52 protein-coding genes, 1 tRNA gene and 1 pseudogene (2 of these 54 running past the window's edge) are annotated in these 56,858 nt (G+C 69.0%); 23 read left to right on the top strand and 31 right to left on the bottom strand.

What is annotated here, in order from left to right:
* Nucleotides 1–716, top strand: the 3' portion of a protein-coding gene (gene aceE / locus E4J16_RS07135) for a pyruvate dehydrogenase (acetyl-transferring), homodimeric type (RefSeq protein ID WP_136313633.1). The gene continues 2,038 nt to the left of window position 1, outside the view; only the last 716 of its 2,754 coding nucleotides appear in the window; its start codon lies beyond the left edge, outside the window; the stop codon is at nt 714–716.
* Between the two features lie 74 nt (nt 717–790).
* Here the strand turns inward: aceE and aspA are convergent, their stop codons facing one another.
* Nucleotides 791–2,254 (bottom strand): aspartate ammonia-lyase, encoded by a 1,464-nt coding sequence (aspA, locus tag E4J16_RS07140; RefSeq protein WP_136193296.1) that lies wholly within the window; start codon nt 2,252–2,254, stop codon nt 791–793.
* Between the two features lie 184 nt (nt 2,255–2,438).
* Between aspA and E4J16_RS07145 the strand changes: the two genes are divergently transcribed.
* From E4J16_RS07145 to E4J16_RS07155, 3 genes are all read left to right on the top strand, one after another.
* Nucleotides 2,439–3,644 (top strand): PucR family transcriptional regulator, encoded by a 1,206-nt coding sequence (locus E4J16_RS07145; RefSeq protein WP_136193295.1) that lies wholly within the window; start codon nt 2,439–2,441, stop codon nt 3,642–3,644.
* A 77-nt stretch (nt 3,645–3,721) separates the two neighbouring features.
* A complete protein-coding gene (locus E4J16_RS07150; RefSeq protein ID WP_136313634.1) occupies nt 3,722–3,970 on the top strand; it encodes an acyl carrier protein in 249 nt (82 codons plus the stop codon).
* Nucleotides 3,971–3,976: 6 nt separating this feature from the next.
* A complete protein-coding gene (locus E4J16_RS07155) occupies nt 3,977–5,230 on the top strand; it encodes a beta-ketoacyl-[acyl-carrier-protein] synthase family protein (RefSeq protein WP_136313635.1) in 1,254 nt (417 codons plus the stop codon).
* A 123-nt stretch (nt 5,231–5,353) separates the two neighbouring features.
* Here the strand turns inward: E4J16_RS07155 and E4J16_RS07160 are convergent, their stop codons facing one another.
* The 5 genes and pseudogenes from E4J16_RS07160 to E4J16_RS16220 all read right to left on the bottom strand — a co-directional run.
* Nucleotides 5,354–5,854 carry a DUF3145 domain-containing protein gene (locus E4J16_RS07160; protein WP_136313636.1) on the bottom strand — a complete coding sequence of 167 codons (501 nt, stop codon included), beginning with the start codon at nt 5,852–5,854 and terminating at the stop codon, nt 5,354–5,356.
* Nucleotides 5,855–6,019: 165 nt separating this feature from the next.
* Nucleotides 6,020–6,346, bottom strand: coding sequence for a hypothetical protein (locus E4J16_RS07165; RefSeq protein WP_136313637.1), 327 nt, complete (start codon nt 6,344–6,346; stop codon nt 6,020–6,022).
* A gap of 426 nt (nt 6,347–6,772) precedes the next feature.
* Nucleotides 6,773–6,898, bottom strand: a complete 126-nt coding sequence (locus E4J16_RS15970) for a hypothetical protein (RefSeq protein ID WP_275669594.1) — start codon at nt 6,896–6,898, stop codon at nt 6,773–6,775.
* Nucleotides 6,899–7,050: 152 nt separating this feature from the next.
* On the bottom strand, nt 7,051–7,584 hold the full coding sequence (locus tag E4J16_RS07170) for a hypothetical protein (protein WP_136313638.1): 534 nt from the start codon (nt 7,582–7,584) through the stop codon (nt 7,051–7,053).
* 571 nt (nt 7,585–8,155) lie between these two features.
* A pseudogene (locus E4J16_RS16220) lies at nt 8,156–8,263 on the bottom strand (IS1/IS1595 family N-terminal zinc-binding domain-containing protein); the annotation flags it as partial.
* Between the two features lie 319 nt (nt 8,264–8,582).
* Between E4J16_RS16220 and E4J16_RS07175 the strand changes: the two are divergent.
* Nucleotides 8,583–9,422 carry a hypothetical protein gene (locus E4J16_RS07175; RefSeq protein ID WP_136313639.1) on the top strand — a complete coding sequence of 280 codons (840 nt, stop codon included), beginning with the start codon at nt 8,583–8,585 and terminating at the stop codon, nt 9,420–9,422.
* A 389-nt stretch (nt 9,423–9,811) separates the two neighbouring features.
* The gene (locus E4J16_RS07180) at nt 9,812–10,501 is read left to right on the top strand and encodes a hypothetical protein (protein ID WP_136313640.1); all 690 of its coding nucleotides are present in this window, start codon (nt 9,812–9,814) and stop codon (nt 10,499–10,501) included.
* A gap of 319 nt (nt 10,502–10,820) precedes the next feature.
* Here the strand turns inward: E4J16_RS07180 and E4J16_RS07185 are convergent, their stop codons facing one another.
* From E4J16_RS07185 to E4J16_RS07195, 3 genes are all read right to left on the bottom strand, one after another.
* Nucleotides 10,821–11,228 carry a MerR family transcriptional regulator gene (locus E4J16_RS07185; RefSeq protein ID WP_136313641.1) on the bottom strand — a complete coding sequence of 136 codons (408 nt, stop codon included), beginning with the start codon at nt 11,226–11,228 and terminating at the stop codon, nt 10,821–10,823.
* Between the two features lie 427 nt (nt 11,229–11,655).
* Nucleotides 11,656–11,727 (bottom strand) — tRNA-Asn (locus E4J16_RS07190).
* A gap of 91 nt (nt 11,728–11,818) precedes the next feature.
* Complete coding sequence (locus E4J16_RS07195) at nt 11,819–12,421, bottom strand: hypothetical protein (protein ID WP_136193290.1); 603 nt, start codon at nt 12,419–12,421, stop codon at nt 11,819–11,821.
* Nucleotides 12,422–12,562: 141 nt separating this feature from the next.
* On the opposite strand from E4J16_RS07195, the gene def reads away from it, so the two are divergent.
* Nucleotides 12,563–13,054 carry a peptide deformylase gene (gene def, locus E4J16_RS07200; protein WP_136193289.1) on the top strand — a complete coding sequence of 164 codons (492 nt, stop codon included), beginning with the start codon at nt 12,563–12,565 and terminating at the stop codon, nt 13,052–13,054.
* Nucleotides 13,055–13,120: 66 nt separating this feature from the next.
* Here def and dnaG read toward each other — a convergent pair whose 3' ends face one another.
* Nucleotides 13,121–15,136, bottom strand: coding sequence for a DNA primase (gene dnaG, locus E4J16_RS07205; RefSeq protein ID WP_136313642.1), 2,016 nt, complete (start codon nt 15,134–15,136; stop codon nt 13,121–13,123).
* A 126-nt stretch (nt 15,137–15,262) separates the two neighbouring features.
* Entirely contained in the window at nt 15,263–16,543 is a 1,281-nt protein-coding gene (locus tag E4J16_RS07210) for a deoxyguanosinetriphosphate triphosphohydrolase (protein ID WP_204519764.1), read from the bottom strand.
* 213 nt (nt 16,544–16,756) lie between these two features.
* Here E4J16_RS07210 and E4J16_RS07215 point away from each other — a divergent pair, with 213 nt between their 5' ends.
* From E4J16_RS07215 to E4J16_RS07240, 6 genes are all read left to right on the top strand, one after another.
* Nucleotides 16,757–17,986: an alpha-amylase family protein gene (locus E4J16_RS07215; protein WP_136193286.1), complete on the top strand. Its 1,230-nt coding sequence runs from the start codon at nt 16,757–16,759 to the stop codon at nt 17,984–17,986.
* 119 nt (nt 17,987–18,105) lie between these two features.
* Nucleotides 18,106–19,386: a sugar ABC transporter substrate-binding protein gene (locus E4J16_RS07220; protein WP_136193285.1), complete on the top strand. Its 1,281-nt coding sequence runs from the start codon at nt 18,106–18,108 to the stop codon at nt 19,384–19,386.
* Between the two features lie 245 nt (nt 19,387–19,631).
* The gene (locus E4J16_RS07225; RefSeq protein ID WP_136313644.1) at nt 19,632–21,263 is read left to right on the top strand and encodes an ABC transporter permease subunit; all 1,632 of its coding nucleotides are present in this window, start codon (nt 19,632–19,634) and stop codon (nt 21,261–21,263) included.
* Nucleotides 21,264–21,286: 23 nt separating this feature from the next.
* Nucleotides 21,287–22,255: a sugar ABC transporter permease gene (locus E4J16_RS07230; protein ID WP_240038055.1), complete on the top strand. Its 969-nt coding sequence runs from the start codon at nt 21,287–21,289 to the stop codon at nt 22,253–22,255.
* A gap of 9 nt (nt 22,256–22,264) precedes the next feature.
* A complete protein-coding gene (locus E4J16_RS07235) occupies nt 22,265–24,232 on the top strand; it encodes a glycoside hydrolase family 13 protein (protein WP_136313645.1) in 1,968 nt (655 codons plus the stop codon).
* 77 nt (nt 24,233–24,309) lie between these two features.
* A complete protein-coding gene (locus E4J16_RS07240) occupies nt 24,310–25,350 on the top strand; it encodes a LacI family DNA-binding transcriptional regulator (protein WP_136193282.1) in 1,041 nt (346 codons plus the stop codon).
* Between the two features lie 109 nt (nt 25,351–25,459).
* Here the strand turns inward: E4J16_RS07240 and E4J16_RS07245 are convergent, their stop codons facing one another.
* Nucleotides 25,460–26,656 carry a glycerate kinase gene (locus E4J16_RS07245; RefSeq protein WP_136313646.1) on the bottom strand — a complete coding sequence of 399 codons (1,197 nt, stop codon included), beginning with the start codon at nt 26,654–26,656 and terminating at the stop codon, nt 25,460–25,462.
* Between the two features lie 21 nt (nt 26,657–26,677).
* A complete protein-coding gene (locus E4J16_RS07250) occupies nt 26,678–28,063 on the bottom strand; it encodes a dipeptidase (RefSeq protein ID WP_136193280.1) in 1,386 nt (461 codons plus the stop codon).
* A gap of 41 nt (nt 28,064–28,104) precedes the next feature.
* On the opposite strand from E4J16_RS07250, the gene E4J16_RS07255 reads away from it, so the two are divergent.
* A complete protein-coding gene (locus tag E4J16_RS07255; protein WP_240038056.1) occupies nt 28,105–28,722 on the top strand; it encodes a DUF3043 domain-containing protein in 618 nt (205 codons plus the stop codon).
* 142 nt (nt 28,723–28,864) lie between these two features.
* Complete coding sequence (locus E4J16_RS07260) at nt 28,865–29,872, top strand: aldo/keto reductase family protein (RefSeq protein ID WP_136193279.1); 1,008 nt, start codon at nt 28,865–28,867, stop codon at nt 29,870–29,872.
* A gap of 247 nt (nt 29,873–30,119) precedes the next feature.
* Here the strand turns inward: E4J16_RS07260 and E4J16_RS07265 are convergent, their stop codons facing one another.
* Complete coding sequence (locus E4J16_RS07265) at nt 30,120–31,169, bottom strand: quinone-dependent dihydroorotate dehydrogenase (protein WP_136193278.1); 1,050 nt, start codon at nt 31,167–31,169, stop codon at nt 30,120–30,122.
* A gap of 149 nt (nt 31,170–31,318) precedes the next feature.
* Here E4J16_RS07265 and ypfJ point away from each other — a divergent pair, with 149 nt between their 5' ends.
* Nucleotides 31,319–32,224, top strand: coding sequence for a KPN_02809 family neutral zinc metallopeptidase (gene ypfJ / locus E4J16_RS07270; protein WP_136193277.1), 906 nt, complete (start codon nt 31,319–31,321; stop codon nt 32,222–32,224).
* 100 nt (nt 32,225–32,324) lie between these two features.
* On the opposite strand, the gene gap is transcribed toward ypfJ, so the two are convergent.
* Nucleotides 32,325–33,335 carry a type I glyceraldehyde-3-phosphate dehydrogenase gene (gene gap, locus E4J16_RS07275; RefSeq protein WP_136313647.1) on the bottom strand — a complete coding sequence of 337 codons (1,011 nt, stop codon included), beginning with the start codon at nt 33,333–33,335 and terminating at the stop codon, nt 32,325–32,327.
* Between the two features lie 337 nt (nt 33,336–33,672).
* On the opposite strand from gap, the gene E4J16_RS07280 reads away from it, so the two are divergent.
* The 6 genes from E4J16_RS07280 to E4J16_RS07305 are packed head-to-tail and all read left to right on the top strand — an operon-like array spanning nt 33,673 to nt 38,501.
* A complete protein-coding gene (locus E4J16_RS07280; protein ID WP_136193275.1) occupies nt 33,673–34,191 on the top strand; it encodes a flavodoxin family protein in 519 nt (172 codons plus the stop codon).
* A gap of 54 nt (nt 34,192–34,245) precedes the next feature.
* Entirely contained in the window at nt 34,246–34,593 is a 348-nt protein-coding gene (locus tag E4J16_RS07285) for a hypothetical protein (RefSeq protein ID WP_136193274.1), read from the top strand.
* Nucleotides 34,594–34,646: 53 nt separating this feature from the next.
* Complete coding sequence (locus E4J16_RS07290) at nt 34,647–35,072, top strand: DUF488 domain-containing protein (protein ID WP_204519765.1); 426 nt, start codon at nt 34,647–34,649, stop codon at nt 35,070–35,072.
* 43 nt (nt 35,073–35,115) lie between these two features.
* Nucleotides 35,116–35,910, top strand: coding sequence for a MerR family transcriptional regulator (locus E4J16_RS07295; protein ID WP_136313648.1), 795 nt, complete (start codon nt 35,116–35,118; stop codon nt 35,908–35,910).
* A 33-nt stretch (nt 35,911–35,943) separates the two neighbouring features.
* The gene (locus E4J16_RS07300) at nt 35,944–36,885 is read left to right on the top strand and encodes an ABC transporter ATP-binding protein (RefSeq protein ID WP_136313649.1); all 942 of its coding nucleotides are present in this window, start codon (nt 35,944–35,946) and stop codon (nt 36,883–36,885) included.
* Nucleotides 36,886–36,902: 17 nt separating this feature from the next.
* The gene (locus E4J16_RS07305; protein ID WP_136313650.1) at nt 36,903–38,501 is read left to right on the top strand and encodes a hypothetical protein; all 1,599 of its coding nucleotides are present in this window, start codon (nt 36,903–36,905) and stop codon (nt 38,499–38,501) included.
* On the opposite strand, the gene E4J16_RS07310 is transcribed toward E4J16_RS07305, so the two are convergent.
* The 7 genes from E4J16_RS07310 to E4J16_RS07340 form a co-directional block, all read right to left on the bottom strand.
* On the bottom strand, nt 38,491–38,862 hold the full coding sequence (locus tag E4J16_RS07310; protein WP_136193270.1) for a metal-sulfur cluster assembly factor: 372 nt from the start codon (nt 38,860–38,862) through the stop codon (nt 38,491–38,493). The genes E4J16_RS07305 and E4J16_RS07310 overlap by 11 nt on opposite strands.
* A gap of 68 nt (nt 38,863–38,930) precedes the next feature.
* Nucleotides 38,931–39,398 carry a Fe-S cluster assembly sulfur transfer protein SufU gene (gene sufU, locus E4J16_RS07315; RefSeq protein ID WP_136193269.1) on the bottom strand — a complete coding sequence of 156 codons (468 nt, stop codon included), beginning with the start codon at nt 39,396–39,398 and terminating at the stop codon, nt 38,931–38,933.
* Between the two features lie 2 nt (nt 39,399–39,400).
* Complete coding sequence (locus E4J16_RS07320) at nt 39,401–40,750, bottom strand: aminotransferase class V-fold PLP-dependent enzyme (RefSeq protein ID WP_136313651.1); 1,350 nt, start codon at nt 40,748–40,750, stop codon at nt 39,401–39,403.
* A gap of 56 nt (nt 40,751–40,806) precedes the next feature.
* Nucleotides 40,807–41,556, bottom strand: coding sequence for a Fe-S cluster assembly ATPase SufC (gene sufC, locus E4J16_RS07325; protein WP_136193267.1), 750 nt, complete (start codon nt 41,554–41,556; stop codon nt 40,807–40,809).
* A gap of 60 nt (nt 41,557–41,616) precedes the next feature.
* Nucleotides 41,617–42,852 carry a Fe-S cluster assembly protein SufD gene (sufD, locus tag E4J16_RS07330; RefSeq protein ID WP_136193266.1) on the bottom strand — a complete coding sequence of 412 codons (1,236 nt, stop codon included), beginning with the start codon at nt 42,850–42,852 and terminating at the stop codon, nt 41,617–41,619.
* A 78-nt stretch (nt 42,853–42,930) separates the two neighbouring features.
* Nucleotides 42,931–44,370 carry a Fe-S cluster assembly protein SufB gene (gene sufB, locus E4J16_RS07335; RefSeq protein WP_136313652.1) on the bottom strand — a complete coding sequence of 480 codons (1,440 nt, stop codon included), beginning with the start codon at nt 44,368–44,370 and terminating at the stop codon, nt 42,931–42,933.
* A complete protein-coding gene (locus E4J16_RS07340; protein WP_136193264.1) occupies nt 44,367–45,098 on the bottom strand; it encodes a helix-turn-helix transcriptional regulator in 732 nt (243 codons plus the stop codon). Before E4J16_RS07340 ends, sufB begins: the two co-directional genes overlap by 4 nt.
* A 492-nt stretch (nt 45,099–45,590) precedes the next feature.
* Between E4J16_RS07340 and E4J16_RS07345 the strand changes: the two genes are divergently transcribed.
* A complete protein-coding gene (locus E4J16_RS07345) occupies nt 45,591–47,081 on the top strand; it encodes an MFS transporter (protein ID WP_168709474.1) in 1,491 nt (496 codons plus the stop codon).
* 510 nt (nt 47,082–47,591) lie between these two features.
* Here the strand turns inward: E4J16_RS07345 and E4J16_RS07350 are convergent.
* The 9 genes from E4J16_RS07350 to E4J16_RS07390 all read right to left on the bottom strand — a co-directional run.
* Nucleotides 47,592–48,521: a glycoside hydrolase family protein gene (locus tag E4J16_RS07350; protein ID WP_136193262.1), complete on the bottom strand. Its 930-nt coding sequence runs from the start codon at nt 48,519–48,521 to the stop codon at nt 47,592–47,594.
* A gap of 3 nt (nt 48,522–48,524) precedes the next feature.
* The gene (locus E4J16_RS07355; protein ID WP_136193261.1) at nt 48,525–49,496 is read right to left on the bottom strand and encodes a carbohydrate ABC transporter permease; all 972 of its coding nucleotides are present in this window, start codon (nt 49,494–49,496) and stop codon (nt 48,525–48,527) included.
* A 1-nt stretch (nt 49,497) separates the two neighbouring features.
* Nucleotides 49,498–50,436, bottom strand: coding sequence for a carbohydrate ABC transporter permease (locus E4J16_RS07360; RefSeq protein WP_136193260.1), 939 nt, complete (start codon nt 50,434–50,436; stop codon nt 49,498–49,500).
* A gap of 69 nt (nt 50,437–50,505) precedes the next feature.
* Nucleotides 50,506–51,801: an ABC transporter substrate-binding protein gene (locus tag E4J16_RS07365; RefSeq protein ID WP_136193259.1), complete on the bottom strand. Its 1,296-nt coding sequence runs from the start codon at nt 51,799–51,801 to the stop codon at nt 50,506–50,508.
* A gap of 87 nt (nt 51,802–51,888) precedes the next feature.
* On the bottom strand, nt 51,889–52,896 hold the full coding sequence (locus E4J16_RS07370) for a LacI family DNA-binding transcriptional regulator (RefSeq protein WP_136193258.1): 1,008 nt from the start codon (nt 52,894–52,896) through the stop codon (nt 51,889–51,891).
* A 234-nt stretch (nt 52,897–53,130) separates the two neighbouring features.
* Nucleotides 53,131–53,373, bottom strand: coding sequence for a hypothetical protein (locus E4J16_RS07375; protein ID WP_136193257.1), 243 nt, complete (start codon nt 53,371–53,373; stop codon nt 53,131–53,133).
* An 85-nt stretch (nt 53,374–53,458) separates the two neighbouring features.
* On the bottom strand, nt 53,459–53,932 hold the full coding sequence (locus tag E4J16_RS07380; RefSeq protein ID WP_136193256.1) for a DUF3737 family protein: 474 nt from the start codon (nt 53,930–53,932) through the stop codon (nt 53,459–53,461).
* 123 nt (nt 53,933–54,055) lie between these two features.
* Nucleotides 54,056–55,111 (bottom strand): GNAT family N-acetyltransferase, encoded by a 1,056-nt coding sequence (locus E4J16_RS07385; protein WP_136193255.1) that lies wholly within the window; start codon nt 55,109–55,111, stop codon nt 54,056–54,058.
* 143 nt (nt 55,112–55,254) lie between these two features.
* Nucleotides 55,255–56,858: the 3' portion of a DNA gyrase/topoisomerase IV subunit B gene (locus tag E4J16_RS07390; protein ID WP_136193254.1), read on the bottom strand. The gene runs 616 nt beyond the window's last position; only the last 1,604 of its 2,220 coding nucleotides appear in the window; its start codon lies off the right edge, out of view; its stop codon occupies nt 55,255–55,257.

The following is a 56,858-nucleotide window of genomic DNA, read 5'->3' on the forward strand; positions in this document are numbered from 1 at the left end:
CGGCCTACGCCTACGAGATCCGCCACATCGTGCGTGACGCGCTGGAGCGCTGGTACGGGCCGGAGACCGGGCGCAACCGGGACGTCATGTACTACCTGACCGTCTACAACGAGCCGATCTCACAGCCCGCCGAGCCCGACGGCGTCGACGTGGAGGGGATCCTGCGCGGCATCTACCGGCTGGACGGCGCGCCCGACGGCGACGGGCCCGAGGTGCAGCTGCTCGCCTCAGGCGTGGCCGTCCCGTGGGCCCGCGAGGCGCGCCGCCTGCTGGCCGAGGACTGGGGCGTGCGCGCGGGCGTGTGGTCGGTGACCAGCTGGAACGAGCTGCGCCGTGAGGCCCTTGAGGCCGACCGGCACAACTTCCTGCACCCGGACGAGCCGACCCGCACTCCCTACCTGACGGCCAAGCTGTCCGGGGCCTCAGGCCCCTTCATCGCCACCAGCGACTTCGACCACCTGGTCCCCGACCAGATCCGCGCCTGGGTACCCGGCGACTTCCACACCCTGGGAGCCGACGGCTTCGGCTTCTCCGACACCCGTGCGGCGGCGCGCCGCCACTACCTGATCGACGCCGAGTCCGTGGTCGTCAAGACGCTGCAGGCACTGGTGGCGCAGGGACGGGTAGACGCCTCCGTCCTGCCCCAGGCGATCGCGCGCTACCGGCTTGCGGACCCCTCCGCCGGACGCTCCGGCGCCCAGGGCGGCGAGGCCTGAGCCGCGCCGCACCACCCGGACCATGACCGGCCGCCGTCGACGGGCCCGCCCCGCCGGCGCCGGCCGGTCCCTTTTCAGCCCTCCCCCACGGTGCGCACATCCGGGTCGGAGCCGGAGTAGTGGTGCGCGTCCCGGTAGCGCGGGCGCATCAGGTTCTCCGGGCTGAGCAGCTCATCCAGCGCCGCCTCATCCAGCAGGCCCATCTCCAGCACCACCTCGCGCACATTGCGCCCCGACCGGGCGCACTCACGCCCGACCAGGTCACCATTGTGGTGGCCGATCACCTCGTTGAGGTAGGTGACGATGCCGATCGAGTTCATGACATTGCGGCGGCACACCTCAGCATTGGCCTCGATGCCGATCACGCACAGGTCCTTCAGGGTGACCAGCGCGTGGCGCAGCAGGGCGATGGACTCGAAGCACGCCTGCGCGATCACCGGCTCCATGACGTTGAGCTGCAGCTGGCCGGCCTCGGCGGCCATCGTGACCGTCAGGTCATTGCCGATCACCTTGAAGCACACCTGGTTGACGACCTCCGGAATGACCGGATTGACCTTCGCGGGCATGATCGACGAGCCGGCCTGCCGCTCCGGGAGCCGGATCTCAGCCAGGCCGGCCCGCGGCCCCGAGGACAGCAGCCGCAGGTCGTTGCAGATCTTCGACAGCTTCACGGCCAGGCGCTTGATGGCCGCGTGCATGGACACGTATGCGCCGGTGTCGCCGGTGGCCTCCAGCAGGTTGTGCGCACCAGTGACCCGCAGCCCGGTCACCTCCCGCAGGTGGCGCACAACCGTCTCACGGTAGCCGGGCGGGGTGTTCAGCCCGGTACCGATCGCGGTGGCCCCCAGGTTCACCTCCAGCAGCAGTGCCGAGTTGTTCATCAGCCTGGGGATCTCCTCGTCCAGGAGCTCGGCGAAGGCGCGGAACTCCGAGCCCAGGCTCATGGGGACCGCGTCCTGCAGCTGGGTGCGGCCCATCTTGAGCACGTCGGCGAACTCCTTGCCCTTGGCCAGCAGCGCGTCGATCAAGTCGCACAGGTCCATCTCCAGGCCGTTGATCGCCCGGTACACCCCCAGGCGGAAGCCGGTGGGGTAGGCGTCGTTGGTGGACTGAGACTTGTTGACGTGGTCGTTGGGGTTGACGATGTCATAGCGACCCTTGGCGTAGCCCAGGTGCTCCAGCGCCAGGTTGGCTATCACCTCATTGGTGTTCATGTTGACGCTGGTGCCGGCGCCTCCCTGGAACACGTCGATCGGGAACTGGTCCAGGCAGCGGCCCTCCACCAGCACCTGGTCGCAGGCCCACACGATCGCGTCCGCCGTCTCCTCGCTGACTGTCCCCAGTTCCTTGTTGGCCAGGGCGGAGGCCTTCTTCACCTCAACCATGCCGCGCACAAAGTCCTCCTGGTCACCCACCGTCTCCTTCGAGATGCGGAAGTTCTCGGTGGCACGCAGGGTGTGGATCCCCCAGTAGGCGTCCAGCGGGACCTGGCGGGTGCCGAGCAGGTCCTCCTCGGTTCGGCTTGCTGTTGACGTCATTGGGCTTCCTCCGTCCGCGCCGCGATGCGCCGGCCGTCCTTGACCGGTCCGTGCTGGAGTCGACGGCGCCTCCACCGGCGACCCTACCGGCCGGGAACACAGCATGCGTGAATGGAGCCCGGCGCGCTCCGGACCGACTCGACGACGGTTCGGCTACGCGCGTCGGGATCGCTAGCATCAGTACATGGACCAGCTCAGCGCCCCGTCCGTCAGGGCCTTACGGCAGGCGCAGAACACACTCATCGAGCACTCACTCGACCGTATCAGTGCGGCGCACCCGTGGTATCGCACGCTGCCGGCAGCCTCCCGGGACCAGATCCAGACCGTGGCCCGGTTGGGCGTAACCATGTTCGTCGACTCGGTGGGCGAGCGGATCACCTCCACCGACCCCTCCGAGATCTTCAATGTCGCCCCCGTGGCGCTGACCGGCACGGTCACGCTGGAGCAGACCCTCGAGCTCGTGCGCACCGTCGTCGACGTCGTCGAGGAGGAGGCCCCCGACGTCGTGCCCGCCGCCGATCACGACGCCGTGCGGGTGCTGGTGCTGACCTTCGGCCGCGACGTCGGATTCGCAGCCGCGAAGGTGTACGCGCGCGTAGCCGAGGCACGCGGGGCGTGGGACGCGCGCCTGGAGTCGGTCGCGGTGGACGCCATGCTGCACGACTCCGCCGAGGACGTGGCCACGCGCGCCGGCGCGGCCGGATGGCGCGGCACCGGCCCGGTGATCGCGATCGTCGCCCGCACGGTGCTCGATGCCCTGGCGACCTCACGCCTGCGCCACGAGTGCCGTGAGTTCGTCCAGGACTGCCTGGTTTCGGTCCATGGAGACTCCGTGATCGTGGTCCTGGGGGGCGCCTCGGCACCACCGGAGCAGGTCTCCGAACCGTCTGGCGATGCGGCCCTGGCGGCCGCCGCCAGGAGAGTCGCCGGCGTGCTGGACGGCGTCGTCGTGATCGGGCCGGTGGTCGCCGGCGTCGCCCAGGCCGGACGTTCGCTGCGCTCTGCGCTGGCGGGACTGCGCGCGCTCGCGGGCTGGGCCGAGGCGCCCAACCCGGTGCACGCCGACGACCTGCTGCCTGAGCGCCTGCTGGCCGGCGACCCCTTGGCGGCCGAGCAGATTCGGGCCCTCGTGGCCGAGCCGCTGCGCAACATGGGAGAGCTCTACGAGGAGACGGTCGCCACCTACCTGGCCCTTGGCCGCAGCCTGGAGATGACCGCTCGCACCCTGTTCGTGCACGCCAACACGGTGCGATACCGGCTGGGCAGAGTCAGCAAGCAGATCGGCTGGGACGCCACCGACGCCCGCGACGGCCTTGTTCTTCATCTGGCCATCATTGTGGGCAGGCTCGCCGCGAACCGGGACGAGCAGCCCTCAACTATGGGACAATAGTCCCAACCCGAGTTCTCGGGCAGCACGATCAGATCAGTTCGCTTTCAAGCAACTCCAACGCATTCAAGGAGGCCCACATGGCAGACGCACCAACTGACATCCTCGCCACCGTAACCGAGATCGTGGCCGAGGAGGCCGGCGTCGACACCTCCCTGGTCACCCCGACCTCACGCTTTGCCGACGATCTTGACATCGACTCCCTCGGCTTGCTGACGATCGCCACCCAGGTGGAAGAGCGCTTCGGCGTCACCCTGGACGACGCGCTGATCCCATCCCTGCCCACGGTCGGTGCCCTGGTCGACCTGGTGGGCACCAAGAAGGCCTGAGCGGCCATGCCCGCGCCCGCATCCGGGCCGCGCACCGTCGTCGTCACCGGGGTCGGCACCACCAACCCCTTGGCGGGTGACGCACCGGGAACCTGGCACGCCATGCACGCGGGCCGTAGTGCGGTGCGCGCACTCGACGACGGCTGGGTGGATCAATATGCACTGCCGGTGCGGATCGCTGCGCCGCTGGCCGTCGATCCGGGGGCGAGCCTGTCCGCCAGGGAACGGCGCCGCCTGGACCGCTCCAGCCAATGTGCACTGGTGGCCGCCCGCGAGGCCTGGGCCCACGCCGGCACCCCGAGTGTTGCCCCCGACCGGCTTGCAGTCTCGCTGTCCCCCGGCATCGGCCCGGTACTGTCCGTAATGGAGGCATGGGAGACGCTGCGTGAGAAGGGCCCCCGGCGCGTGGCACCCACGGCGATTCCGGCGCTTATGCCCAACGCCCCGGCTGCGGCCGTGGGCCTGGACCTGGGGGCGCGCGCCGGCGTGCACGCACCGGTGTCCGCCTGCGCCTCCGGGGCGGAGGCGATCGCCCACGGCGCCGACCTGATCGCTTTGAACCGTGCGGACGTGGTGGTCGCGGGCGGGACCGACGCCGCACTGCACCCGATGACGGTCGCGGCATTCGCGGCGATGCGGGCACTGTCCAACCGCAACGGCGATCCGGCGACCGCCTCACGGCCCTTCGCCCCCGACCGCGACGGATTCGTGCTGGCGGAGGGCGCGGGCGTACTGGTGCTGGAGGCGGCCGAGCACGCCGCCGCACGGGGAGCCCGGGTGCTCGCCGTCCTCGCAGGCGCTGCCGTGACGGCCGATGCCTATGACGCCGTGCGGCCCGAACCGTCTGGCGAGGAGCAGGAGCGCGCCCTGCGTGAGGCGCTTGCTCGCGGCGGCATACGGCCGGAGCAGGTGGGCCACGTCAATGCGCACGCCACTTCCACTCCGGCGGGCGACGCGGTGGAGGCGTCGGTACTTGCACGAGTGGTTCCGACGGCGGCGGTGTCCGCGACCAAGTCCCTCACCGGTCATCTGCTCGGCGGGGCCGGCGGCCTGGAGGCGGCACTGACCGTGCTTGCCCTGCACGCGGGGTGGTTGCCGCCGACGCTGCTGCCCGGCGGCATAGACCCTGAGATCGCTGCCCTGGGCTTGGACGTTGTGGGCCCGCAGGGGCGGCATGCGCCCGATTTGGAGGCGGCAGTGAGTACTTCCTTCGGCTTCGGCGGTCACAACGTGGCCCTCGCCTTCACCCGCCTCCCCTAGCCGTCGAACCCCACACCCACCACGCCGAGGTCGGTAGATCTTACGTACTGAGGTCGGTAGATCTTACGTACTGAGGTCGGTCGAAGTAACGGGCGGGGCGCCGGGCCTACCGACCGCTAAGGCTCAACCGACCCGGTGCAGCCAGCGCACCGGTGCCCCGGCGCCGGCGTAGCGGAAGGGCTCGAGTTCGTCGTCCCATGCCTGGCCGAGAGCAAGATCGAGCTGGCGTCGCATCACAGCAGGCTGATCGGCATGGGCGAGGGCGGCACGCACCCGGTCCTCGGGCACAACGACATTCCCGTGCACGTCAGTCTGGGCGTGGAAAATACCCAGGTCCGGAGTGTGCGACCAGCGCCCGCCGTCGTAACCCGGAGATGCCTCCTCGGTGACCTCGTAACGGAGGTTCGCCCAGCCGCGCAGGGCGCTGGTTAGTTGTGCGCCGGTGCCGACGCGTCCCACCCAACTAGTCTCGGCACGCAGCATTCCAGGCGCGGCAGGCTGCTCGGTCCACTCGAAATGGACGCGGCTACCCAGCACCTCGGCCGCGGCCCACTCGATGTGCGGGCACAGGGCGCGGGGCGCGGAATGCACGAAAAGTACACCGCGGGTGTAAGCACCGTTCACGTTGATCGCCTCCTGGTTGTTCCGAGATTCGTCTTCCCCAACGGTCTCGAACCAAATGGACGCTTCGCGTGACGCACGCGGCGTGCTGTTTCATGATGCCAGAGCCGACGGCGCAATGCCAGCCGCCTGGCCGACGGCGCCGAATCCGCAGACGTGTTGCCCGTCTCAGCCCACGTCGGCGTGACGGCGGGCGCGGATCACGGCGATATGGCCCACGATCTGCGCGTAGTAGTGCCGGGCGGTCTCCCAGGGGTCGTCCCCGTACAGGATGGCGTCCTTCTCGACTGGCTCCAGCGCTTCCTCGCTGACGTCGATGCCGCGCTCGACACACATCCTCAGCACGTCCGCGGTGCCGATGAACTGCTCACCGCCGTTGAGCTCCCCGAGGTTGACCGTGTCGTGAAGATCTAGGCCGAGCTTAGGCAGCGCCTCTTCGAGGAGGAGCACGTACTCCTCCTCAATGCCGTCATCACGGGTGATCCTCAGGCCCACGCGAGGATGCTAGTTCCGAGCCACGCCGTCTGCAGGTGTTCCGCCTCGCCTGCCTGGACCGCTCCCGCCCCGTTGGACCGCTCACGCTCCGATGGACCGCTCACGCCCCGATGGACCGCTCACGCCCCGATGGACCGCTGTAACCAGCGTCTACGGCGGTCCAACGGGGGCACAGGGGTCCAACGGGGGAACAGCGGTCCAACTGGCAGGCTCAACGGCCACACACAGACACCCAACCGCGCAACGCCGCGCAATCTCGTAGCCCTGGCGAAGCGGATCGAAGTACTCACACGAGTGCCGGCCACGTGGACCCTGGGGCTCAGGGACGACGGCCCCAACAACGACGGAACCCCGGCCGCTGGGGACCGGGGTTCGGCTGAGCTCCCGCGGTTGGACTCGAACCAACAACCCTCCGGTGCGCACCCATCACGCAGCCACCTCCTCAGCGGTCTTGTCACCAGCGCCGGCCAGGCGGAGCAGGCCGCGCACGACGTCGACCAGGCGACGCCTTTCCGCCTTGTGGCGAGGCATGTACACTTGCTTCCGAGTCACTTCGAGTTTCCTTTCTCGACTCAGGCCGCCAGCGGTTGCAGCGCTGGCGGCTACTTCTTTATCCAGGGGCTAGGGGTCTAGGGGTGGTGTGGGGGCGGGCAAGTAGGGTTATCGGCGCGAATGTGTGTGTGGTTCGGGCGTGTCGGGGTGTTCTAGCTGGTTCGTCCGGCCCAGCCTTTGCGGGCCCAGAGGCCTTCTTCGGGGGTGGGTGTGGTGCCCCATCCGGCGGGGTGCTGACTGGTGCTGGCGGGCTTGTTTGTTTTGGGTTTGGGTGTGCGGGTGCGCTTGGGGCGGCCTTGGGCGTTCCAGTCGGCCAGGATCACCGCGGGCGTGGCCGGTGCCTGGGTGTAGGTGTGTAGGGTCCACTCGGCGATGGCGGCCTGGTGGTCGGGGGTGGCGCCGCGGTGGTGGCGCAGCCGGTCGCGGACCTGGGAGTTGACGGCTTCTACGGGGTTGGTGGTGCGCTCGGCGGGGGTGGGGCGGGGCTTGCCGTCCGGGGTGGTGAGGTAGGCGAACAACTGGCCTTGCTTGGCCAGGCGTTCCAGGCGCCGCCAGGCGCGGCGCACCCGGGGGTGGGCGTACCACCACTTGCGGCCCGTGCGGGCGGCGGTCTGGGGGTCCTGCTCGGCGGTAGTGCGCTGGTTCAGCCAGGACCGGTACTGGGTGCCGTAGTCGTTCAGAGTCACCAGCCACTTCGATGCCTGCTCGGTGGTGGAAACCCTCAGGAGGGCTCTGGAGTGGCGTAGTAGGGCCTTGCCGGGGGTGGTCTTGGGGTGCAGGGTCAGGTCTCGGACGGTGCCCGTGGTGTACGTGGATCAGGCACCGCTGGACGGGGGTGCCCGGCCAGGTGGCGGCGATTGCCTTCAAGGCGCCGCCGGCCCCGTCGGTGGCGACCAGGTCGGGCGGGGCGATGGGGGCCAGCAGCGCGGCGTAGGCGGCGGAGTTCTCGGACGCGGCCCACTGCCAGCCGATCACGTGCGTGGGGCTGCGGGCTACCAGCAGCACCCACTTGTGGGCCAGCCACACCCCGTCGACGAACACCTGGGAGTGCATCTCGCCAGTAACCGGCGGCTTGGGAACTGGGATGTCCCAGCACCAGGCGGTCCGGCGGCGAAACGCCCTGTCACTACCGCCGGCGGCCTCGGCCTGGGAGCGACTGCCGACCGCCCATGCCAGGAACATGGTGAAGTCTTCTACCTGCCCGGGCGTGGGGTCGTCCTGGGCTGGCGCCTGGTCGCGCCGGCGTCTGGTGGTCGAGGCCCCGCAGTCCTTGCACCTCCAGCGCGGGTGCCCAGCAGTGGTGGAGCCGTTACGAATCATCCCGGAGCCGCATACCACACAACGCGGCCTGTTAGTGCGAGGCATGCTGAATCATGCCCCACCCCCAATTAACTCCGACTTTCCCCCACTACTTCAACGAAAACCCCCGATCCTACACACACATTCGCGCCGATAACTCGGCAAGTACGGCCGCCCCACACCCGCACCCACAGCAGCACGGCCGGAAGGAGTCAGGCCGGCCAGCGCCCGGGTGCACCTCCTCTGCGGCCTCATCCCCGTCACCGCACGCCGAGGAGGGGTTCTTCTGGTCCCGGCCCTGGGCCGGGGCCTCCTCGGTAGGCTCCGAGACACCAACTACCGCCGACACGTCCACGTCGGCACCACCTACCGAGGAGGAGTCAATATGAGCGAGTCCCGCACGGTCCCGCTTTCGCAGCGGCGAGGACGCCGATTCGCCTTCGCGCCCGTCACCGGCGTTCCGCACTTCCTCCGCCCGGGCATCGAGGACTGGATTGAAACCAAGGCGAACGAGGACTGGGACACGACTGTCCGTCTCGGACTTGAGCTGAGACTCAACGTCTTGCACTACGTCGACTACGAGGCCGGAGACGCCGTGCTCAGCGCTCTCAACGAGCCTTCCAGGAACGATGATGATTGGCTCGACGTCGTCGACTGGTTCCTGCACGAGTACCCGGAAACGGACGGGACACTCGCGAACCTCCTCGCCCTGGCGGGCCACGAACTCATGGTGGCGCCGACTGGGGACTGCCTCATGGAGAGAATCGATCCCACAGCCGCAAGCATGTACGAGCTCGTCACCAGCCCCGACGACAAAGCATCCGCGCTCATGCGCGACGCATGGGCACTCACCTTCGGCCGCAACCCGCGCCCCAACGACGGATGGGGCCAGGCCATCAAGGCCATCGAGACACTGCTCAAGCCCATCGTCGAGCCCACCAACACCAAGGCGACGCTCGGTTCCATGACCGCCGCCCTGCGAGCCGCCCCCAGCAAGTGGACGTGTGCGCTGCCGGACCGCGTCTTCAAGGAAAACGGGGAGCAGACGACGAAGCTGGGCCTCGAAGTCCTCACCGACGCACTGGCCACCATCGGCTACCAGCCCGGCCGCCACGGGGGCGACAATGCGGGCGAGCCGGACAGCGTCACGGTGCGCAGCGTCGTGTTCCTCGCTACGACGGTGCTCGGATGGCTCCGCGACGGAGCCCTCACCCGCAACAGCTGAACATGAGCGGCCCCGCAGCCCCTCCAAGTACCCCAGCGCACCTTCGACGGTGAGCCACTCAGCGCACGCGCGAGGATGCTGCACTGCGAACCGCTGCCCCTCCACAGCCCACTCGGCAACAACAGCTTCAACCGCGCACCGAACCGCCGTCGCCAGCTCTTCCGGGGAAGCGCCCGGGGTCTCGGCGTACAACCGCACACGCGCTTCCTCAGCAGCACGCTCCGACCGACGGCGCACAGACAACGGCAGATACCTCGCCCTCCGCATCACGCCACCTCCCCACGGCCGCTGAAACCCGGGGCACCAGCAGGGGCCTCCTCGGTAGGCTCCGAGGCGCCAACCACTGCCGACGCGACAGACGCGCCGGCACCGCCTACCGAGGAGGAGACATGACCAACAGCAACCCTGCGTGGGCGCTGCTTGAAATCTTCAACCGCTGGAAGAAAGCGGGCGAGCGTGCGAGCACGGTGCAGGACCTGACAACCCGGGATGGAATCAACGAGACAGCCACCGCATTGCGATGTCTTGACGCGATCTCGGCAAGACTTGACCTGCTCGAAGCCCAGAACAGACATGTCCAGGTCTACCGGGACGCGATGGACGTTTGGTTTCGTGACGTCATCCGCTTCAACAAACCCTGGGACAACGTCCACCAAGGCACCAGCAAACCTGACCTGTTGGCAGCACTCGCCGACATGCTGGACGCAGACCTGCCCGCACTGGTCGTCGGAGACCCCGAGACCTTCCGGGCCAGCGTCAAAGACCTCCTCAACGAAGCCACCGAAGCCGTCAAAGCCGATGAAACCCTCGACCGGTACCTGCGGAACTACCTCACAGATGCGCTCGCTCATGCCCGCACCTGCCTAGACCTCTTCGAAGCCTCCGGCGTCTTCGACATCGGCCGCGCCCTCAAAGACCTCGAAGTCCTCATGCACGCCGCAAAGTCCATGAGCCGAGACGCCAACCGCTGGGAAAGCGTCCTGACCAAGATGTCAGCGTTCTTCACCAACCCGACCATCGCGGCCCTCGCCGGATCGATCTCCGGCTCCTTGGTCTCTGGCGCCATCACCACAGGCTGACCCTCCGAACGGTCTTCGTCCGCCACTGCCGACGACTCGGGCGCCTCAGCGGGCCCGGCCTCGCCAGCACTTGGGGCCTCCGTCATCTGCTCCTGCTGCTGGCGCTCCAGTTCCCGTCGAGCTTCCGCATCACGCGACAGGGCGATCAGATAGTTGTCGAGCACCCCGGACAGCCAGCCCACCGTCTGCGCAGCACCGCTGACCTGTTCATCAGTCGCCGTCCCCAACTCAAGCATCCGCAACACCGGCTCTTCCGACACCTTGAGACGCCGAAGCTCTTCATGCCCCCCGTCCGGCTCATCCACCACGAAGAACGGCATCACGCGACCTCCTTGTCACCGGCGAGATGGGCGGCCGCGTCGTCCAGGGACCAGCACGAGTCACACGCCTGCTCGTGCTGGAGCAGGGCCTCCACCGGCACACCCGCGAGCGCGGCACCCGTGCGGGTGACGGCGGCGATGCCCTCGACCTCAGCGGCGGGCGCGGGGGCGGGCTCGACGACGACGGGGCCAACGTCGATGGTTTCGACGGGGGCATCGGTGGCGGGGCCGTCGTCAGGCGAGAGGAGACTTGCGACGTCAGCGGGCCGGAACCGGTAGTGACCGCCGGGCGTGACCATCGCCGGATGGAGCTGGGACTTGCTGACCCAGCGACGTACTGCCGAGGGGTCAACACCCGCGAGGCGGGCAACCTCGCTAGTCGTGTAATACCCGAGTGCTGTTGGCATGCCACGATGATGCATGCCAACAGAAATCGTGTCAAGCGCGATTCGCGAGATCGTTACACGTAGCTACTCGGAGCAACAGTCGCGAAACCCTTGCGCGAGATGCGCGCTATGCGCGATACTTGGCGACATGACCACCGCAACGGCATCAGCACCATGGATTCCCGACGACCAGACACTGGGCGCCAGGCTCGCCCTCGTGCGCCAGCGGTTCGGCTGGAACATGAAGGAAGCCGCCCTCGCGTGCGCCATCCCGCAGAACTCGTGGCGGGAATGGGAGCTGCGGGACCGCGTGCCCCGGGACTACCCGGGCATGATGCAGAAGATCTCCGACCGCACCGGCGTAGACCTGCTGTGGCTCATGACCGGCAGGCAGCCCGGCCCCGAAGACGACGGAACCCCGGCCGCTGGGGACCGGGGTTCGGCTGGGCTCCCGCGGTTGGACTCGAACCAACAACCCTCCGATTAACAGTCGGATGCTCTGCCATTGAGCTACGCGGGATCGCGCTCGGCGCGGGTTGAACTTTAGCAAGCCGCACGTGCGGACGTCGAATCGGGGACGTCCCGTCGCGCGGCGTGATCACGCCGGAAAGTCAGCCTGTGGGAAGCCCCACACCATCGCGTGCGCGTCGGAAGAGCTCCTCCAGTGCCTCCTGCTCACCTGGCGCTGCTCCCCCGGCGACGCCCGCCGTCAGGTTCGACGTCGTGTACAGCCTCCCGTCGGCGTCGCGGCGCACGCTGACGGTGACCCGGCGCCCACTCGGCAGCTGTCCGGAAACCGTGTGCACCAGGGCGGACTCGACCCCCTGTCTCAGCGCACGCGCGAAGGGCGCTGTATCCACCGGCACGGAACGCTCCCCCTGGTCGATCTGCGCGGGAACCTTCAGCAGCAACGGCTTGGAGTCGTCGGTCCAGCTCAGGGTGAAGGTTGCGGAATCGGCGTCCCAACGTCCGTGCTCCACCTCATGCCAGCCCCTGCGGACCTCCACCCCGTCGGGGCCCAGCACCGTCAAAAAGCGGGCGGTCGCCACCGCCCAGCGGGAGTCGCCGTCGGCAAGCGGAACGGCGCCGAGCACTCGGCCATCGGCGGGAACCGAGGCGGCCAGCTCCGCCGGGAGCACGGCTCGGCGGCGCAGGCGCCCAGCGATGCCGGAGGGCCCTGTGGACCGGGCGGCGGTCTTACGTAGACGGCTCATGACCCCCAGGCTAGTGGATGGGACAAGTGGCGCGGGGGCCTCACCGACCGGGCCCGCTCGGGCCGTCCTCGGCACGCTGCGGGTGGCGATGAGGCACCCTCGGTTGCGGGAGGGTGGCGCAGAACGTGCGAGGATGTGCTCATGGCTTACCGCGACATCCGTATTATCGGCGACCCTGTGCTGCGCACCGTGTGCGACCCGATCACCGACATCGACGACTCCGTCAAGGCGCTGGTGGAGGACCTGCTCGAGACCGTCGACGAGGACGGTCGCGCGGGCCTGGCCGCCAACCAGATCGGCGTCAGCCTGCGCGCCTTCTCCTGGAACATCGACGGCGAGATCGGCTACATCCTCAACCCCCGGATCGTGGAGCTGTCGGAGGACGAGTTCCAGGACGGCGAGGAGGGCTGCCTGTCGGTGCCCGGCCTTTGGTACCCGACCGAGCGCGCCTGGTACGCCCGCGCAGAGGGCATTGACCTGGACGGCAAGACGGTCGTGGTGGAGGGCGAGGAGCTCATGGGCCGCTGCATCCAGCACGAGTGTGACCACCTGGACGGCCACCTGTACCTGGACCGTCTGTCCCGCAAGAACCGGGCGAAGGCCATGCGGGAGCTGCGCGAGCGCGGCCTGTGAGCCGCGTGTCGGCTCTCCCGCCTCTGCCCGGCGGCCCTCTGCCCGGAGCGCCCCGGCACTCAGCGCTCAGGCGCCGCGCGACATCTGCATGCGCCGGTTCTCCAGGCCCACGATCTCCTCGAACAGATCCCGGTAGCCCGGGTCGTCCGGACTCATGCGCCGCTGCCGGGAGCGCAGTTCCGTCAGACGGCGATTGATACCGGTGCGCGCCAGTGAGGACAGCACACCCGAGGCGTAGCGCTCAAGCGCCTCCGGGTCCGGCTCGGCTTCGCGGTTGCCGCGCGGAGCCGGAAGCGGAAGCGGGGCGACGGCGAGCTCAGTCACTGCCGCGCCGACGGGCCCGAACGCTCCGGCGCGCACCTGCTCCAGCCAGCGGGTGGTGGCGCGCTTGACGGCGTCGCCCCCGGACAGCCCGGCCGCCTGGGCCTGCTGCACCAGCCCATCCACCTCGGCCGCGCCGCCGGCGGCCTCGATCGCCTCGAAAACGGCGCGGTGAACCGGGACGGAGAAGGCGACGGCGTTGATGTCGTCCGCGCCGACGCGCGCCGCGATTTGAGGCATCTGGACCATGACCTCCAGCGCATGCCGCTCCAGCTTCTCAATCGGGTCGGTCACCGGCGGCAGCCCCGGACGCTCGGCGGGCGGGCCGCCGAGGGGCTCATCGGCCGGGCCGAAGTCACCCGGCGTGCCCCCCTGGCCGCCGGGCCGCCCACCCCGGCGCTCGCTGGCACGCACCGCGCCTATCGCCTCGCTCTCCGGCAGTCCGAGCCACCCGGCCAGGCGGCGCGTGTACTCGCGCTTCAGCGCCCGGTCCCGGATTCCGGCGACGACGGGCGCGGCCGCGCGCAGCCCCTGCACCCGCCCCTCGGCGGTGTCCAGGTTCAGGTTGGCCAGGGAGGCCCGGATGACGAACTCGAACAGCGGCACGCGCCTGCCGAGCAGCCGCGGGATGGCATCGGGGCCCTCCTCCATGCGCAGGTCGCACGGGTCCAGGCCGCGCGGCTCGACGGCGACGAAGGTCTGGGCCGCGAAGTGCTGGTCCTCCCCATAGGCGCGTAGGGCGGCCTTCTGCCCGGCGGCGTCACCGTCGAAGGTGAAGATGATCTCGCCGCCGCGGGCCCGGTTGCCGGCGATCACCCCGGCCGAGGGGTCGGCGGCGTCCCCCAAGAGGCGGCGGACAATGCGCACGTGGTCCGGCCCGAAGGCCGTACCGCAGGTGGCCACCGCCGTCGGCACTCCGGACAGGTGGGCGGCCATCACGTCCGTGTACCCCTCGACGACGACGATCTGGTGGGCACGCGCGATCTCCGCCTTGGCCAGATCCAGGCCGTACAGGACCTGCCCCTTGTGGTAGATCGCCGTCTCAGGGGTGTTCAGGTACTTGGGGACGGTCTTGTCGGCGTCCGACAGCCGCCGTCCACCGAAGCCCACCGGCGCCCCGGTCACGTCGTGAATGGGCCACATCAGCCGGTCCCGGAAGCGGTCGTAGATGCGCCCGGAGTTACCGCGCCCGCACAGCCCGGACTCCACCAGCTCCCGCTCCGTGAATCCGCGGGACCGCAGCATGTTGGCGAGGTTGTCCCATCCCTCCGGGGCGTAGCCGACTCCGAAGTGGGCGGCGGCGTTGCGGTCGAAGCCGCGGCCGGTCAGGAAGTTGCGGCCGACCTGTGCGGCCGGGGTCGCCAGCTGCTCCTGGAACCAGGCCTCGGCCAGGCGGTTGGCCTCCAGCAGCCGCTGGCGGGTGCCGGGCTCGACGCCCCGCTTGACGGTCCCGCCCTCCTCGTAGCGCAGTTGGACGCCTACGCGCCCGGCCAGGTACTCCACCGCCTCCGTGAAGGACAGGTGATTGATCTTCTGCACGAAGTCGATCACGTCACCGCCCTCGCCACAGCCGAAGCAGTGCCACAGCCCCAGCTGGGGGCGCACGTTGAATGAGGGGGTGCGCTCATCATGGAAGGGGCACAGCCCCTTCAAAGAACCCACTCCCCCGCTTTTGAGCGTGACGTGCTCGCTGACGACATCATCGATCTTGGCGCGCTCGCGCACCGCCTCGATGTCCTCGCGCTTGATCAGTCCCGCCATGCCCTCATCCTAGGCGAGGGGTGCGACAGGAACGGACGGCGAACGCCTTCTGCCGATGCCGCCTCCGCCCCGCCCGGACGACTCCGCCCACGGCCGGGCAGTAATCGCTTGCACCGCGGGAACCGCTCACACCGCGGACAGCAACCCGCACAAGCGGGCGTGCCAGGCCTGCGCGGAGGTGTCGGTCAGGGAGGCGATCTGGTCGACGACGGCGCGCAGCCTCCCGGCGTCGGTGTCGGCCTCCCTCCAGGCCGCGGCGAATACGGGCTCGAGGTGCCGGCCGCCGCTCTCGAGCAGGGCGTCGGCGATGTCGAACAGCTCGGTGCGCTGGCGCAGGTAGACGGGCTCGTGCTCGCGGGGCGCCATCACATACCGCACCGCCGCACCCTTGAGTACCAGGATCTCGGCCGCGGTGTCCTCGGGGATCACCAGGTCCGCGTCGTAGCGGGTCAGGGGCCCCTCACCGAAGACCTCCCGGGTGGCGCCGGCCACGGCGGACACGAAGCGTCCGATCAGCTGGCTGGTGAGGTTCTTCAGCTGCGCCGCGTCTGCCAGCGCCCCGCTGTAGGCACGGATCCAGAACGGCTGGCCCGCCAGGCGCTCCCAGGCGGCGCCGAGGGCGTCGGCACTGATGGCGGTGGCGTACCAGGAGCGGGTGGCTTCAATCACCGTTTCCGCCTCTGCGCCGTCGGCCAGGCGGGCGGGGTCCATCTTGAAAAGGGCGATGGCATCCTCCACGTCATGGACGGAGTAGCCGACGTCGTCGGAGAAGTCCATGATCTGAGCCTCCAGGCAGCGCCGATGGTCCGGAGCGCCCTCCCGCATCCACGCGAATACCTCGCGGTCCTCGTCGTAGCAGCAGTACTTGACCGCCGAGCGGCCATCGGGACCGCCCGGCCCCTCACCCCTGGCCCAGGGGTACTTGGCGACCGCGTCCAGGCTCGCCCGGGTCAGGTTCACGCCCACGCTGCGCCCGGACGCATCAAGCGTCTTAGGCTCCAGGCGGGTGAGGATCCGGAAGGTCTGGGCATTGCCCTCGAAGCCGCCGATCGACTCGGCCACAATGTTCAGTGCCTGCTCGCCGTTGTGCCCGTAGGGCGGGTGCCCCAGGTCGTGCGAGAGGCAGGCGGCGTCGACCACGTCGGGGTCGCAGCCCAGGGCCTGACCGAGCGCCCGCCCCACCTGGGCCACTTCCAGGGAGTGGGTCAGGCGCGTGCGCACGAAGTCGTCGGCAGATGGGCCCAGCACCTGGGTCTTGGCGCCGAGGCGACGCAGGGCCGAGGAGTGCAGGACCCTGGCGCGGTCGCGCTCGAAGGGAGTGCGCTGGGGGTTCTTGGGAGGCTCGGGCACGAACCGCATCACATCGGCGGCGCCGTAGCCGACCAGGTCGCCAGTGTCCTCGCTCATAGCGGCGCCCCTCCCCGGTGCGGGAGTGACGGGAGAATGCGGATGAGAGACGGACATGAGTCCAACGTATCGCAGGACGAGGCGGCAGTGTTCCTGACACCGGGTTACTATGGCTCACGCCGTCACCGCACGGCCAAGCAGCATATCTTGACGCCGGGCCCACTCGGGCCCCAGGACCGGGTTGAAGATCCCGGCGGAAGGGAGCCGGTTGCCGTGACCACCACGACGACGCTCGTCCACCGTGCGTACACCGGCCCGGGCCAGTGGTGGCGCGACAGGCTCGTATACGAGATCCCCTCCCCCGACCTGGGAGCTGGTGAGCTCGACGCCATGGGCGGCCTGTTCGAGCATGTGGTGTCCCTTGGCTTCGGCGCGGTCCTGGTTCGCCCCTCCCGGTTGGACACCAGCAGTGAAATGCCGGCCTTCCGCCGCTTCGCCGAGCGTGCGCATGAACTGGGACTGCGCGTGATCGTGCGCATCTCGGGCGCACTGATGCCGGTGACCGGCGTACACGCCGGCGAGGACAATCCGATCGTCGTCTTCCACGAGCGGGACCACGAGGGGCTGGTGGAGCGCGCGGAGAGCTTCCTTGCCGCAGGCGCGGACGGCGTGGACCTGGGCACGATCCTCCCGCCGGAGGCCTGGGACGAGTCGGACCTCGGAAGGCTGAGTGAGTACCTCGCAGCGGTCCAGTCCCTGCTGGTCGAGTACGTCCCCGAGGGGACTCTCGGTGCGGACGTGTCCGCCCGCTACCCGGACGCGCTGCGCCACCACCTGCAGGACGACTGGCTGCACCACCTGCGCGATGACCGCCTCATGCTCTCCGGGTGGGGCCCGGTGGCGCTTACGCGCGCCATTACCCGGTCTCTCGCTGAGCACGACCGCTTCGGCGCGCCGCCGGTGTGGCGTTATCTGCCGAGCTGCCGCGTGGAGGAGGGCATGTCAGTGGGCGGCGAGCAGCCGTGGTTCGAGGCCGTTGCGCCCCAGGAGGCACGGCGTCGGGCACTGGCCCTGCAAGCACTCACACTGGCACTGCCGGGCAGTGTCTACATGCGTCAGGGAGACGAGATCGCCCCCCTGGATGCCGATCTGCCGACCGGCCCCTTGGCGTTGGCAGGCCTCGTCGCCGAGCGCGCCGCCGCACAGGGCTCCCAGTTCGGCTCCCCCCTGGCCACCGTGCGCCACGCCACTTATGTTCGGCAGGAGCATCATCTCGCAACCGCGCCCTTCGCCTTCGTCAAGGGCCTGGACTGGTGCCCCCGGGATGTGCTGGCGGTGCTGGCCCGGGACGTGCTGGTGCTGGTCAATACCTCCCCCCGGCCGATCATTCTGCCGGAGCACGCCGAGGTGCTCTTGTCCTCCGGCGCGCTCGAGCAGGACAGCGGCGGCCTGGTGGTTCCGCCGACGACGACCGTCTGGATGGACGCCTCAACTGTTGCCTGAGGCACTTTTTTGCAACAACTTTGCACTGATCACCGCACAGTCTTGCAAGACTTGCAGGATGGCGTTACATTTCTTGCCGTCATCCCATCAGCTCCATTCAGATTCGAAGGAGAATCACGGTGTCCCTCAACCGTCGGTCGTTCCTCTCAATGACCGCTATCGCCACCGCCCTCGCCGCCGCAGCCGCTTGCAGCTCCGACGACACCACTGCGACGTCGACCGCGTCGGACGCGGCCAACGCCGAGCCCACCGACGGGCAGGTCGTCCGTGACACCAGCGCCGACCTGGTCATCTGGACCGACGAGGTCAAGGCCGGCGCACTGAAAGACGTTGCACAGAAGTGGGGGGATGAGCAGGACATCAAGGTGGCGGTGCAGATCGTCGCCGACGACCTCCAGGGCAACTTCATCGCCGCCAACTCCGCCGGCAACGGTCCGGACGTGGTCGTCGCCGCACACGACTGGATCGGCAACCTGGTGCAGAACGGCACCATCTCCCCCATCACCCTCGATACCACCGCGCAGGCCAACTACAGCCAGGTCGCGCTGGACGCCGTCACCTATGACGGCCAGTTCTACGGTGTGCCCTACTGCGTGGAGACGCTCGGCCTGTTCGTGAACAAGGACCTCACCGACGTCACCGCGCCCGCCACCATCGAGGAGCTCGTCGAGGCCGGTCAGGCCTCCGGCGCCGAGGTCGTGCTCTCCCTGCCCGTGGGCGAGTCCGGAGACGCCTACCACATGGAGCCGCTGTACACCTCCGGCGGCGGCTACCTGTTCGGCACCAAGAGCGACGGCTCCCTGGACGCCACCGACGTCGGCGTCGGCGGCGAGGGGTCCATCGCCGCCGCCGAGAAGATCGGCGAGCTGGGCGCCCAGGGCGTGCTGAAGAAGACCGTCACCGGCGACAACGCCATCTCCATGTTCACCGAGGGCAAGGCCGCCTACCTGATCTCCGGCCCCTGGGCACTGGGTGACATCAACACCGCCGGCATCAACTTCGAGCTGTCCAAGATCCCCGGCTTCGAGGGCATGGGCGACGCCCGCCCCTTCGCCGGCGTCAACGCCTTCTACGTGGCCGCCGCCGGCAAGAACAAGGCCTTCGCCGAGACCTTCGTGGCCGACGTCGCCAAGGACTCCACCATCTCCGAGGCCATGTACGCCATCAACCCGCTGCCGCCGGTCCAGCAGGACCTCGCCGACAAGCTGAAGGAGAGCGACGCCAACATGGTCAAGTTCATGGAGTTCGCGGAGAATGCCGACCCGATGCCGGCCATCCCCGAGATGTCCGCGATCTGGGGTCCGCTGGGCATGGCCGAGGCCAACATCGTCAATGGTTCCGACCCCGAGTCCACCATGACCAGCGCCGGGGACGAGATCAAGTCCACTCTCGGCCTGTGATCCGCTGGTGAGGGCCGACGGCATGGCCGTCGGCCCTCACCCTGCCCGCGCTCCCGGACCCGCCGCTTCAGGGGTCGGCCCCGCGTCCCGGCCGCTAGGCGCCCTCGTCGGCCGGATCGCCTTGGACCGGCCATTCCCGCCGTCGGCCGGTTCCCTAATCCCGCATGCTCCCGGCGCGGCCCGTTTTCGCGCCCGCTCTCACCCCCCGCTCAGCCTCTTTCTGTCTTGCGAAAGGTTCATCGACGATGACCTCCCCCACCGCCCGCGAACAAGGCGTCCATGACGCCACTGGTGCGGACAACCCGGCTTCCTCCCACCGCACCCTGCGGGAGCGGACGACCACGATCCGCTGCGTGCTCGGCCGTGTGCTCGTCCTCGGTGCGGCCCTGGCCCTGGCCGCCTACCTGGTGCCGCTGCTGATCGCCACACAGATGTGGCTATGGCTGTTCATCGTGGTGGCGGCCACCGCCGCCATGTTCGTCCTGTACTCGACCAGGCGGTTCATCCCAGGCAAGTACTTCTTCCCGGGCACCTTCTTCCTCTCCGTCTTCCTGATCGTGCCGATCGTCATGACCGTCCAGACCGCCTTCACCAACTTCGGCGACGGCTTCCGCGGCACCAAGGAAGACGCCATCACCTCCATCACTAACAACTCCGTAGTCCAGGCTGCGGACTCCCCGCTGTACAACCTGTCCGTGGCCACGACCGGCAGCGCCGAGGAGGGCCCCTTCACCCTGTTCCTGGTGGACGCCGACACCGACGTGGTGCTCTACGGCGCCGACGGCGAGACGGTCCAGCCCGCCACGGACGTCGACGTAACGGTCACCGACGGCTTCGTCACCGCCGCAGACGGCTACACCATCCTGACCGGCAAGCAGATCAACGCCGCCTACAGCACCATCTCCACCCTGACCCTGTCCGTGTCCGAGACCAGCGCCATCAAGGTCCAGGGCGTGCGCACCGCCTTCGAGGGCACCAAGACCATGGTGTACGACGAGGAGACCGACTCGATCAGGAACGTGCAGACGGGCGACGTCTACACGGTGCAGAAAGTCGGCAACTCCGAGTACTACGTCAATGCCAACGGGGATCGCCTGGCCCAGTCCTGGCGGCAGAACGTCGGGCTGGCGAACTTCCAGCGCCTGTTCGGCAACCAGAGCCTGCTCAAGCAGCTGGGCGGCGCCTTCGCCTGGACCCTGATCTTCGCCGCCGGCTCCATGCTGCTGACCTTCATCCTCGGCTACTTCCTCGCGCTGACGCTCAACGACGACCGCATCCGGGGGAAGAAGCTGTACCGCTCCTTCCTGCTGCTGCCCTACGCGGTCCCCGGATTCATCTCCCTGCTCATCTGGTCGAACTTCTACAACCGCGACTTCGGACTCATCAACGAGATGCTCAACCTGAACATCGATTGGCTGGGCGACCCGACCTGGGCGAAGATCGCGGTCCTGCTGACCAACATGTGGATGGGCTTCCCCTACATGTTCATCGTGTGCACCGGTGCCCTGCAATCCATCCCCGATGACCTCAAGGAGGCGGCCCGCATCGACGGCGCCAACGGCTGGCAGACCACGACGCGCGTCATCACGCCGCTCCTGCTGGTGTCGGTCGCACCGCTGCTGGTAAGCACCTTCGCCTTCAACTTCAACAACTTCAACGCGATTCAGCTGCTCACCGAGGGCGGGCCATTCGCCGCCGGCGAGTACACCCGCGGCGGCACGGACATCCTCATCTCCATGGTCTACCGGATCGCCTTCGGCGGGTCCGGCGCCGACTATGGCTTCGCCTCCGCCGTCTCCGTCGTCCTGTTCGTAATCACCGGCGTCCTGGCCGCGGCGCAATTCACTGCCACCCGCCGCCTCGAGGACATCCACTGAAGCGCCGGAAGGGACTGATTCACATGACCAACACCTCGGCCAACGCCATGACTCACGCCAGTACCGACCCAGCCGGAGGGAGGACGACAGCCTCAGCCCCCACGACCGGAGCCGGTACGCCCACCAAGCAGAACCGCATGCCCTTCGGCCGCTGGTTCCGCGAGATCGGCTGGCGCCACATCGTCGGCATCCTTGCACTCGTCTTCGCCGCCTTCCCGATCCTGTACGTCATCTCCGCCTCCCTCAACCCCCTGGGCACGGTCGCCTCGACCTCGCTGATCCCCACCCGGGTCAGCCTGGTCAACTACCAGACGCTGCTGAGCGGGGACAAGGGCCCCTTCACCCGCTGGTACCTCAACACCATGATCGTGTGCGCGATCGTGGCGGCCGCACAGATCTTCTTCTCCGTGCTCGCCGCTTACGCCTTCAGCCGCTTCCGCTTCAAGGGCCGTCGCGGGGGCCTGCTGGCGCTGCTGCTGATCATGATGTTCCCCACCACGCTGTCCATGATCGCCATTTACAACATGATCTCCGGCATCGGGGGCGTGCTTCCCGCCATCGGTCTGAACACCCTGCTGGGCTACTGCCTTGCGCTCATGGGCGGCGCCCTGGGACAGGTGTGGCTCATCAAGGGCACCTTCGACACCATCCCCAAGGAGCTTGATGAGGCGGCCATCCTCGACGGCTGCACCCACTGGCAGGTCTTCTACCGGATTCTGCTGCCCTCCCTGAAGCCCATTCTGGCCACCACCTTCCTGCTGGCCTTCGTCGGCATCATCTCCGAGTTCATGCTGGGATCGATCTTCCTGACGGATGACTACAAGAAGACGCTCGCCGTCGGCCTGTACGGCATGCTCTCCGGCGACCGCTCCAACAACCTCGGCATCTTCGCCGCCGGCTCGGTCATGACGATGCTGCCCGTGATCGCCCTGTTCCAGTACCTGCAGAAGTACATCGTCGGCGGCGCCACCGCCGGCGCGGTGAAGGGCTGAGGCCGCTCGATGACATCAATGACCTGCCAGCACGAGCCGCAGTACCTCAGTCAGCCGCATCACGACACCGGCCCCGCCTACCTGCTGGGCACACGTCGGCCCGGCGGGGAGCTCACCGCCCGCCTGTGGGTCCCCGCCCCCTGGAACCCGGAGCGCATCATCCTGCGCCAAGTGGTCGACGGCGAGCCGGCCCTCACCGCCGCGCACCTGGTGGCGCGGACCGACGCCGGTGCCTGGTGGGAGGCGACCGTCCGGCTGCTGAACCCGAGCAACCACTACCGGTTCCTGCTGCTGACACCGGGCGGCGCCGAACCGTACGTCTGGTTCCACGCCGCAGGCCTGTCCAACCACGACGTCCCAGACGCCACGGACTTCCGGGTACTGGCCGACGACGACGCGCCCGACTGGGTGCTCGACGCCGTCTGCTACCAGATCTTCCCGGACCGCTTCGCCGCCCACACCCCGCCGCGGGACCGCGAGGCGCCCGCCTGGGCCGAGGCTCACGGCTGGCTCGACGAGCCGCCCATCGCGGGCGACCCCAGTGGCGCCGCCTGGTACGGCGGTGACCTGGACGGCATCGTCGACCACCTGGACTACCTCCAGCGCCTCGGCGTCAACACCGTGTACCTGACGCCGATCTTTCCCGGCGGATCAGTTCACCGCTACGACGCCACCACCTTCGATCACGTCGACTCACTGCTCGGCGGCGACGCGGCGCTGGCCCGGCTCTCCGACGCGCTGCACAGTCGCGGCATGCGGCTGCTGCTGGACCTGACCACCAACCACACCGGCGTCACCCACGACTGGTTCCGGCGGGCAGTTGACGACTCCACGTCCGCGGAGGCCGGGTTCTACAGCTTCGACCGCCACCCCGACCAGTACGCGACCTGGATGGGGGTCGCCTCCATGCCCAAGCTCGACCACCGCTCCGAGGCGATGCGGGACCGGCTGCTGCGCGGCCCCGACTCCGTCACCGCGCACTGGCTCATGCCCCCGTACAACGCCGACGGCTGGCGCACCGACGTGGCCAACATGACCGGCCGCTCGGGCATGGTCGATCTGGCCCACCAGGCCGCGGCGGACATGCGCACCACCATGCGCCGGGTGGAGGCTGACACCGGCCGCTCACTGTGGCTGGTCGCCGAGCACGGCCACGACGCCTCCGCCGATCTGACGGGCCCCGGCTGGCAGGGCACCATGAACTACCACGGCTTCACCCGGCCCCTGTGGTCCTGGCTGGCGGAGCCGGACCCGGCCGACGGCCTGAACTGGCTCGGCATCCCCACCGGCATCCCCCGACTTCCCGGGGGACCGATTTCGCGGGGGGTGAGGGAGTACACCGCCCACATGCCGACGACGTCCATCACTCACTCCATGAATCTGCTCGGCTCCCACGACACGCCCCGGATCCGCACCGTCGTCGGCTCCCGTGCCGCGCAGCTGGTCGCCGCCACCGCGTTGTTCACCGCACCGGGCGTGCCCACCGTGTTCTCCGGCGACGAGCTCGGCGCCACCGGCCGCACCGGCGAGCACTCACGCACCACTATGCCGTGGACCGCACCCCCCGGCGCAGCACCCTCCGATGAGCTCGAGGCGGCCGGCGCCTGGGGGCGGGTCGATCACGTCGTCCTGGACCGGTACCGGCAGCTGAGTCGGCTGCGGCACGAGCTGCCGGCACTGCGGCGCGGCGGAATGCGCTGGGTCCATGCCGACGACGACCTGCTGGCCTGGCTGCGCACCCACCCGGACGGCGATGTGCTGGTAGTCCTCGCACGTGCGGGCGGCGCACCGGTGGACCTGCCGCTGGCCGCACTGCCCGCGGGCGCCGTCGGAGACGTCGAGGCGATGGACGGCGTCGCCGTCAAGGTCATCGGCGGTGCGGACGGGTACCTGACCCTCAATCCCACCGGGCCCGGGTCGGCCGTGATCACGCTGCGCCCGGCGCTGCCGCGCTCCGGGACGGCTCACACCCGCTGAGCAGTTACGAGTTCACCCGAGAGCAATCGCCGCCGGGCAGCGACAATTGCTTGTGATTTCCCCTTAGGATGGGCACCGTGCAACAGCGCATCACCCTCGCCGACATTGCTGAGCAGGCGGGCGTCTCAACGGCGACCGTGTCCCGAGTCCTCAACGGCAAGTCGAACGTGGCGGAAGTGACCCGCCGCCAAGTACTCGTCGCGCTCGACCTGCTCGGCTACGAGCGCCCTGAATCGCTTCGCCAGGCCTCCAAGGGCCTGGTGGGGCTGATCGTGCCCGAGCTGTCCAATCCGATCTTTCCACTGTATGCCCAGGAGATCGAGCAGTTGCTGGCACCCAGCGGACACACCCCGCTGCTGTGCACGCAGACGCCCGGCGGCACCAGCGAGGACGAGTACATCGAGATGCTCGTGGACCGGGGAGTGGCGGGCATCATCTTCGTCTCCGGGCGCCATTCCGACACCGGCGGTGACGTCACCCGTTACCAGCGGCTGCGGGACCGGGGCGTACCGCTGGTAACCATCAACGGCAGCGCCCCCACGATCAAGGTTCCCGGATTCGCCACCGACGACCGGGCGGCGGCCCGCATGGCGGTTGACCACCTCGCCAGCCTGGGGCATACCCGCATCGGCCTGGCGATCGGCCCCGGACGCATGGTGCCCGCACAGCGCAAGCGCGCAGGCTACGAGGACGGGATGCAGGCCAACCTGCCGGACCAGCCGTTGCGCATCGTGGAGACCCTCTACACCTATGAGGGCGGTGCCAGTGCGGCGGCGCGCCTGCTGGAGCAGGAGTGCACCGGCATTATCTGCGGCTCGGACATCATGGCGCTCGGCGTGATCTCGGGGGTACGCGCAGCGGGTAAGACCGTTCCGCAGGACGTGTCGGTGATCGGCTACGACGACTCGCCGCTCATCCCGATGACCAACCCGCCGCTGACCACTGTGCGCCAGCCCGTGGCGGCGATCTGCCGGGCTGCGGTGACCACTCTGCTCGCCGCCATCGGCGGGGAGAAGCCGGCCGACGCCGAGCTGCTGTTCGTCCCCGACCTGATCGTGCGAGGCTCCACTGCCCCCGCCCCGCACGCCATGCACTCAGCCCCCGCCGAGATCGGTTGATCTTACGTACCGAGATCGGTAGTTGTTACATACCGAGGTCGGTAGTTGTTACGTGCCGAGGTCGGTAGTTGTTACGTGCCGAGGTCGGTTGATCCGGTTGCGAAGCGCTTCAGCGGGACCAGGATCGTGCCAGCCGAGCGCCCATTGCCCTCAGCCGCCCACGCAGTTCGAGTGCGCCGCCGCCGTTCCAAGCACGGTTCCGGCTGCTCCCAGGCTCCTCCAGCGAGTAGGCGGACACCACGCCCGCCTCCGCCAGCTCACCACGGGGTGCCGCAAGACGCCCAGCAACCAGCACCACCGGCAGCGCCGAGTCTCCGGCCATCCCACCGACCACTGCGGCAACCGAGTCGGCGACGACGTCGAAGACCTCCCCAGCCGCCGTCACCACCAGGTCCTGACCAGCTACGGACTCCTCCAGCTCCAGCAGCCGGGACATGACCCGGGTTGCAGGCAGGGCGCGCGCCCCGAGGGCACGCAGCACCAGCGCCGCTCCCCCGCCGGCTCCAGTGCCCCGGGAAGTAACCGACAGTTCCGGTGGGCCCTGCCCCACAAGCGGCAAGCCGCCTTCCTGAACCCCACCACTGCTACTCGCGACCTGCAATGCCGCCGCGCATGCACGACGATTCAGCTCCTGGCACTCCTCCCCGCTCAGCGCAGCAACTGCGGCAAGGGCCTGGCCGGCGCCCGAGACACCCCCCAACGGCGTGGTATCAGCCAAAGCGAGCACCAGCTCGCGGCTCGACACCAGCGCATCAGCCGCGTCCAGCCCGCCGAGCCCCTCCAGTGCGCCGACACCGCCGTCGTGCACTGCGGTTGCCCCCAGGGTCACCACGAGCGTGTCACCGGGCGCAGTAACCCGCAGGGCAGCAGCCAGGGCGTGCCCGAGGCCCGTCGTCGTCCCTAACCTCGCCTCGCGTGCCGCATACTCGCGGTCAGCGGGCAGCGCTAGCAAGCGGGCCGCGTCCAGCAGCCAGGTGTCGCCTGCGGCGCCCCTCGCGGCCGTGTCGGCGCTACTGGGACCGACGGGACGCAGGCGCAGCAGGTCCACCTCCCGGATCCGGCCGAGAGGGTCGTCCGCCTGCACGATGCTGCGTGAGGCGATCCTGCCCGGGGGGATCGCCTGCGCCGTGCCGGGTCCGCCGTCGGGCACCGGCAGCTGGGTGAGGATGTCATCGGGCCGTTGGGCCGACCAGCCTGCGGCGAGCGCCTCAGCCACGGCGCCCGCCCCTAAACCCAGATCGGGCCCGACCAGCGGAACCCCGCCGGGCTCGGGGTACATCGGGCCCGGCGCCAGAAGCACTCGCATGCGCGTGTCCCCCGAGCCCGGTCAGTCGGCAACCGCGCCGCCGAGCCGGGCCAGCAGCAGCACTTCCGCGGCGACAATGCGCTCGAGGTCACCCAAGTGCATGGACTCATCCTCGCTGTGAGCGCGGGTGTCGGGATCCTCGATCCCGGTTACCAGAACCTGCGCTTGCGGGAACGTCTCCTTGAGCGTGGCGATGAAGGGGATGGAGCCGCCCTGGCCGATGTTCACCGCCTCGGTGCCGAAGGCCTCCGTCAGCGCCCAGTGAGCGGCACGGCCCGCAGGGGTCTGCGCGGTGCCGTCAAAGGCCGGGCCCAACTCGCCGGCGCAGACAGTCAGCTTCGCGCCGAAGGGCGTGTGCGCCTCCAGGTGCGCCTCCAGGGAGGCGAGCGCCCCGGCCGGGTCCTGGCCGGGAGCGATCCGCAGGGACAGGCGCGCGGTGCAGCTCGGGGCGAGCACATTGCCGGCCACCCGCAGGGGCGTGACGTCCATCCCGATGACGGAAAGTGCCGGCTTGGTCCACAGCCGGGCGGTCAGGTCGCCCGTGCCCACGAGCTCGACGCCGTCGAGCACACCGGCGTCGTTGCGGAAGTCGGACTCGGGATAGTCGGGATACCCGGGGGCGGCAGCCGGGTGGGAGACGAGTCCATCCACCGCGACGTCGCCGCGCTCATCGTGGAGGGTGGCGACCAGTCGGCACATCGCCGTCACGGCGTCGATTACCGGGCCCCCGTACTGGCCGGAGTGGAGGGCGTGATCGAGTACCTCCAGGCGCACATCCACCTGGACGACGCCACGCAGCGAGGTGGTCAGTGCGGGAACGCCCACCCGCCAGTTGGAGGAGTCTGCGACCACGATGACGTCGGCGTCCAGCTGCTCGCGGTAGGTTTCCAGGAAGGTCTCGAACGACGGCGAGCCCACCTCCTCCTCCCCCTCGATGAACACGGTCACCGAGCACGGCAACTGGCCGCCGTTAAGCTCCGCCGCCAACCGCAGCGCGTGCACCAGGGAGATGACGCCTGCGCCATCGTCGGCGGTGCCCCGCCCGAACAGGCGGTCGCCGCGCCGCTCAGCCACGAAGGGATCTGCCTGGCGCCACTTATCGGGGTCTCCCACCGGCTGGACGTCGTGGTGGGCGTACAACAGCACTCGAGGCGATCCGGTCGGCCCGTCGCCGTGGGCGAGCACGGCGGGCCGTCCCGGGCCATTAGGGCCCTGGACCGAGGCAACCCGAGCCTCCAGCCCGGCGTCACGCAGCAGCGCGGCCACATGCTCTGCGGAGCGACTCACCTGAGCAGGATCGTGACCGGCGGCGGACACCGAGGGGATCGCCACCAACTCCGTCAGATCGTTCACGACCCGGTCGAAGGAGTCATGAACGGCGGCGCGCACGGCATGTGAAGTGATCATGAGTTGCAGGGTAGCGCGGTCCAGCCGCTACCCTGGTGTCCGTGAGTCTGTTAGAGAAGCTGCCGTTCGGCAAGCGCGGCCAGGCCGACGACGGCGCCGCAGCCACCGTGGCCACCCCCTCCAAGCAGTCCGGCAAGGGCCGCCCCACTCCCAAGCGCAAGGACGCGCAGGCGCGCAAGCTACAACCGATCGTGCCCGCCGACCGCAAGGCGGCCAAGCGGGAGGCACGCGCGAAGCAGGATCAGGCATGGGAGCGCCAGCGCCAGGCCATGCAGACCGGGGATGAGCGCTACCTTCCTCCGCGAGACAAGGGGCCGATCAAGCGCTACATCCGCGACTACGTCGATGCGCGCTACAGCTTGGGCGAGCTGTTCATGCCGCTGACCCTGGTTCTGCTTGTAGTGTTCATCGCCTTCTCCTCCCGGCACACGCTGATCAGCTACTACTTCATGCTGGTGATCTACCTGTTCCTGCTCGTGTCGATCGTTGACGCCGTGATCTGCTGGCGGCGGCTGCGGCGGCGGCTGTACGCCAAGTTCGGCCAGGACAAGGTCCAGGAGCAGGGGACGATCTTCTGGTACATCTTCTCCCGCTGCTTCAACCTGCGCCGTTGGCGCCAGCCCGCCCCCCAGGTGGCGCGCCGTCAGTATCCCGAGTGAGTGGATGACCGCCCTCCCCACCCCTCGCCCGCCCCTCGCGAGGTCGGTAGATCTTACGTACCGAGGTCGGTAGATATGGTGCCCCGGGGATCGACTGGACAGGATTGTTGCATGGGCGCACTTACCCGTCTAGACTGGAGCCATGGTCGCATATCGTCATCTCGGTAGCTCCGGACTAAAGATCACCGAAATCACCTACGGCAACTGGCTCACCCACGGCTCCCAGGTGGAGGCCGACACTGCCATTGACTGCGTACACACCGCACTCGACCTCGGCATCACCAGCTTCGACACCGCGGACGTGTACGCCAACACCGTCGCTGAGGAGGTGCTGGGCCAGGCGCTGAAGGGGCAGCGGCGTGAATCCCTGGAGATCTTCACCAAGGTGTACTGGCCCGTCGGGCCCAAGGGCCCCAACGACGTCGGCCTGTCCCGCAAGCACATCATGGAGGGCATCGACGGATCGTTGCGCCGCCTGGGCATGGACTACGTAGACCTCTACCAGGCACACCGCTATGACTATGCCACGCCGCTGGAGGAGACCATGCAGGCCTTCGCGGACGTGGTGCGGGCCGGCAAGGCGCTGTACATCGGCGTCTCAGAGTGGACCGCCGAGCAGATCCGGGCCGGCCAGGAGCTTGCCACCCAGATGGGCTTCCGACTGGTGTCCAACCAGCCGCAGTACTCCGCGCTGTGGCGCGTCATCGAGGAAAAGGTCGTGCCGACATCAACCGAGCTCGGCATGGGCCAGATCGTCTGGTCGCCGATGGCCGAGGGGGTCCTGTCCGGCAAGTACCTGCCCGGGCAGCAGCCGCCTGCGGGCTCACGCGCCACCGACGAGAAGGGCGGCAAGGAGATGATCAGCCGCTGGATGCGCGACGACGTGCTCACCGCGGTGCAGCAGCTGAAGCCGATTGCCGACGACGCCGGACTGTCCATGCCGCAGCTGGCCATCGCCTGGGTGCTCCAGCACGACTTCATCTCCGCGGCACTGGTGGGCGCCTCGCGCCCGGAGCAGCTGGTCGAGAATGTCAAGGCCTCCGGTGTGAAGCTGGGCGACGACGTCATGACCGCAATTGATGCGGCTCTGGTCGACGTCGTCGAGCACGACCCGGCCCTGACCCGCTCCCCCGAGCAGCGTCCGGCCTGACGCACTGCGTTTGGCCAACCGATTTCCCGAATACGCCGAGACCGGTCGACGGCGCGCGCCATTTCGACCGGTCTCGGCACGTAACGTCGACCGACCTGGGTACGTAAGATCTACCGACCTCGGCACGTAACGTCGACCGACCTGGGTACGTAAGATCTACCGACCTCGGCACGTAAGATCTACCGACCTGGGTACGTAAGATCTACCGATCTCGGTGATGGGGCCGAGGCGGGAAACGGCGAAGGAGTCAGCGCAGGTGGCGGGGAACCGTGGCCAGCGCTCGATTGATCCGACCGGGCCAGGCCGGCCCGTTGTAGATGAACGCCGTGTAGGCCTGCAGCAGGTCGGCACCCGCGTCGAGCATCAGCTCGGCATCCATGACCGAGGAGATGCCGCCCACGCCGATGATGGTGGGCTCATCCCCCAGGCGTGCGCGCAGGCGGCGCACCACCTGCAACGAGCGCGGCAGCAGCGGCGCACCGGACAGACCGCCCTCCCCCAGGTCGTGGTCAATGGTGGTGTTCGTGGCGACCACCCCGTCCAGCTTCATGTCCAGGACCAGGTCGGCGACGGCGTCGACGTCCTCGTCGGCCAGGTCTGGGGCGATCTTCACCAGCAGCGGCACGTGGCGGTGCGCGGCGGCGTCGGCGGACTCGCGCACGGCGGCGAGGATCGGCCGCAGCGACTCGACCTCCTGCAGGGTGCGCAGCCCCGGGGTGTTGGGGCTGGACACGTTGACCACCAGGTAGTCCACCCACCGGGCGACCTTCGAGGCGGAGTAGGCGTAGTCCTGAGCGGCCTCCTCCAGGGGCGTGACCTTGGTCTTGCCGATGTTGGCACCGACGACGATGGAGCGGCCCCGCACGGTGGAGCGCAGGCGCCGCAGCCGCGCGGCGGCCTCATCGGCACCGGAATTGTTGAAGCCCATACGGTTGCGGACGGCGCGAATGGTCGGGTAGCGCCACATGCGGGGCTTGTCGTTGCCCGGCTGGGGGCGAGCGGTGAAGGTGCCGACCTCAACGAAGCCGAATCCGAGCATGTCCATGCCCTCGACGGCCTGGCCCTCCTTGTCCATGCCTGCCGCCAGTCCCAGGATCCCTGGAACTGGGCGCGCGAATGGACCTCCCTGGTTCGCGGACGGCACGGGGAAAGCGGGACGGCGACCGAAGGCCTGCCGAACCACATCGCGTACGAAGGGCACCCTGCTGGTGGCCTCGATCGTCTCCATGCAGACGTCGTGAATACGTTCGGGATCGATGTGGGCGAAGACGTTCTTGTACAGCAGCTCGTACAGCACGCCTCAAGGGTACCCGCCATGGACGACACCATGCATAGATGCATCGCAGGCACCTGGGGCGTCAGCTAGCCTTGATCCACAATCAGCACAGCGATGCCCGGCTTTCAGCCGGCAATTCCGGGCGATTGTCCGGCAGCGAGGTGGGTTCCGTGTCATTCAACCGCAATATCAAGCTCGATCCCAACCGGGTGCAGACCCGCTCCGGGGGTGGCCGCGGCGCCGCCATCGGCGGGGGCTCCATACTCGCCGTTCTGGCAGTGCTGCTGCTGTCGCAGGTGACCGGAGTGGACCTGAGCGGCCTGCTGGGCGGGCAGGATGCTGCTTCCGGCGGCTCCACCGCATCCACCATCGACACCTCCATGTGCACCAGCGGAGACGCCGCCAACAAGTACACCCAGTGCCGCATGATCGCCACCGCGGAGTCGCTGGACGCCGTCTGGAGTGAGCAGCTGCCCGCCCAGGTCGGCACTGCCTACGCCGAACCGGGCTTCGTCCTGTGGGACGGTCAGTCCGTGTCGACGGCGTGCGGCTCCGCCACGAGCGCCGTCGGCCCCTTCTACTGCCCGGGTGACTCCAACGTGTACCTGGACATGAGCTTCTTCTCTGACATGGAGTCCACACTGGGCGCACAGGACACGCCACTGGCGGAGGAGTACATCGTCGCCCACGAGTTCGGCCACCATGTCCAGAACCTGCTGGGCGTGATGGGCTCAACGGACCGTTCCCGCAGCGGCGCCGACTCCGACTCGGTCCGCACCGAGCTGCAGGCCGACTGCTATGCGGGCGTGTGGGTGCACTACGCAGCCACGACCGTTGACCCCGACACGGGCACCGCCTTCCTGGTGGAGCCGACCCAAGCGGAGATCGCCACCGCCATCAATGCCGCCGAGTCGGTGGGCGACGATCACATTCAGCAGCGCTCCAGCGGGACCGTCAACTCCGACACCTGGACGCACGGCTCCTCCGAGCAGAGGGTGCGCTGGTTCACCACCGGCATGGAGTCGGGTTCCCTGGAGCAGTGCAACACCTTCGCCGTGGCCGGCTCCCAGCTCTGATGGGACCCGCCTCCCCCGGGCGGCGGGTCCCATCAGGAGCCCACGGCGTCATGAGTCGCTGCGCGCCCTTGTTCGCTGGAACGGTGGGCCGGCGCGGGTGTTAGGCCGCCAGCTGCGATCCGATCTTGTAGGAGAACTCGACGAGCCGGTTGGAGAAGCCCCACTCGTTGTCGTACCAGCCGAAGACCTTCACCTCGTTGCCGATGACCGCGGTCAGCGGGGCGTCGAAGATCAGCGAGTGCGGGTTGCCGACGATGTCGCGGGAGACGATGGGCGCCTCGGAGTACTGCAAATACCCGGCGAGCGGTCCGTTTGTCGCGGCCGCCCGGAATGCCGCATTGATCTCCTCCGCCGACGTTGCCCGACCGGCGACGACGGTCAGGTCGGTGATTGAGCCGACCGGAACCGGCACGCGCAGCGCGGCACCGGTCAGGCGGCCTTCAAGTTCGGGAATGACGGCCCCGATGGCGCGCGCCGCCCCCGACGAGGTCGGAATGATCGACTCGGCGGCGGCACGCGCGCGGCGCAGGTCGCGGTGCGGTGCATCGTGCAGGCGCTGGTCGCCGGTGTAGGCGTGGATCGTGGTCATGAGGCCGGTTTCAATACCCACCAGATCGTTAAGGATCTTCGCCAGCGGTGCCAGTGAGTTCGTGGTGCACGAGCCGTTGGAGAAGACGTCGGCCGCATGGGCGTCGAGCTCGTGGTCGTTGACGCCGAGTATGAACGTGGGAACGTCCCCCTTCGCGGGTGCAGAGACAATCACCTTCTTCGCGCCGCCCTCCAGGTGCGCGGCGGCCCTGGCGCCGTCCGTGAAGAATCCGGTGGACTCGATGACCACCTCGGCCCCCACGCTGTCCCACGGGATGTGGACGGGGTCGGGCTCGGAGAAGACCGTGATGCGGCGGCCGCCCACCACGAGTGCGTCGCCGTCGACGTGGACATCGTCCAGGCGTCCGCTGACGGAATCCCATTCGAGTAGGACGCCCAATGTGGCGGCGTCGGTGAGGTCGTTTACGGCAACGACCTCGATGTCGGCGTGGTTGGCCAGGGCCGCCCTTAAGTAGGTGCGGCCGATCCGGCCGAAGCCGTTGATTCCGATGCGCACAGTCATGCTGTTCTCCCTCGTCTGCAGGCCGTGGATGTGTTTCGCTCACGGAAGCGACCGCAAGCGGCTGGTTGGCAGAGGCCTGCTGGCTGCCGACCTCCATCCCATGGCACGCGCCTGCGAATCCGCTGCGGTCCCACTGGCAAGGTGGCGGGCAGTGCCTAACTACCGACGCACAGTTCCGTGAGCCGTGGCCCTACTCGGAGTTCCTTCACCGCCGGGCCGGCCAACGGCTCCGAACCTGGCCACCGTGGCCAGGACCCGCTTGCGTGCGACGCCACGTCACACCCGACGCTGGTTGCGTCCGCCCCACCCGGGGCACCGCCGACAACCGGGAGGAACCATGGCCACCGCACCCACCGCGCTCATCGTCGTCGAGTCCTGCTTCGGCAATACCCGGACGATCGCCGAGGCCGTAGCCGCCGGGCTCACGGATGCCGGGACGCAGGCCCGGGTCCTTGATGCGGTCCAAGCACCCGCCTCGCTGCCCGCGAAGCTGGATCTGCTGATTCTGGGAGCTCCCACCCACAACCGGGGGCTGCCGACCACGGCCACGCGCACTCAGGCGGGTAAGCAGGCCGGTGCGGCCGCGCCGAACAGCGGCATGCGCGAATGGCTGGCGCGCACCACCATTCCGACCGTCCTCACCACCGCCGTCTTTGACACGGTGACCTCTAAGAGCTGGCTGAGCGGCTCGGCGGCCAAGGCGATTATCAAGGCTCTGCGGCGCGGGCGTGGCCGGGATGCGCCGTCGATCAGGAGCTTCCTGGTTCAAGGGCAGTCGGGGCCCCTGGCCGACGGCGAGGAGGCGGCCGCCCGCACCTGGGGGCGTGCACTGGCGGCCTCGACGACCAACGTTTGATACCCGCCTCACGGCGAACAGTCACATCCGACAACCTTCCGTAAGGAGAGCAAATTGACGACTAGCAACACCAAGAACCGGTTGAGCGGCCGCGCCATCACCGGGATCTGCCTGACCGCCTGCGGGATTATCACCATCGTCTGGGGAGGCACGGTCGTGCCGGTCAGCATGTTCAGCGGCGACTTCATGTCCTTCGCGGCCGGGGGCCTGGTGCTCATCGCCCTCGGCGCGTACCTGGTCACCGCACTGCCACCGGCCCTGCGCATCGCGGCCGTCTGGCTGGCGGCGTTGGGCTTGATCTCCTACCTGTTCATCATCGGCATGGAGACGATCGTGGCCCTGATCGGCTGCGTCCCGGTCCTGGGGTTCGCGGCTTGGCTCAGCACCAGGCTGTGGCGCTGAACGGCCGTTGGCGGGCCGGTGACAGCGGAATCGTAGGCGCCTACGGTGGTCCCATGAGCCCCGCCTCCGGCCCCATCGTCCCGTCCGCCGCCCTGCCCTGTTTCGACGCCGTCGTCCTCAAGGGGGCCCGTGAGGCTCCGGCGCCCGATGACGGCCTGCGGGTGCTCGTGGACCGGCTGTGGCCGCGGGGAGTGAGCAAGCAGCGAGCCGCGCTGGACGACTGGGCGAAGGACGCCACCCCCACGACGGCGCTGCGCAAGGCATTCCATTCCGGCGAGCTGGACTGGCCGCAGTTCGTCGACGCCTACCGCGCCGAACTCGCCGAGCGGCCCGAGGCGGCCGCAGCCGTGGCGGAGCTGCGCCGTCGCGCCCTGGCCGGCCGGGTGACGCTGCTGTTCGCCGGCCACGACCACGTACACACCCACGCCCGCGTGCTGCGCGAGGCCGTCCTGGGTGCCCAGGACCCGGACCTGCCCTGAGCCGGGGCGCCTGGACTCGACCGAAGGAGAAAGCCCCCCTCCCATGCGCGTCGCCGAAATTGCCCGACTCACCGGCACCACGGTCCGCACCGTGCGCTACTACCACAAGCAGGGTCTTCTGCCCGTGCCCGAAGAGCGCGGCGGCTGGCGCGACTACGACATAAGCCATGTGGCTCGCCTGTCACGCATCCGCTGGCTGGTCCAGGCCGGCGTCCCGCTGAAGTCCATCGCCCGCATCCTGGACTCCCCCACCGACGAAGTGGTCTCCACGGATGCCGCCGTGCTCGACGACCTGTCCGGAGCCCTGGCCGTGATTGAGGAGCATCTGACGGAGGTGACCCGCCAGCGGGACATGCTCGCCTCCCTGCTGGAGCGCGCGCGAGAGGGCTTGACCGTCTCCCCCATGCCGCCGCGCATGGTCGCCTTCTTCGACCGGCTGGAGGCGGAGGCCCCCGATGAGCGGACGCGGGTGGCCGTGCGCCGCGACCGTGACCTGGTCGATGTGGCCTGCTACAGCGGGCACATGCCGTCCGAGGCAGAGTACCTGTTCCCCGGACCGAACGACGGCGAGGACGCCGACGCGCTCGTGGCCTACGGTCAGGACCCCGACAGTCTGACCGACTCCCAGGTCGCGGCACAGGCCGCAAAGAACATTGCGCGGTTCGAGCGCACGCTCGGCCCACGGCGTTGCCGTGAACTCGCCGATAGCGTTGATGCCGCTGCCATTGCGCCCCTGTTCAAGCTGTTTGCACACCTTGGAGCCGGTGGCGCCAGATTGGCCGGCGAAATGGAACGGCAATTAACAGAGGCGATCACCCGCTGGCGCGCAACACCTTGAGTGCGACGCGACGTCGCACCCGAACCTGGGCGCATGACACCCACGGTTACCGCCATCAGGTCCGCCCCCGTCAGTTCACCAATCCAAGAACCGGCAATCGAGGTTGCCGGACTGGTCAAGACCTTTGGCGGCCTGCGCGCAGTGGACGGCCTGGACCTGCGCGTGCGCCGCGGTCAGGTCCACGGCTTCCTCGGCCCTAACGGCGCCGGCAAGTCCACCACGATTCGCGTGCTGCTGGGCATGTATCGCCGTAACGCCGGCGAGGTGCGGGTGCTGAGCCGTGATCCGGCGCAGGAGGCGGGCACCATTACCCGTCGCACCGCCTATGTGCCCGGGGATGTGGCGCTGTGGCCGAGTCTGACCGGGGCGCAGACGCTGGATGCCTTCGCCGCGCTGCGCGGCCGCCGCGATCGACGCCGCGAGGCGGAGCTGATCGAGGCATTCAGCCTGGATCCCGCCAAGCCGGTGCGCAGCTACTCCAAGGGCAACCGGCAGAAGGTGGCCCTGATCGCGGCCCTGGCGGCACCCTGCGAACTGCTCATCCTGGATGAGCCCACCACCGGGCTCGACCCGCTCCAGGAGGAGGTCTTCCAGACCTGTGTGCGCGAGGCGGCCGCAGGGGGCCGCACGGTGCTGCTGTCCAGTCATCTGCTGGACGAGGTCGACCGCGTATGCGACGCGGTCACCATCATCAAGGACGGGCACACCGTGGAGACCGGCACACTGGCCGCCCTGCGGCACCTGCGCAACTCGACCATTACCTGCCGCCTCCCCGACGGCGCCGCTCCCGCTCTCCCCCGAGGCTCGAACGCTCCGCCACCGGGAACCGATGGTGTGACGCGGATGTCGGTTCCCGCTGCCGAGGTTCGGGAGACATTGAGCGCCCTCATTGCCGCGGGTGCCCAGGGAATCACCTGCACTCCGGCGTCCCTGGAGGACCTGTTCCTGCGTCACTACGAGGGCCAGGCCCGATGATCACGCGGCCGACATTCATGCGACACGCCCTGCGCACCGCCCGCATCATCGCCCGGGAGGAACGCGCCTGGCTGCTGGCCCTGCCGACGGCGGTCGCCCTGCTGACCGGTCTACTCGCCCCGAACTACGCGATCACCTACGCCACAGCCGCCGATCTGGCGCGGGCCGTGGCGATGAGCAGGATATCCAAGTCGTTAACGGCCCTTTACGGTGAGCTGCCCGAGGGCGCCGACGCCGTGCAGCTCGCGGTCTGGGAACTCGGGGCGCTGACCTGCCTGCTGCTGGGAGTCGTGGTGGTGCTGCGCGCGGTCGCGGTCTCGCGCGGCCAGGAGGACGGTGGGCGCTCGGAGATGCTGCGCGGCGGTGGCGTCGGTCCGGTCGGTGAGCTGGTCGGCGTCGGCCTGATGCTCGGAGCGCAGTGTGTGCTGCTGGGCATCGGCGCGGGCGTTGGGATCCTCCCGTTGGAGGGCGCCGGGGCGGCGGATGCGACCGCCTATGGGATCGCGGTGGCCGGAACCTGTGCCCTGCTGGCGGCAGTCACGGTCCTGCTCGCGCAGCTGACCAGCGACGCCACCTGCGCGCGTGGCGCCGGGCTCGCGGCACTGGCTGCGCTGTATGCGGGGCACGGGGCGTGGGCCGCCCAGGGGTGGAGGTGGGCGGGTGCCTGGTCGCCGTTCGCGCTGCGCAGCGCGATCGATCCCGGCGGGACGAACAACTGGCAGCCCGCAGCGATCGCGGGCGCCGCCGTGGTGATTCTGCTTGCCGCGACGGCGGGCGCCGCGCGCCGCCGGGACCTGGGGGCCGGGCTGATCCGCATCGGGCCGGGCCGGCGCCGTCCACTGCGGGTTCGCGGACCGATGACGCTCGCGCTGCGGCGCTCGAGCGGCCAGCTGCTGGCGTGGGCGCTGGCCGCCGCCGCCATCGCCGGGGTGCTCACGGCCATGGGAGAGAACATGGTTGAGCTGGCCCGGCAGGGAGCGGTGGACGGCGGCACGTTCGGCTCGCTGCTGGGCGGTGGCGATCCAGGCGCGGGATTCCTGGGTTACATCGGCGTGCTGGTGGCGGCCCTGGCCTGCACGCAATCGGTGGCGTTGACGGGACGCTTCGCGGCCGAGGAGGGCTCCGGATTGGTTGAGGCGCAGCGCTCCACCGGCACAGGACCGGCGCGGCTGCTGATCGGTCAGTGTCTGGTCGCACTGTTCGCAGCGGGGCTCACGCTCGGTGCGGCCGCTCTGGTCGCGGGGCTGGTGGGACACGCGCTGCTGGACACCACCGCCGATGACGCGTTGCGGCTGGTCGCCGGCCAGTGGCCCGCCGCAGCGGCCTGCACTGGCGTCACCGCGCTGCTGGGTGGCGCCTGGCCACGGCTACGGTGGCTGGCATGGGCACCATTGCTCGCCGGGCTCGGAATTGCCCAGCTCGGCCCCAGCCTCGACCTGCCGCAGTCGATGATTGACGCAGGGCTGTTCGCTCAGGCGGGCGATCCAACAATGGTCTGGCTGGTCCTAGTCGGCGCGATGGGGACAATGGCGGGCGCGGTGGTGGCGCACCGCCGTGACCTGCACCCGGCCATCGGGCTGCAGTCTGCCTTCGCCTACGCGCGTCTCAGACGTTGAAGCCGAGGGCGCGCAACTGCTCGCGGCCCTCCGGGGTGATCTTGTCCGGGCCCCACGGCGGCAGCCAAACCCATTGCACCCGGACCTTGTCGGCGATGAGCCCGAGCGCCTGCTGGGCCTGTTCCTCGATCATGTCAGTCAGCGGGCAGGCGGCAGTGGTCAGGGTCATGTCGAGCACTATGGTGCCGTCCGGCTCGATTGAGATGCCGTACAGCAGGCCGAGGTCGACGACGTTGATACCCAGTTCGGGGTCGATGACGTCACGCAGCGCCTCCTCAATCGCGGCGACATCGACATCGGCGACAGTTGTGGGTGCTTGCTGCGCAGCCATCGGATTGATCTCCGGGGCGGTCTCGCTCATAGCTCCTCCTAGTGTGCAGCGGGGTCGGTAGTTGGTGGGGGGTGCCGCGGGCCCGCGGCTCGGCAACCTCAGTCGGTGCTGGCGGCGTCCAGGGGAACACCCGCCTTGAGCAACGCATCCTTCAGCGCGATCCATCCCAGCAGGGCGCATTTCACTCGATTCGGGTACTTGGACACGCCCTCGAAGGCGGCGGCGTCCTCCAACTCGTCCAGGACGGAGGCGTCCACGCCGCGTCCGCGCGAGTGCATGAGCGCATCGAAGTCCGCCTCGAGCCGGGCCACGGTGTCCAGGTCGGCGCCGACCACGAGATCATGCATCACCGAGATGGAGGCCTGGGAGATCGAGCAGCCGTCCCCCTCCCACCCGATGGAGTCGACGCGTCCGTCAACCACGCGTACGCCCACGGTGACGTCATCGCCGCAGGTCGGGTTGACCTGGTGGGAGGTCGCATCGGGCGACTCCAGCGCGCCGGCGCCGTGGCGCTCGCGCGAGTGGTCGAGGATGACCTGCTGGTAGAGCTGGTCTAGAGCGTTCATGTTCACCTCTGGAAGTAGCCGCGGACTGTGGCGACGGCGTCGAGGAACCGGTCGATCTCCTCGGGCGTTGTCGCCGGACCGAAGGATATGCGTGAGGAGGACGGCACCCCGAAATGGGCGTGGATCGGCTGGGCGCAGTGGTGTCCGGTCCGTACCGCCACGCCCGCGGCGTCCAGCACCTGGCCGACGTCGTGGGGATGTACGCCATCAAGGGAGAAGGCGACCACGCCGACGCGGTCGTGGGAGTCGGCGGGACCGAGGATCCGCAGGCCGGGCACATCCGCCATGCCGCCCAGGGCGCGCTCGAGCAGGGCCTGCTCGGTGGCACGCAGCCGTCCCATGCCCAGCTCGCTGAGGTAGTCGATGGCGGCGTGCCAGCCGGCCGCCTGAGCAAGGGGCTGGCTGCCGGCCTCGAAACGGGCGGGACCGGGCATGTATGTGGATGAGGCCATGGTGACGGTCTCGATCATCGACCCGCCGGTGAGCACCGGCGGCATGGCGTCCAGCAGCTCCTCCGTGGCCACCAGCGCGCCGATGCCGGTGGGGCCCAGCATCTTGTGGCTGGACAGCACCATGGCATCCACGCCTGCGCTGGAAATAGCGGCGAAGTCCAGCGGCAGGTGCGGCGAGGACTGGCAGGTGTCCAGCACCACCAGGGCGCCGGCGCTGCGGGCGGCGGGCAGGATCTGCTCCAGCGGGGTGATCGCCCCCGTCACATTCGAGGCGTGGGTGAGGGCGAGTACTCGGGTCCGGTCGGTGATCACCGAGACCGTGCTGGGGTCGACGCGGCCGTCCTCCGTCAGGCCCAACCAGCGCAAGGTGGCGCCGGTGCGGGCGGCGAGCTCCTGCCAGGGCACGAGGTTGGCGTGGTGCTCGGCCACGGTCACCACGATCTCGTCCCCCTCGCCGAGGCGCAGCCGGGCGGCGGGGTCGGTTGCGGCGGCCGCAGCGCCACCGCGGCCGGCGGGCCGTCCCAGGCTGGCGTGGCCGATGGCCAGCGCCACCAGGTTGACGGCCTCGGTGGCGTTCTTGGTGAATACCAGCTGGCTGCCGCGCGCACCGACGAAGCCGGCTACGGCGTCACGGGCGTCCTCCCACACCGCAGTTGCCTCATCGGCCAGCTGGTAGGTGGAGCGCCCGGCGGCTCCGTTGGAGCGCCCGTAGAAGTCGGCCTCCGCCGCGATAACGCCGACCGGTTTCTGGCTGGTTGCGGCCCAGTCGAGGTAGGCCAGCGGCCGACCGTTACGGGCCGGGCGCTCCAGGTACGGGAAGTCGGCGCGGATGGCGGTGACCTCAGCGGTGCTCAGCGGGTTCGCCCCCGTCGGCGCCTGGTCCGCGGTGGGTTCGGTCATGTGATTGGTGCCCCCTGTGATGGTGTTGCTGGTGTGCGGCGGGGCGTAGGCGCCCCTCAGGCGAGGAAGCGGTCGTAGCCCTCCTCCTCCAGGCGGTCGGCCAGGTCGGGGCCCCCCTCCTCGGCGACTCGGCCGTCGACGAACACGTGAATGTGGCTGGGCTTGATGTAGCGCAGGATGCGCGTGTAGTGGGTGATCAGCAGGAAGCCGGCGTCCGAGGCGTCGTGCAGGCGGTTGACGCCCTCGGAGACAATGCGCAGGGCGTCAATGTCCAGGCCGGAGTCGGTCTCATCCAGGATCGCGAAGCGGGGCCGCAGCAGTTCCATCTGCAGGATCTCGAAGCGCTTCTTCTCGCCGCCGGAGAAGCCGGCGTTGACGTCCCGCTGGGAGAAGGCGGGGTCCATGCGCAGGTTCTCCATGGCCTGGTTGACCTGGCCGATCCACTGGCGGACCTTCGGGGCCTCGCCGTCGACGGCGGTCTTGGCGGTGCGCAGGAAGTTCGCCACCGTCACGCCGGGCACCTCAACGGGGTACTGCATCGCCAGGAACAGCCCGGCGCGGGCACGCTCATCGACGCTCATGTCCAGGATGTTGTCGCCGTCGAGTAGCACCTCGCCCTCGGTGACCTCGTAGTCGGGGTGACCGGCGATCGAGTAGGCCAGGGTCGACTTGCCCGAGCCGTTGGGCCCCATGATGGCGTGTACCTCGCCCGAGGCGACGGTCAGGTCGACGCCCTTGAGGATCGGCTTGGGGCCGTCATTGGTGGCGACCTGGACGTGGAGGTTCTTGATCTGGAGGGTGCTCATCTGTATTAGTCTTCTTCTGTATTGCGGGGAAACTGGTCGGTACGTGGCTCCGAGAGCCGTTCAGAGGGCCGGTGGGGCCGGTTCGCGGGCGGATACGAGCCCGGTCAGCTCGAGCTCCTTCTCAATGGCGGCCATGAGCCGCTCCTCCACCTCTGGCACACGGATCTCAGCAACGATCTCGTTGAAGAAGCCGAGCACCACCAGTCGGCGGGCCTCCATCTCCGGGATGCCGCGGGCACGCAGGTAGAACAGCTGCTCGTCGTCGAAGCGGCCGGTGGCGGAGGCGTGCCCGGCGCCCTCGATGTTGCCGTTCTCGATCTCCAGGTTGGGGATGGAGTCGGCCTTGGCGCCCTCGGTGAGGACCAGGTTGCGGTTGAGCTCGTAGGTGTCGGTGCCGCGGGCGCCCGCCCCGATGAGGCAGTCCCCCACCCATACGGAGTGGGCCCCCTCCCCCTGTAGCGCGCCCTTGTAGGCGACCCGCGAGTAGCAGTGCGGCTCGGTGTGAGCCACGTAGGGGCGGTGCTCCTGGTGCTGGCCGGCGTCGGTGAAGTACACGCCGTAGGCGTCGATATGCCCGCCCTCGCCCTTGAAGCCGAGGTCGGAGCTGATGCGCACGTCTCCACCCAGGGAGACGACGACGTGCTTGAGGGTGCCGCGGCCCTCCACGCGCACGCGATGATTCGAGGCGTGGACGGCTCCGTCCTCCCACCCCTGAATAGTCACCAGGGTCAGTTCGGCCCCGTCGGCCACGATCACCTCAACGGTCTGGGTGAGCGCCGCGGTTCCGCGGTGGTCCAGCACTACGGTGCCGACGGCGTCGTTCAGCGCGTTGATGAGCAGGTGCTGGGCAGCGGGGTGGGCCAGGTCGGGATCGTTACCGGTGGTGGTCACGCGGGCGGCCCGGCCCAGGCCCGCGCCGGCCCGCAGGGTCAGCACGGTTGAGCTGTCGAAGGCGGCCCAGGCGACGACGCCGGTGCGGTCGACGGGGGCGCCGACGGAACCCAGCCGCGGATCCTGGCGGGCCACGGTCTCGACATCCGCACCCTCCGGTGCGTCCACGTCCACCGCGAGCGGGCCGACGGCGGTGCCTGCGAGGACGGCCTCGAGGTCGAACAGGGGGGCGAAGCGCTTCATGGGTGTGAACCGCCACTCCTCCTCACGGCCGCGGGGCACGGGGATGTCGGCCGGGTCGAATGAGGTGGGCCTCTCAGCGCGCGAGGAGACGTAGCGCTGCCCGCCGTGGGCGTGGGCGCCCTCCAGCGACGCGCGCGAGTGGTCGGTTTTCAGTTCGGGCATGGGTGCTCCTTGCCGGATCGGCTCCGGCGACTCGTAGTGGGAGGGTCTGTGTGGTTCAGGCTGCGTAGTCCGGCGGAGTCAGCCGACGGAGTTCTCCATCTGCAACTCGATGAGCCGGTTCAGCTCCAGCGCGTACTCCATCGGCAGCTCCCGGGCGATCGGCTCGACGAAGCCGCGCACGATGGTGGCCATCGCCTCGGTCTCGGTCAGTCCGCGCTGCATCAGGTAGAACAGCTGGTCGGCGCTGACCTTGGAGACGGTGGCCTCGTGTCCCATCTCCACGTCATCCGTGCGGATGTCCACGTAGGGGTAGGTGTCGGAGCGGGAGATCTCGTCGACCAGCAGCGCGTCGCACAGCACGTTCGACTTGGAGTGCCGGGCGTTCTTCTGGACCTGCACCAGGCCGCGGTAGCCGGAGCGGCCGCCGCCGCGGGAGATCGACTTGGAGACGATGTGGCTGGAGGTGTGCGGGGCCATGTGGACCATCTTGGCGCCGGTGTCCTGGTGCTGCCCGGCGCCGGCGAAGGCGATGGACAGGGCCTCTCCGCGTGCGTGTGGCCCCATGAGGAAGACCGCCGGGTACTTCATGTTCCGCTTGGAGCCGATGTTGCCGTCCACCCACTCCATGGTGGCTCCCTCGGCGCAGGTGGCGCGCTGGGTGACCAGGTTGTAGACGTTGTTGGACCAGTTCTGGATGGTCGTGTAGCGCACGCGCGCATTCTTCTTGACGATGATCTCGACGATGGCCGAGTGCAGGGAGTCGGTCGAGTAGATGGGGGCGGTGCAGCCCTCAACATAGTGAACGTATGACCCCTCGTCGGCGATGATCAGGGTGCGCTCGAACTGGCCCATGTTCTCGGTGTTGATGCGGAAGTAGGCCTGCAGCGGGATCTCCACCTGCACGCCCGGCGGCACGTAGATGAACGACCCGCCCGACCAGACGGCCGTGTTCAGGGCGGCGAACTTGTTGTCCCCGGCGGGCACGACCGAGCCGAAGTACTCCTGCATCAGCTCCGAGTACTGCTTGAGGGCGGAGTCGGTGTCCAGGAAGATGACGCCCTGCTCCTGAAGGTCCTCCCGGATCTGCTCGTAGACGACCTCGGACTCGTACTGCGCGGCCACGCCGGCGACCAGACGGTCGCGCTCCGCCTGCGGGATACCCAGCCGGTCGTAGGTGTTGCGGATGTCCTCGGGCAGATCCTCCCAGGAGGATGCGGGCTTGTCCGTGGAGCGGACGAAGTACTTGACCTGGTCCATGTCCAGGTCTGACAGGTCCACGCCCCAAGTGGGCATGGGCTTGCGCTTGAAGATCTCATAGGCCTTCAGCCGCTTGCGCAGCATCCACTCGGGTTCTCCCTTGAGCGCGGAGATCTCGCGGACAACTTGCTCGTCCAGACCACGCCTGGCAGACAAGCCGGCGGCGTCGGAGTCGCGCCAGCCGTACTCGTACGTCTCCGAGATCGACTCAATGATCTCGTCGTCGCTGCTGCGCACAGTGTCGGTCACGGGCGATGTCATCGGTTTCCTTCCATTCTCTGGGGCTTGCGGCTCCGCTGATCCGCCGCCCGCACTGCGCGCTTGCGCAGCGTGGGCATGGCGATGGGGACATGGGTGGTGCACACGTGCTCGCCGCCGGCGAGGGTGGCCAGGCGCTGCACGGGCACGCCGAGTAGGCGCGCGAAGGTTCGGGTCTCGGCGTCGCACAGGGCCTGGAAGTGCCCGGCGACGTCACGCACCGGGCAGTGGCCCTGGCACAGCTGCACGGCGTAGGTGCCGTCGCCGACGGCGCGGACAGTCGCGGCGTAGCCGTCCAGTGTCAGGGCGTCCGCCAGGGCGCGGGCCCTGTCCGCGGGGTCCTTTCCGGCGGCCTCCACCACCGGCATGTAGCGCCGTTCCAGGTCGCGGCCTCGTGAGGCGGCGAAGGAGTCGATGGCCTTGTCCCCGCCGACTTGGGACAGGTAGGACAGGGCGCGGTTGGCCAGTTCGGAGTAGCCCTCGCCGAAGCTCGTGTGGGCCTGGGCGGTGGCGACGTAGAAGCGCGCGGGCCTGCCCCGTCGACGCTTGCCGCTGGCCGCAGGGTTGTGGACCTCGATCTCACCGGACTGCTCCAGTGCGGTCAGGTGCCGCCGCACGGCGGCGGGGGTGAGGTTCAGGATCTTGGCGAGCTGTGCGGCGGAAACCGGCCCCTTCTCGGCGATGAGGTCAAGGACCCGCGAGCGCGTGGAGTCGTCGTCGACCTGGCTCATGGCTTACTCCTCTCCGCGGCTGTGTACGCTGTGCGCTACGGGGCTTCGGGCGGCTCCGGCCGCGCACCAGATTTTAACGAACATCTTTGTTCCGAAATTCCTCAATGGCAAGTTTCTGGCGCGGCGTCGGCAAGTGCGATGGAGCACGTCGCCGATTCTGCCGGTATTTCAACGATTTGCCCCTGGCGTGCGGAGGCTTCGGGCCTTGGCGCAGCGTCCTGTCCCGGGACCTGCACCGGAGCGGTCCTGTGCTAGCGTCCGCCGTCGGCCCACCGGCAGCGGGTGCCCGAGTCCTTTACGGCGGCACCGTCCGGCGGGCGAGCCGGCCCGCGCTCCTGGCGGGCGGCCCCGAGCAGCGCCCCGCCCTTGTGGCCGGGAATGGACTGCTGCTCACCCGCACACCGTCGCGCACTTGGCCCCGCCACGCCCATGCCTTGGCGGGGCCGGGCGCGCGTCACTCCTATCAGGACCGAAGAAAGAGATACTCCCCGGATGTCATCCCCTCACAGCCGCAGCGTCGGTGCGGTGATCTTCGTCGTGGCCTACACGACCTTCCTCGCCACTTTCAACGAGACCTTCCTGAACGTGGCACTGACCCCGATGATGCAGGACCTGAGCGTCGGCTCGGGCACCATTGGCTGGGTCACCACCGCATACATGCTTGCGGCGGCCATCATGGTGCCCGTCACCGGTTTCCTATACCGGTCGGTGCCCACGCACCGGCTGCTCATGACCGCCCTGACCCTTCTGCTCGCCGGCGCTGTGCTGGGCGCCGTGGCACCGAGCTTCGCGGTCGTGCTCGTGTCCCGCATCGTGCAGGCGCTGGGAACCGGGATGATCGTGCCGATCGGCATGAACCTGACGCTGGCGGTCTCGCCCCGGGAGAAGCTGGGCACCAACATGGGCGTGGTCTCCGCGATGACCACCCTCGGGCCCGCGTTCGGCCCGATCATTGCCGGCACGATCCTGCAGTTCGGCACCTGGCACACCTTGTTCGTCGCCTTCGCCGTACTCATCGCGCTCGCCTGGATCGTCGCCTTCGTCTGCGTCGGTGACGAGGCCGAGCTCACGCACCCCCGCCTGGACGCGGCCTCCACCACCCTCATCTCCCTGGCGCTGATTGGAATCCTGTACGGCATCTCCACGGTCTTCACCGGTTCTGCCCTGCTGGCAGTTGCGTGCCTGGGCGCCGGGCTGGTTGCGCTGGTCGGCTTCGTGATTCGCCAGCGTTACGCCCCCGAGCCGCTGATCGACCTGCGCCCGCTGGGCAACCGCGGCTTCGCCCTCGGCCTGTGCGTCATCTTCGCCTCGCTGATGATCGTGTTCTCGATGAACATCCTGCTGCCCATGTTCATGCAGTCCGCGCTGGGATTCTCGGCCTTCAACGCAGCTCTGACGCTGCTGCCCGCCTGCATCCTGTCCTGCATCCTCGCGCCGCTCGCCGGCTCCCTGTTCGACCGGTACGGCCTGCGGTTCTCGCTGCCGCTGGCCCTGGCCGTGGTCGTCGGCTTCACCTTCGCCCTGTCCATGCTCGGTGAGGGTGCCGGATCCTGGCAGATCATGGCCTGCTATGCGCCTGTGATCGCCGGAACCGCGTTCACCATGGGGCCGGCCCAGACCTTCGCACTGGCCAGTCTTGAGCGTCCGCTGTTCCCGCACGGGACCACGATCATCTCCACGGCCTTCCAGGTGGCCGGCTGCATCGGCTCCTCCCTGTTCATGGGCATCCTCTCGGGTGTGCAGGCGGGCCGGGTAGCCGGAGGCGAGTCGATGGCCGCAGCCACCGCCGCCGGTTTCCACGCCGCCGCCCTGGTGGCCGCGGGCATCGCCGTGGTGGCCCTGGTCCTGGCATTCCGGCTGGCCCGGATCGAGCGCCTGCAGCTGCGTGACCGGGCCGACGGCGTCCGTGAGGCTGCCGCGGAGCCCGTCGCCGAGCCCGCCGTGGCGGCTGCGGCGCAGGAGTCCGGCGTCCTCGTGGACTGAGCGGGGCCGCCCTCCGGCGTCCCCTTCAGGCGCGTTCGCACGCGAAGGATCCCCGGCCCCGGTTACTCCGGGGCCGGGGATCCTGTATGCGCGCCTGTATGACCGTGCCGGCGCCCGCGCGCGATGCACCCGAGACGGCCGGCTTCCGGAACGCCCGCTAGGTCGTGCCGCGCAAGTCGTTTGTGCTGGTGGGGGGTGCTGGCTGTGTGGGTGCCTCCGGGCGGGCAGGCCCGGGTGCTCGGTGAGGATCGTTGTGCGCAGGGCGTTCCAGCGGTTCCGGGTGCCGGGATGTCGACGGCCGAGAGGGCGCGCGGGGATTGCGCCGTCGGTTGGACCGCTCACGCCCCGATGGACCGCTCACGCCCCGTTGGACCGCCGTAACCGGCGGCTACGGCGGTCCAACGGGGGAACAGGGGTCCAACGGGGGAACAGGGGTCCAACTGGCAGGCTCAACAGCCACACACTGCCACCCAGCCGCGCACCGCCACCCGAGCACTTACACAACAGGACCTAGGGCGTCGAGCGGTACGTGCGCTCAACGAGTTCAACGTCACCCCAGGGCAGCGGGTCCGGGGCCGAGCCGACGAAGACGCCGTCGACCATGTCGGTGAAGCCCGTCAGCAGCCATTGGCCGTCACGCAGCTGGAACAGCTGTCCGGCGTACAGGTACTCGGGGCGCACGTAGCGGGCGGCTTCGATATTCCAGGGCCCGAGTGGCCCCTCCCCCTCGGCGACCCACACTCCGCCCGGGCCCGGCTGCGCCTGCATGTCCTGCCCGCAGGAGAAGACCAGCAGGTGCCGCCCCTGCACGCAGTGGGACTGGCTGACCTCCAGCTGGCCGAACACGCCGGGCCCGGTCAGGGGTGGCAGCACCTCCCAGTGGTCGAGGTCGTCGGATACGGCGTGACCGATCACGCCGGCATGCGTGCGCTCAACGCCACGGGCGCGGGCGGTGATCAGCATGTGCCAGCGCCCGTCGTGGTGGAAGACGAAGGGGTCCCGCCACGGCTCGTCGAAGGCGTACCCGGGGTTCCACTTCTCATACCAGCGTCCGTCCGCCTCAAGCGGATGGGCGCACCGGCGTTCGAAGGTGACCCCGTCGTCGGAGTCCGCCCAGCCGATCCGCTGCACCATGCCGCGCTCGGCACGCGAGATACCCGTGTAGAACACGCGCATGCCGCCGCCGGGCCTGCGTACGGTACAGCCGGTCCAGATGGCCTGGTCATCGAAGGCGGGCCCGTCGGAGTGCACCAGTGCGTCGGGAAGCAGCCGCCACCTGCGCGCGTCGTCGGAGACGGCGTGCCCCAGGCCGGCACGCCAGTGCCGCCGGTCCGGATCATGCAGCGCCCGGGACGCCCGCAGGAAGAACAGGTGGTAGCGCTCGCCGTCGTAGGTGATCCAGTGGTCCCACAGCCAGTGGTCGGCCAGTGTCAGCGCCATCACTCACCCCTTGACGGCGGTACCTGCGAGCGACTGCACGAAGGACCGCTGGAAGATGACGAAGATGATCAGCACCGGCAGGGTGATGAGGGTGCCGTACGCCATGATCTGTCCCCACACGGGGTTGAGCTGGAAGAAGTACTGCATGCCCACGCTTACCGGCCGCATCGACTCCTGCTGCACCACCATCAGCGGCCACAGGTAGGAGTTCCAGGCCGGGAGCATCGTGATGATCGCGACGGTGGCGAATGTCGGGCCGGACAGCGGCACGACAATCTTGCGGTAGATGGTCCACCAGCCGGCGCCGTCGACGCGGGCGGCCTCGTCGATCTCCTTGGGGATGTCGCCGAAGTGCTGGGCGAACAGGAAGATCGCCAGCGCGTTGGCGACGTAGGGCAGGATCTGCACCTGGTAGGTGTTGAGCATGCCCTGCTTGAACAGGAATCCGTCCACGGCCCACTGGATCGAGGGCAGCTTGGCCACCCAGAACACCAGCGGCACGGCGATCGTCTCGAAGGGCACCATGAGGGTGGCCAGCACCAGGGACAGGATGAGGTTCTTGCCCTTCCAGCGCATGCGCGAGATGGCGAAGCCGATCATGGAGTTCACGATCAGCCCCAGGCCCACGATGGCCACCGTCACGATGACGGAGTTGGCGATGAACCGCCCCGCCGGGACCCGGTTGAACACGCCCTCGTAGTTGTCGAGGCTGAGGTCTCCCACGGGGAGGAACGCACGCGGTGTGCCGAGGTCGGCGAAGATCTGGCTGTCGGTCTTCAGCGAGGAGAAGATCATGAACAGCAGGGGGAAGACCGCCACCACCGCGGCCAGGGTGAGTCCCAGGTAGGTCAGGACCTTGGAGCGCCGCTTGGTGGCGGCGCGGCCGCGTCGCCTTGAGGCGCGCGAGGGCGCGTCGCCCGCACGGGCTGCTGCCTTCCCCTGTGTGCTCGATTGGGTGTTCGATGCGACAGTCATGTCAGTCGTCCTCCCGGGTGAGGCGCCGCTGAATGAGGCTGATGGCCAGCACGGCGATGAAGAAGATCAGCGAGATTGCACTGCCGTAGCCCATGTCCTGCTCGCGGTAGCCCTTGCGCACCGCGTGGTACACGAGCGTGGAGGTGGCGTCCTGCGGTCCGCCCGAGGTCATCACGTCCACCTGCACGAACAGTCCCAGGGCGGCGATGGTGATGGTGACCAGGATGAACACCATGGTGGAGTGGAGGCCGGGCCAGGTGACGTAGCGGAAGCGCTGCCAGCCGTTGACCCCGTCCAGGGCGGCGGCCTCGTACAGTGCCGGGTCGATGCCCTGCAGCCCGGACAGCCAGATGATCATGTGCAGCCCGACCGCCTGCCAGATGGACAGCAGGATGATGGCGGGCATCGCCGTACCGGGGTTGTTGAGCCAGGCGACGGCGGTCCATCCGCCGCCGGTGAGGGTGTTGAGGATCGAGTTGAACAGGCCGTCCTTCTCGTAGAAGAAGCTCCACAGGATGGAGACGACCACCATTGAGGTCACCACCGGCATGAAGATCATGGTGCGGAAGGCGGTTACCCCCTTGACCTTCTGGTTGACCAGGATGGCCAGCGCCAGCGCGAGCCCCGACTGGCAGGGCACGACGACGAGCGCGAAGAACGCCGTGTTGGTCAGCGACCGGATGAAGGTCGGGTCTGCGCTGAAGGCGCGGATGAAGTTGTTCAGCCCGATGAACTCCGGCGGGTTCGGGGAGATCAGCCGCGCGTTGGTGAAGCTCAGCGCGAAGGTCAGCAGGATCGGGATGCCCATGAACAGCAGCAGGAGCAGCAGGGCGGGCGAGGCCATGAGCCAGGCCGTACGCGCCTCCTTGCGTGCCGCCGATGAGCGACTGCGTTGCTTTCCGACGTCACGTGTCGGTTCGATGGTTGTTGATGCAGGCATGACGATTCCTTCCCGGCGGGGCGCCGTGGCACCCCGCCGGTCTTTGGAAGTGGGCGGCGGGTCAGTGGGTCACTTGGACTGGTAGCCGTTGTTGGAGGCGATGTCGGCGTCGATGTCCTTGACCGCCTGGTCCAGCGTGGCCTTCACGTCGGCACCGGAGACGATGTCGCGGGCGGCCTTGTCGAAGATCGAGGAGATCACCTTGTACCCGGGCGTGGCGGGGCGCAGCAGCGCGTACTTGGTACCGATCTCATAGACGGGCTCGAGTGCGCCGCCCTCGGCGTAGTACTCGGTCTTCGGAGTCGCGGAGGCGACGGAGGGGAAGTTGCCAATGGCGTTGGAGTACTCCACGAGGTACTCGTCCTGCATGAGGAACTCGATGAAGGCGTTGGCGGCCTCCTGGTTGGAGCTGGTGGCGGACACGCCCCACTGCCAGGAGCCACCGCCGACGTGCGCGCCCTGCCCGAAGTCCACTGGCGGGAGGATCAGCACCTCGTCCTCGCCGAAGGTCTCCTGGGACTGGAGCACCTTCCAGCCGCCGGCGTAGTAGAGCGGGACCTTGCCCTGGAGGAAGTCCTGCCCGTCGGTGGCGGGCGTCTCGGAGGCGTAGCCCTTGGTGAAGCAGGAGCGGAACCACTCGCCCCACTGCACTGCGGCGTCGCCGTTGAGGAAGCCCTCGGCGGTCTCGAAGGTCTCCCGGTCGATCAAGTCACCGCCGAAGGACTGCAGCATCGGCGCGTAGGCGTAGGGCCACCACTCGGCGGAGTCCGCGACCGAGAAGTCGATGGCGTAGCTGTAGTCGGGCAGCTCGGAGAGCTTGGCCAGGGCGTCGTCGAACTCCTCCCGGGTCCAGGGCTCGTCAACGGTGGGGATCGGAACTCCGGCGGCCTCGAAGGCGGACTTGCGGCCCAGGAAGCACAGGGACGTGTCGTAGGGGCCGACCGAGTAGAGGGTGTCGTTCCAGTAGCCCTTGGCGGAGTCGATGATGCTCTCCTCAAGCTCTGAGGAGATCTGCAGGGGCGCGAGGTACCCGGAGTACGCCCAGTTGGGCATGATCGGGCCGTCCAGGTCGAGGATGTCGGGCAGGTCGCCGGCCACGGCGGCGGCCGCGATGGAGTCGTTGTAGGAGGCCTGCGGGAAGGACTTCAGCTCGACGGGGGTGTCGGGGTTCGCCTCGTTGAAGGCGGCGACCGCCTTCTCGACGACGGCGAGCTCCTCTTCATTGCCGCCGTTGTGGGTCCACAGGCTGATACCTCCGGAGGTTCCGGATCCGGAGCCGCCCTGCTGGGAGGAGCAGGCCGCGAGCGTGGCGGCGACGGCGGCGGTGGCGCCGAGGCCGAGGAAGGTGCGGCGGGTGGTGTTCATGGACACTCCTTCGTGTGTCGCTGGGGATGGTTTACCGGGGTCGGGGCGACCCCGGGGCTTGGTGGGTGGGCCCGGAACCGGGCCGGTTCAGGCACCCGCGGGTGCAGGAGCGGTGGACTTGCGGACGACGAGCTCGCAGGGGAAGCGCCTCACCTCGGCGGGTTCCGGCAAATCGTCATTGATGAGTCGGCGCACGAGCCAGTCCGCCATCTCGTAGTGGGGCAGGCGCATGGTGGTCAGCTGCGGCTCCAGGTTCGTGGAAATCAGCCGCAGGTCGTCGAAGCCGACCACCGACAGGTCCTCCGGTATCGAGATTCCCAGGCGTGCGGCCACGCGGTAAACGCCCGCTGCGATGCCGTCGTTGTAGCAGAACACGGCGGTGGGGCGGTCCTCGCGGTCAAGCAGACGGCGCGCGGAGGCGTCGGCGCCCTCGGGATCGTTACCGCCCGAAATCACGAGCGAAGGATCAGGGTCGATGCCGGCAGATACGAGAGTCTCCTCGTAGGCGGTGCGCCGCATGCCAATGGCGACCGTGGTGTCGTCATGGGTGATGTGGCCGATCCTACGGTGCCCCAGGGACAGCAGGTGGCCGACGGCCTCCCGGGCGGCCGCCCGCTCGTCGGGCACGACCCCGAAGACGCCGTCCCGGTCGGCAAAACCGTTCAGCACCGCCGCGTTGTCCAACTCGGCGGGTACATGCACCTGCTGGTGGTACATCGCGGCGTGGACGATGACGTCGACGCGGCGGGACCGCAGCTCGCGCACCGCGCGGCGAGTCTGTTCCGCCTGCCCGCCCGAGTCGGTCAGCAGCACGGCCCAGCCGAGCTGCCGACACACCGTGAGAATGGCATCGATCATCGCCACCGCGTATGGCGTGGACAGGACCCGTTCTCCTAGAACCCCGACGGTGCGGGTGCGGCGGTTACGCATGCCGCCGGCGAGGGCGTCACGCACGTAGCCGAGTTCTTCCGCCGCCGCCCGCACTCGCGCCGCAGTCGCGTCCGAGACCCGCCCACTAGCCTTGCCCGACAGCACCAGTGACGCCGTGGCCGTTGAGACGCGCGCGGCGTCCGCGACATCGGCGAGAGTCGCCATCGCCCCTCCTGTCAGCACCTGAGTCACCGGGCGACTTCGCCCGACAGCAAGAGTGTGCGCCGTCACACGACGTTAAGTCAATCGATTAACGTCACAGCTGCATATACGGCGCGTTGGGTGCGTGTCCCGCTGGTTCAGACGGCGGTCGCCGCCCAGCTGCGCGCCCCGCGCACCAACCGCTCGAGCCCGTCCTCCACGCGGGCGCGCTGGGCGCCCCACCGACAGCGGCCGCGCCTACACGGTCGGACCGTCCTCCACGCGGGCGCGCTGGGCGCCCAGGTTCATGCGCAGGAAGCCGGCTCCGGCCGCCCCATATGCGGTGCCGGGCGTGAGCACCAGTCCGGTGCGGGAGCGGATGTGGGCGGCCAGGGCGGCGGTCGCATCCCCGGCTGCGCCCTCCGGCCCGCCCGGCCCGACGCCGTCGGCTCCCCCGCCAGTGCGGCCGGCCGCCGCACCGCGGCCAAGCAGCGCGCGCACGTCGATCCAGGACAGGTAGGTGGCCTACGAGACCGGGGCGGCGCAGCCGGGCAGTTCACCCGCCACCACCTGGGCCACCCGCGCCTTATTGGCGGCGATGTAGGCGCGCGCCTGCTCCAACCAGGTCCTCAAGCGTGATCTCCCGGCAGCTCCACAGGGTCTCTTCGGCGTGGGGCAGCTCCACGCGCCGCAGGCTGATGCCGCGGCCGCGGCGGAAGGTCTTGGGGGCGGCCACCAGGGTCCCGTCCAGGCGGATGTCGTCGGTGTACCAGATGCCGGAGCGGGCGGTCTCCAGCAGGGCGCCGCCACTGACCGATACGTCCCGGCAGTACCACAGCGGATACTTCCACTCGAACACGGTGTCGCTGATGCGCAGGCCGCGGCTCTCCTTGAGCGGGGACTCGCCGTCGGCGAAGGTGGAGTGGGAGATGGTCAGGTCTTGCGCGGCATACAGTGCGCGTTCACCGGTCAGGCGACGATGGTCAACCACCGAGCCGACGTCGCCGGGACAACCGTCCGGGGCCTCGGCGGCGGTGCTGGGGGATGCGGTCAACGTCATGGCATCCGACTGTAAGCGGGCGGCCTCCCCGCAGCGAGGCCATGACAGTGCCCCTCAGTCCCGGCTCACCAGGGCCGCCCGGATCACCCCCCGCGCTCGGCGGGTGGGCGTGAGCGCCGACGGCTACACGTCCAGTCCGTAGAGAATCGTCCCCCGGGTGGCGGTGTAGCCCAGGTCCCGGAACAGGTCAACGGCACCACTGGGATCATCGGACTCGAAGCCGGCCGCCGCATACTCCATGCCGTCGGCGGCGTAGGCGCGCATGACCGCACCCAGCAGCGCCGGGCCGACGTCGCGGGAGCGGTAGTCCGCCAGCACGCCGATCACGTCGGTGTAGCCCTCACGCCAGCCCAGTGCCGCCCAGTCCTGCTCGTAGCGGCTGGAGAGCACATACCCAGCCACCCGGGCCCTGTCCCCCGAACGGTCCATCGCCACGAAGCTCCACTGGGGAGCGAAGTAGGCGCGCCCCGCCCGCCACTCCTCCGGCGACATGGCCCCGCCGCCGGAGTCTGCGAAGGCCTGGTTGTGGGCGCGGCGGACGGCGTCGTCGAGCTCCTCCGACCACGGTTCGATGGTGAGGAAACCATCCAGGTCGATCTCGGGAATGGCGTCAGTCAGGGAGCGCCGCACCTCCCGGTACCAGCGGCGCGGCTCGAAGCGCAGCTCCGCCAGGTGGTCCTTCATGCGCTCGTCGTCCTCCAGGACGGTGGTGACGATGTGCGCGGGGGCGGTTGCGGCTGCGGAGCCGGCCACCTCGCCGGCGCGCTCGGAGCCGATGAGGTGGCGCGCCCGCTCGGTCTGCCAGTGCAGCAGGGCCACCCCGATGCCCCGCTGCCGCCACGCCGGATCCACCGTGCCGGTCATGGACGCGTAGATCTCCGCCGCCGGCCGCAGCCGTACCAGCCCGAAGGCACGCATAACGCCGGTCTCATCCCGCCCGGCCACGCCGGAGTAGGTGGGGTCCACGAAGTACTCGGCGGTCTCCTGAGCGCTGGTGCGGTAGGGCGGATTGTCCACCGCCTCGGAGCGGGCGACCAGCTCCGCGAGCTCGGCGTTGTCACGTGGGCCGAGCGGCGCCCAGGTGAGACTGCGGGGCAGCGCGGAACGGGGGCCGGGGCGGAACATGGCCCACGGGCCTCCCGGGCCGGTGCGGCGAGTTGAGCCGTAAACCGGAGTCATCTGCGTCTCCTTCGACGGGGCAGGGCCCGACCTTGGGCATGCGAGGATCAGGCATGCGAGGAATTGGCTCAGACCAGGTTACCCGAGCGTACCCGGCCGCGCCGCACCGGCACTCGCGCCGGGCCGCGGGACGCTGACCGGGCTCAGGCGTCGATGCGCTCGCGGTCTACGTCCGCGGCACCCTCGATGATGAAGTCACGCCGCGGCTCCACATTGGATCCCATCAGCAGCTCGAACACGTTCTCCGCCTCCGCCAATTCGGCCTCGTCGCGCAGGGTGATGCGCCGCAGCGTGCGGTGCTCGGGCTCCATGGTGGTCTCGGCCAGCTGGTGCGCATCCATCTCCCCCAGGCCCTTGTAACGCTGTGGCTCCTTGAAGCTGCGCCCCTGCTTCTCCAGCTTGCGCAGGGTGGTGACCAGCTCCTCGTCGGAGTAGGTGTAGATGACCTCCCGCTTGCGACGGCCCTGGGCGGAAACCTCGATGCGGTGCAGCGGGGGGACGGCGGCGAAGACGCGGCCGGCCTCGATCATGGGCCGCATGTAGCGGAAGAAGAGCGTCAGCAGCAGGGTACGGATGTGGGCGCCGTCGACGTCGGCGTCGGTCATCAGGATGACCTTGCCGTAGCGGGCGGCCTCCAGGTCGAAGGTGCGCCCGGAGCCGGCCCCGACCACCTGGATGATGGCGGAGCACTCGGCGTTGCGCAGCATGTCCGCCTGGGAGGCCTTCTGAACGTTGAGGATCTTGCCGCGGATGGGCAGCAGCGCCTGGAACTCGCTGTTGCGCGCGTTCTTGGCGGTGCCCAGGGCGGAGTCCCCCTCAACAATGAACAGCTCGGAGGAGGCGACGTCGTCGGAGCGGCAGTCCGCCAGCTTCGCGGGCAGGGTGGAGGTCTCCAGCGCGGTCTTGCGGCGGGTGATCTCCTTGTGCATGCGGGCGGAGACGCGGGCGCGCATCTCCCCGACGATCTTCTCCTGCAGTGCGCGCGACTGGGTCTTCAGGTCGCGCTTGGAGGAGGTCAGCAGCGCGGTGAGCTCCTTCTCCACCACCTTGGCGACGATCTGCCGCACGGGTGCGGTACCGAGCACCTCCTTGGTCTGCCCCTCGAACTGCGGCTCGGGCACGCGCACGGTGATGACGGCGGTCATCCCGGCGAGGATGTCGTCCTTCTCGATGCGCCCGTCGCGGCTGGTGACCTTCAGGGCGCGGGAGTTGGCGTCGATCTGCTTGCGCAGCACCTTGGTGACGGCCTGCTCGAAGCCGGCCAGGTGGGTTCCGCCCATGGGGGTGGCGATGATGTTGACGAAGGAGCGCTCGGTGGTGTCGTAGCCGATGCCCCAGCGCAGGGCGACGTCAACGGTGCAGGTGCGCTCCACCTCGGTGGGGCGCAGGTGGCCGGTGCGCTTGTCGAGCTGCTGCACGGTCTCGGTATAGGTGCCCTCGCCGGTCAGGCGGAAGGTGTCGGTGACGGAGCCGTCGGTGGCCAGGAAGTCGACGAAGTCGGCGGTGCCGCCCTCGGCATGGAAGGTCTCCGTGCTCTCCTCGTCCGGGGCGCCGGAGGTGAACAGGTCTCCGGCGGGCGCTGCGGTGTGCGCGGCCTTGGCGCTCAGGGCCGGGTCCGCGGCGGTCGGACCGGAGGCCGTGGCGGCGCTCGTCTCCGGGTCGCGTTCGTCAGTCAGGGTGAGGGTGAGCCCGGGCACCAGGAAGCTGGTCTGCCGCAGCCGGGCCCGCAGGGCGGTGACGTCGTACT

Origin of the sequence: Actinomyces procaprae (genome assembly GCF_004798665.1) — a bacterium.
In the GTDB taxonomy this organism is placed as follows: Bacteria; Actinomycetota; Actinomycetes; order Actinomycetales; family Actinomycetaceae; genus Actinomyces; species Actinomyces procaprae.

Bases quoted from the DNA above. Each gene is read 5' to 3' on its own strand.
- E4J16_RS07340 (WP_136193264.1), bottom strand. From the start codon at position 45,098: ATGAGCCAGGTCGACGACGACTCCACGCGCTCGCGGGTCCTTGACCTC.
- gap (WP_136313647.1), bottom strand. From the start codon at position 33,335: ATGACTGTGCGCATCGGAATCAACGGCTTCGGCCGGATCGGCCGCACC.
- E4J16_RS07360 (WP_136193260.1), bottom strand. From the start codon at position 50,436: ATGCCTGCATCAACAACCATCGAACCGACACGTGACGTCGGAAAGCAA.
- E4J16_RS07290 (WP_204519765.1), top strand. From the start codon at position 34,647: ATGAGCCCCGCCTCCGGCCCCATCGTCCCGTCCGCCGCCCTGCCCTGT.
- E4J16_RS07350 (WP_136193262.1), bottom strand. From the start codon at position 48,521: ATGGCGCTGACACTGGCCGACCACTGGCTGTGGGACCACTGGATCACC.
- E4J16_RS07225 (WP_136313644.1), top strand. From the start codon at position 19,632: ATGACCTCCCCCACCGCCCGCGAACAAGGCGTCCATGACGCCACTGGT.
- aspA (WP_136193296.1), bottom strand. From the start codon at position 2,254: ATGACGTCAACAGCAAGCCGAACCGAGGAGGACCTGCTCGGCACCCGC.
- E4J16_RS07385 (WP_136193255.1), bottom strand. From the start codon at position 55,111: ATGACTCCGGTTTACGGCTCAACTCGCCGCACCGGCCCGGGAGGCCCG.
- E4J16_RS07210 (WP_204519764.1), bottom strand. From the start codon at position 16,543: ATGAGCGAGGACACTGGCGACCTGGTCGGCTACGGCGCCGCCGATGTG.
- E4J16_RS07370 (WP_136193258.1), bottom strand. From the start codon at position 52,896: ATGGCGACTCTCGCCGATGTCGCGGACGCCGCGCGCGTCTCAACGGCC.
- E4J16_RS07245 (WP_136313646.1), bottom strand. From the start codon at position 26,656: ATGCGAGTGCTTCTGGCGCCGGGCCCGATGTACCCCGAGCCCGGCGGG.
- E4J16_RS07260 (WP_136193279.1), top strand. From the start codon at position 28,865: ATGGTCGCATATCGTCATCTCGGTAGCTCCGGACTAAAGATCACCGAA.
- E4J16_RS07250 (WP_136193280.1), bottom strand. From the start codon at position 28,063: ATGATCACTTCACATGCCGTGCGCGCCGCCGTTCATGACTCCTTCGAC.
- E4J16_RS07300 (WP_136313649.1), top strand. From the start codon at position 35,944: ATGACACCCACGGTTACCGCCATCAGGTCCGCCCCCGTCAGTTCACCA.
- E4J16_RS07155 (WP_136313635.1), top strand. From the start codon at position 3,977: ATGCCCGCGCCCGCATCCGGGCCGCGCACCGTCGTCGTCACCGGGGTC.
- E4J16_RS07345 (WP_168709474.1), top strand. From the start codon at position 45,591: ATGTCATCCCCTCACAGCCGCAGCGTCGGTGCGGTGATCTTCGTCGTG.
- sufB (WP_136313652.1), bottom strand. From the start codon at position 44,370: ATGACATCGCCCGTGACCGACACTGTGCGCAGCAGCGACGACGAGATC.
- E4J16_RS07295 (WP_136313648.1), top strand. From the start codon at position 35,116: ATGCGCGTCGCCGAAATTGCCCGACTCACCGGCACCACGGTCCGCACC.
- sufU (WP_136193269.1), bottom strand. From the start codon at position 39,398: ATGAACGCTCTAGACCAGCTCTACCAGCAGGTCATCCTCGACCACTCG.
- E4J16_RS07150 (WP_136313634.1), top strand. From the start codon at position 3,722: ATGGCAGACGCACCAACTGACATCCTCGCCACCGTAACCGAGATCGTG.
- dnaG (WP_136313642.1), bottom strand. From the start codon at position 15,136: ATGGCGGGACTGATCAAGCGCGAGGACATCGAGGCGGTGCGCGAGCGC.
- E4J16_RS07185 (WP_136313641.1), bottom strand. From the start codon at position 11,228: ATGCCAACAGCACTCGGGTATTACACGACTAGCGAGGTTGCCCGCCTC.
- E4J16_RS07365 (WP_136193259.1), bottom strand. From the start codon at position 51,801: ATGAACACCACCCGCCGCACCTTCCTCGGCCTCGGCGCCACCGCCGCC.
- E4J16_RS07310 (WP_136193270.1), bottom strand. From the start codon at position 38,862: ATGAGCGAGACCGCCCCGGAGATCAATCCGATGGCTGCGCAGCAAGCA.
- E4J16_RS07180 (WP_136313640.1), top strand. From the start codon at position 9,812: ATGACCAACAGCAACCCTGCGTGGGCGCTGCTTGAAATCTTCAACCGC.
- def (WP_136193289.1), top strand. From the start codon at position 12,563: ATGGCTTACCGCGACATCCGTATTATCGGCGACCCTGTGCTGCGCACC.
- E4J16_RS07195 (WP_136193290.1), bottom strand. From the start codon at position 12,421: ATGAGCCGTCTACGTAAGACCGCCGCCCGGTCCACAGGGCCCTCCGGC.
- E4J16_RS07235 (WP_136313645.1), top strand. From the start codon at position 22,265: ATGACATCAATGACCTGCCAGCACGAGCCGCAGTACCTCAGTCAGCCG.
- E4J16_RS07280 (WP_136193275.1), top strand. From the start codon at position 33,673: ATGGCCACCGCACCCACCGCGCTCATCGTCGTCGAGTCCTGCTTCGGC.
- E4J16_RS07175 (WP_136313639.1), top strand. From the start codon at position 8,583: ATGAGCGAGTCCCGCACGGTCCCGCTTTCGCAGCGGCGAGGACGCCGA.
- E4J16_RS07355 (WP_136193261.1), bottom strand. From the start codon at position 49,496: ATGACTGTCGCATCGAACACCCAATCGAGCACACAGGGGAAGGCAGCA.
- E4J16_RS07380 (WP_136193256.1), bottom strand. From the start codon at position 53,932: ATGACGTTGACCGCATCCCCCAGCACCGCCGCCGAGGCCCCGGACGGT.
- E4J16_RS07230 (WP_240038055.1), top strand. From the start codon at position 21,287: ATGACCAACACCTCGGCCAACGCCATGACTCACGCCAGTACCGACCCA.
- E4J16_RS07145 (WP_136193295.1), top strand. From the start codon at position 2,439: ATGGACCAGCTCAGCGCCCCGTCCGTCAGGGCCTTACGGCAGGCGCAG.
- E4J16_RS07305 (WP_136313650.1), top strand. From the start codon at position 36,903: ATGCGACACGCCCTGCGCACCGCCCGCATCATCGCCCGGGAGGAACGC.
- sufC (WP_136193267.1), bottom strand. From the start codon at position 41,556: ATGAGCACCCTCCAGATCAAGAACCTCCACGTCCAGGTCGCCACCAAT.
- sufD (WP_136193266.1), bottom strand. From the start codon at position 42,852: ATGCCCGAACTGAAAACCGACCACTCGCGCGCGTCGCTGGAGGGCGCC.
- E4J16_RS07320 (WP_136313651.1), bottom strand. From the start codon at position 40,750: ATGACCGAACCCACCGCGGACCAGGCGCCGACGGGGGCGAACCCGCTG.